Origin of the sequence: Bacillus sp. AFS073361 (assembly GCF_002567005.1) — a bacterium.
Lineage (GTDB): Bacteria > Bacillota > Bacilli > Bacillales > Cytobacillaceae > Neobacillus.
The window spans coordinates 57672-115342 of record NZ_NUZU01000028.1; the positions used below are offsets into that span (position 1 = coordinate 57672).

Below are 57671 nucleotides of genomic sequence, written 5' to 3' on the forward strand. Positions count from 1 at the left end.
ACGGGCCGGCCCATCACGCAGGTATCGGATATTGAGGATATCCCGTTAGTTACTATGGATAAGTTGAGTCAGGAGCTAACCGGGCAACGGAAGAAGTTTGCGGCCATCCAAGGAGCAAGCACAGGAATTGGCGGGATTTTTACGCTTGCACTCGATGTTCCGGCGTTAATGGGTATCTCCTTAAAAACACTGCAGGAAATCGCCATCCTCCATGGGTATGATCCCAATGAGAAAAGCGAACGTATTTTTATGATCAAATGTCTGCAGTTTTCATCGGCGGATATTGTTGGTAAACGAGCGATTCTGAATGAGCTTTCCAGCTACTATCAGCAAGGGAGCGGGTCCAGTGAAATGATGTCGCAGCTGCAGGGCTGGCGTGAAGTGGTATATACATACAGGGACCAGTTTGGATGGAAAAAGTTGTTTCAGATGGTGCCTATCGCTGGGATGATTTTTGGGGCATTTACCAATCGCTCGATGATTAACGACCTTGCGGAGACGGGAATTATGCTTTACCGGAAAAGAAGGATTCTTGAGAGATTGGAACAAAAATAGGTATAAAAAAGGGGACAGCATATTTTTGCTGTCCCTTTTGGCGAGAGTCATGGGATCCCGTCAAAACTTTAATTCAAACCTATTAAATGCTAACGAGAATTTCTGCTTTTTCCTCAAAATATTTATGCATAAGTGTATTAAGTTTGATAGAAAGATTGATGTATTCCGAGCTGCTTGGTCCATCTTGCTTACAAATTTCGCTCAGTGTTGTTTTAAGTTGAACGATTTCCTTTAAAAGTTCCATATTTTCCTTTTGAGTTCGTTCCATTGTTTTCATCATACACCTCGTAAAATTATTTTTTACTGCCTTTGGTTTGGAAGGCATGATGACTTGATTCCCATCTTTTTCGTCTTCTAATGATAATACAATTCCAAGCCCATTCTGATAGTAACATAGTGGATTTTTCATGTGAACACCGAATTTAATAGTAAAAATATTAGCAAAAAAGTAAATGATATTGGTATATCAATGCATTTAAATAGAGATTTCTAACTGCTTGGTAATAAACGTCTCTCATATTTCGACAAATTATTTCATAATAACATCAAAAGTAAAAGTAAAATTATTCGAAAATTTCAGATAAAGATTCTCTCCAAAAAAATAGATCCGGCCGAGTGCCAGATCCAAACAGAATATATTAAAGGGGGTTTTTGAAAAAGAGAAAGGTAAGTGCTTGTCCTCTTCATGTACTAATCTTACCCCCAAATAATGAACAAACTATGAATAATTCGTTTAGATTTTATTAATTATTTAGAACTTGCAACCAATGTCTGAAAAATAGATACAATGTAATATTGAAATTTAATTTCAATAATATTATTAAAAATATAAAATACAATAATATTACAGAGGAGGATTACATAGTGAAGTATCGACTACTAGCAACAGACTTAGATGGCACGTTATTAAATGATCAAAAAGAGATTGATGTGGAAACAATCGAGGCGATTCATGAGTACCGCAAGCGAGGTGGCAAGGTCGTCATTTGCAGCGGACGCTCCCCGCTATCCACGCAATGGATTGCCCGGACAATTGGGCTTAGCGGTGAGCCAATTATTGCTTATAATGGGGCGATTCTGCTGGATGCGGATGGCGAAATCCGCGAGCAATCCGTTTTTCCATATGAGTCACTGATGACCTTTTGGGAAATATGTGAGACGGAGGGCATCTATGCGCATTTTTATGAGGGGGATAAACTCCTCGTCCCTGAGGTGACTAAATGGAATGAGAAATGGATTGAAAATAACATCCCCGCCCTGGAAGCATCTGGGGGAGAACCGCAACATTGCCAGAGGGTTCGGGAGAAATGTTAGGTGAAGGTCGTCGATGACTTTTACCAGTACCTAAAGGAGCAGGAGCGGAGCATTACAAAAATTGCTGTATTTGATGATGGGAATAAGCTCCCGGAGTTTACCCGGCGGCTTAAGGAACAGGCAGTAGAAATGGAGATTAGCAGCAGTTTTAATTTTATCAATTTAGAAATTACCCCCAGTGGTGTAACAAAGGCATCTGCCCTGGTTAAACTTACTGAGCAGTTGGGAATCCCGCTCTCACAAACGGCAGCGATTGGTGATAATTTTAACGATGCTCTGATGATCTCAGCTGCCGGCCTCGGAATTGCGATGGGAAATGCACCTGAAAAGGTGAGACAATTAGCGGATCGGGTGACTGGAAATAATAACGAGGCAGGGGTCGCAAAGGCGATTCGTCGTTACTTGTTTGAATAAGACCCTAGATCATCTCAGAGTGAAATAGTGTTTTGAAATACCATTTCACTATTTTAATAAATTACTTGAAATAAAATTTCAAACGGAATATAATAAACGTACGGTAACCGTTTTCACCTCAGAAAAGACTTACAGGAGGACAACGATCATGACAGAAAATCTTGAATTATTAACGACTGAATCTCGCAACGAACAGTCCATGCAGATAGATACAGCAAGTCCAAGTGACATCTTACGAATTATGAATGAGCAGGATCAACTAATCGCACTAGCAGTCAAGGATGTTTTACCGGATATTGAAGCAGCCGTCCAATTTGTGGTTGAATCCTTTAAGAACGGCGGACGCCTGATTTATTGTGGTGCAGGCACGAGCGGGAGATTAGGGGTTCTCGATGCAGTAGAATGCCCGCCCACTTTTAGCACAGACCCTGAAATGGTCCAAGGACTTATCGCAGGAGGAGAGCGCGCCTTTTTAAAAGCGGTTGAAGGAGCGGAGGATCAGCCGGAATTCGGTGTGAATGATTTGAAGGAAATCGGGCTGACGAAAGATGATACGGTCATTGGTATTGCAGCTAGCGGCCGCACACCTTATGTTATCGGGGGGCTTCGATATGCACGAAGCATTGGAGCGAAAACCGTTGCCCTTTCTTGCAATAGAAATGCGGCAATTAGTCAGGAAGCCGACCAAGCAATTGAAGTTATTGTCGGTCCAGAGGTCCTGACTGGTTCGACACGATTGAAGTCAGGTACCGCTCATAAGATGATTTTAAACATGATTTCAACTTCTTCGATGATTCTTTTAGGAAAAGCCTATGAGAATTTAATGGTTGATGTTCATGTAAGTAACCAGAAATTAAAGGAACGGGCGATTGGAATCATTCGTAAAATTACCGGGGTTTCCTATGAACAGGCGTCGGAAACACTTGAAGCCTCCAATCTTCAAGTCAAAACGGCCATTGTTATGATTAAGACGAATACGTCGAAACAAAAAGCAGAACAATTATTAATAGAAGCAAATGGGTATGTGAAAAAGGCAATCCAACATGTAGAAGAGTAATTCTAAAAAAGGTGGTCTTTGGTGTGGCAGCAGGCGGATTAAAAATGATTCAAAATATGTTGGAACAGCTTCCAGCTTCTGAGCGGAAAATTGCTGAACTGATTCTTGAAAATCCTCAAGTGATATTAAACAGTACCGTCCATGACATCGGTTCCAAGGCTAGTACAAGTGGTGCAGCTGTGATAAGACTGTGTAAATCTTTGGGCTTAAATGGATTTCAGGATTTAAAAGTAAGAATTGCAGGCGATCTTGTGAAACCGGTGGAGCAAGGGTACCGGGACATTGAGCCTGGTGAATCGTTTTTCTCCATCGCCCAGAAGACAACAAGCAATAGTATCCAAAGCATCCGCGACTCGGAAGAAATGATTAATTTTGATGAATTGGAACGTGCTGTTCACACCTTGTCTGCTGCACAAAATGTTCATTTTTTTGGAATTGGGGCTTCAAGCATTATCGCAAAGGACGCCCAGCAAAAGCTCCTTAGGGTTCATAAAAATGCAACCGCTTTTACGGATACACATCTTGTTGCCACATTAATTGCTAATGCCAATAAGGAGGATCTCGTGTTTGGGATCTCCCACTCAGGCGAAACACCTGAAGTCATTAAAGTTATGGCACTTGCAAAAGAACGCGGCGTGAAAACAATTAGTTTAACGAAATATGGGCAATCAACGGTCTCTGCTTTGGCTGATATTAACTTGTTTACGGCGTACTCTGGAGAAGCTCCGTTTCGAAGTGCAGCTACTTCTTCACGCCTTGCGCAGTTATATATCATGGATATTTTGTTCTTGTCGATGGCAACCGTCCAATATGAGGATACGATTCATTCCATTGATAAAACAAGAGAAGCGATCCGATTTATTAAAGATGGGAAATAGTCCTTTTTGGGAGGTGATGTGAACACTTTTCCATTTGTAGATTTAAGGAAATAAGTTCACTTAAAAAAATAATCAACGGAGAGAAGGGGAACGAGCATGGCTGGAGAGAATAAAATTTTAGCAGAAAAGATTCTTGAACAACTAGGCGGCCCGGCGAATATTAGCAATTACACGCATTGTATGACAAGACTTCGTGTGACACCAAAGGATGACGCACTTGTCAACCAAGCGGCCATTAAGAAAATAGACGGAGTCATGGGCGTAGTAGAGGAGGAAACCCTCCAAATTATTCTTGGACCTGGAAAAGTAAATAGAGTCACAGAAGAGTTTGGTAAATTAATAGAAGCCGCTGGCGGAATCGATTTGAAAGAAAAGGCGGCCAGCAAAAAGGCGGAAATCAACAAAAAGAATGCGACACCGTTTAAACTGTTTTTACGAAAAATCTCTAGTATTTTCATCCCGTTAATCCCTGCACTTGTTGCCTCCGGATTGATTACCGGGATTACAAAAGCAATCGTTCAAGCGGGATGGTTAGCAGCAGATTCCCAACTGGCGACTATTTTATCGGTTATTGGCAGCGGTTTATTTGGTTACCTTGGCATTTTAGTTGGTACCAACGCAGCGAAAGAATTCGGTGGTTCACCCGCACTCGGGGCGATTGCTGGTATTTTAATCATTAACCCTGCGGTTGCAGGAATCAAATTGTTTGATACTGCTTTACTTCCGGGACGCGGCGGTTTAATCGGAGTTTTATTTGCCGCCATCTTTATTGCTCTAGTTGAAAAACGAGTTCGTCGTTATGTTCCACAATCGCTTGATCTATTTATCACACCAACGGTTGCTTTATTGGTTACTGGTATTGTTACTTATCTTGTCTTTATGCCGTTGGGTGGTTTTGTGTCAGATGCGATTACAAAAGGATTAACGTCACTGCTTGATGTGGGTGGTGTAGTGGCTGGATTTGTCCTTGGGGCCACCTTCCTGCCGCTCGTTGTCACTGGTTTACATCAAGGATTAACACCGATTCACTTGGAGTTAATTAATACACTTGGAAATGACCCGCTTCTGCCAATCTTGGCGATGGGTGGTGCGGCACAAGTCGGGGCTGCATTTGCGATTTACGCTAAGACGAAGAAAACTCGCTTAAAAAGAGCGATTGGCGGGGGTCTTCCTGCAGGAATTCTTGGTATTGGTGAACCCCTGATTTTCGGTGTGACCTTACCATTAGGCCGTCCATTCTTAACTGCCTGCTTAGGTGCAGGTGTCGGCGGTGCGTTCCAGGCTGTCTTCCATGTGGCAACTATCGCGGTTGGGGTTTCTGGTTTACCGCTGGCATTTTTAGTCGTAACTGGGCAAGTCCTGCTGTATCTGCTTGGTGTATTAATTTCTTATGGAGCTGGGTTCTTGTTCACCTATTTATTCGGCTTCAATGATGATATGGCCGGTGAGTTTGATTGATCGGTATTAGTTTTTATTTAAATGATCCTTTAGCAGAAGAGCGGATTAGATTTGCTGGGAAAATGGGTGTGAGGCGGGCATTTACGTCGCTTCACATCCCAGAAGAGTCTGGGGATTTAGCAGGCCGTGCGTGTGAGTTGCTTGAGGCAGCAAAAGAGGCTGGTATCGAGGTGTATGCAGATGTATCGGCACGAACGCCTGCCCATTTAGGATTGGATAGTTTATTTTCGTTAAAATCCTTAGGGGTTATCGGTTTGCGGTTGGATGACTTTTTTGCGAATGAGACGATTTTGAGTCTGGCGAAGGAATTCAAACTCGCGCTTAATGCGAGCATTTTGTTTGAGGAAGATGTGCGGGCGCTGTTAGAAGGCGGGTTAGAGGCTAGTCAGCTGCTGGCATGGCATAATTTCTACCCAAGGCGTGAAACGGGATTATCGGATTCGTTTTTTCAGGAGCAAAATGAGCTTTTTAAAAGGTATGGTATTCCGGTAAGCGCGTATATTCCAGGTGATGGTGAGAAACGCGGCCCGTTGTATGAAGGGCTGCCAACCTTGGAAGAGCATCGCGAAGTTGATCCGTATCGGGCTGCGCTGGAGTTGTTCCGCGCGGGTGTGGAGGATGTTTACATTGGTGATCCGGAGGTAAGTGAGGACCTTCTTCAAAAATTAAACGATTTTGACTGCCATCATCGTGTTTCGATCCGAGTTGAAGGCTTCCAGGAAGGTGAGTTCCGGCTCCGCCCTGATTTTTCCCGTGATGTTCTAAGGCTTATGGATACGAGAAGTTCTGAATCAGTCGCCGCTCGGAATACGGTTGAGCGGCCGCTGGGGACGATTACTCGAGATAATGATCTCTATGGACGCTATCGCGGGGAGGTACAAATCACGCTTCATGACCTCCCGGCCGATGAGCGAGTCAATGTGGTCGGAAGGGTTGTGGAGGAGGACTTGCCGCTCCTTTCCTTACTGCAGCCAGGGCAGCTTGTCAAGCTGATTCGGGTATGATATAAAAGTCAAAAAACCAAGGGAGCCCCTTGGTTTTTTTGTAGCTGCGGCTAGTAGTAACTAATTTTCCATCAGCCATTTTGTTACAATCTCTGATTTTTCCGCATCTAATAGATTTCCAGGCATTTTTTTCGTGCCTTCGTTGACAATCTTCAGAACTTCCGCTTCAGAATATTTACCTTTCATATTTGTTAAACCCGGGCCAACAGCTCCTTGTAATTGATCGCCGTGACAAGCGGCACAACTTTCTTTATAGATTTCTTCCCCATCCATTGCTGTACTGGATTTAGTTGATGAACAGCCCGTTACTAATATAAGCGCCAACACTACAGCCACCCACAGTCGACTCACGATGTTTCCTCCAAACACATTATAATTGTTCTTTATAACTATCTTAATAGAGTTTGGATGCGAAATTTCACCTCAAATATGAACAAAAATGTAAACTTCGCGCTATAAAGGACATATGGAGTGTTCAATAAACAGCTAATCACATCTTAGGAACGAACGTGGGCAGGCAGGGTTATATTTGATACGCTATTACCTTCAACCAATTTGAAATCTATCATATTTTGTATTGGTACTTTCTCACCTTGAATTTGTTTAAAAAGTAAATCTACTGTTTTTATGCCAATAAATTCTTCATCTTGTTGAATGTGAGTGAAAACCATAGCGTTATACAGCCGTCCGGGATGGTCGAAACAAGCAATGGCATAATCTTTAGGAACCGATTTTCCAAGTGATTTAAGTACTTGGGCTAGTACACATGCTATTTCATACTCACAAGCAATGAATGCGGTCACCTGTGGATTTTCCTCGATAAACTTCTGCAGTTTCATCTCATCCTCAAAAACCTGCTCTGATTGCCTAAATGTCGGCAAGGTACAGAAAATATCCGTTAATAAATAATTTGGACTAACTCCCATTTCCCTCTGCGAATATGCCGTCATAAATCCTTGAATTCTCTCTTCGATTGATGAGGTGTATTCTTCTGGCGGGGAAACAAACGCAATATGCTTATGTCCTTTGGAAAACAAAAACTCTGTTAATTCCTGAGTCGCTGTCTTATTGTTTGTATAAACGGCACAAGCTTGAATTCCTTTTAAATATCTGTCAATTAAGACGAGTGGAAATCCCTCAAGTACCAGTCGTAATAAGTTTGCTGTGTAATGCTGCCCGTGGACTGGACAAATAATAATCCCTTTTACCCCCTGCTGAATCATGGAATGAATGGCTTCTTCTTCTTGTTCTTGGCTGCCATATGTCAACTTGACCAACAGGTTAAACTTCAATTCAGAGCAGCGTTTCTCAATATTATTCAGCATTATCCTTCCAAAACTATCGGAAAAGAACTCAGGTATAATCAGACCAATCAATCCATTCACGTCTTGATCCTGATGTTCCCTTTGTTCCAGCTGATTCTTTGAATCAACTGTTCCAAAATCAGGAAGGGTCATAGAAACATAGGAACCTTTGCCTCTAATGCGCTCGATTGCCCCAATTTGCACCAATTTATCAAGCGCCTTTTTCGAAGTGATTCTACTGACTTGAAATTGGTCCGCTAGTTCTCTCTCTGTGGGAACTTGATCCCCTGGTTGTATTTTACCGTTCTCGATCTGATTTAATAAATTAATATAGATTTTTTCATATAATGGAATTTCCATGTTAATCCTCATTTCGTTCAAATGATATATTAAATATATTATATAATACAACTCATTACAATGCATTAAAAAATATATAATTTTATGGCGGTTCAACTAGTCCGTTTTCTAGGAAAAGAAAGAAAATCATTAAAAGATATGACCGAATTATAGTACTTTTATATCATTTTTTATTAAGAATATAGTAAATATTCAAAAAATATATTGACTTAATATAAATATATCAATTATCCTATCAACATATAAAGTTAGAAAATTAAGGCAAGGGAGGAATGAATTAGGTTGGGGCATTGGCATCATTTTTATATTCAATTATGAAATCGTTTTCTTTTGCTCAAAACAATAAATGAGAGAATGGGTGAGAGTGTATGAAAATGAAGAAGTATAAGCGATTAGCAGTTGTTTCCCTTATCACTGGAAGTGTATTGTTGAGTGCAGCATGCTCGAATCAAAGCGCTTCGACAAAAGACAGTAATAAAGAAGTCATTAAAATTACATATCGATCTGGTGGAGGAACGAACAAAGGGTTTACAGATTGGCTCAATAAAGAAATTATCCCGGAATATGAAAAGAACAACCCCAAAATAGACATTCAGCTGGCACCATTAAATGTCTCGGAAGGGGATTACTTTGCGAAAATTGCCTTAATGCTGAAATCCAAAAATACAGCGCCTGATATCGTAACAGAGGATACCTTTATGGTGAATTCAGATGCGAGCGCCGGTTATTTGACACCGCTTGATGATAAGATCGAGGGTTGGAGTGATTGGAGCAACTATACCGAAAATGTTAAGCAAGGTGTTATTGCGCAGGACGGAAAGATTTATGGGGTGCCTTTTAACACAGACTCCCGAGGACTTTGGTATAACAAGGATCTATTCACGAAAGCGGGCCTTCCAGTTCCGTGGGAGCCTAAGTCATGGGATGATATCCTGCAGGCCGCAAGAACCATAAAAGACAAGCTTCCTGATGTGACACCGTTTTGGATGAACTCCGGAAAAGCAACAGGGGAAGCAACATCGATGCAAACATTTGAAATGTTGCTTTATGGAACGAAAACTCCTCTTTATGATAACGATTCGAAAAAATGGATTGTAAAGAGCCAAGGACTTACGGATACCTTCAAATTTATAGATACGATTTATAAGGAAAAGCTTGGTCCAAATCTTTCTCAAGTATTAAATGGACAGGCAGGTGCTGTGGCCTATCAGCAATTAATGCCTAAAGGCAAGCTGGCCATTGGCTTAGACGGAATCTGGCAGACAGGTACCTGGGGTGAGACTGGCGCAGTACCTTGGCCTGAAGCCTTTACGACGTTAGGATTTGCCGCGATGCCAACCCAAAATGGGGAAGCGCCTGGAACCATCACGATGTCCGGCGGATGGGCACTCTCTATTCCAAACAATTCAAAGCATAAAGATGAAGCATGGGAATTTATTGAATTTGCCTCAAGCAAGGAACACACTCTGTCACTTCTAACAAAAGAAAGAAATTTGACAACGCGTGATGATGTTGCACAAGAGAAGTCGTATCAGGAAATTCCGATGTTTAAGGAAGCGACTGAATTTTTGAAATTTGCTCAATTCCGTCCTGCCGTTGATAAATATCCAACTGTATCCACACAAATTCAATCACTTGTCGAGGACGTTGTAACAGAAAAATTAACTCCAGAGCAGGCTGCAAAGGAATATCAGAAAAATGTGACAAAAATTGTCGGTCAAGACAATGTGATTGAAAAATAATCATCCACAAAAAGTAAAATAAAGGTTACCTTTTTGTTCTTTGTAAAAGGTAACCTTTGTTTTAAATATAATCGACCGGGGTGTGAAATGAATACAAATACGGTTGTATCACCAACAGTCGCCATAAAAGAGAAGAAGAGAAAGGATCATACTCTTGTAAAATCGGTTCTCTTCTTATTGCCGGCATGGATCCTATTGCTTGTCTTTTTTGTTGGACCTATATTACTAACTTTTTATTTTGCGTTTACGAATCTTGCGTTAACAGGAACAGAGGCTAAGGAAATTCAGTTTATCGGATTTCAAAACTTTTTATCCATGTTTGAAGATCCCAATTTCCGAATCAGTGTTGTAAAAACCATCGTGTTCTTGCTTTTTTCTGCCGTTATTGGCCAGCAGGTTTTAGGGTTCATTTTGGCTGTCCTTATGAAGGAGAAAAACAAAACGTTTCGTCGAATCATCGGCATCATTGTTCTTGCCGGCTGGGTAACCCCTGAAATTGTGGTAGCTTTTTGCTGGGTAGCATTCTTAAGTGATAACGGAACCTTAAATTTAATTTTGCAGCATATAGGCTTAAAGCCGGTTACGTGGTTATACACCTTTCCGATGGTTAGCGTAGTCGTTGCGAATATTTGGCACGGAACGGCCTTTTCGATGCTCGTTTTCCAAGCAGCCTTAGATGATGTTCCGAAAAGTGTGGAAGAGGCAGCTATGATGGATGGAGCCTCTCGTTTTCAAGTCATGTTCCGCATTGTACTGCCGATGGTTAAAGGATCAATCGTTACCAATATGGTTCTGGTAACCTTGCAAACATTAGGTGTTTTTACCTTGATTTTTTCTATGACAGGCGGAGGGCCTGGAACATCAACACAAACTCTTCCTATTTTTATGTACAACCAGGCATTCGTCAATTATCAACTTGGTTATGGAACGGCGATTTCACTCATCCTGCTCGTCATCGGTATCGGTGCAAGCTTGATTTATATCCGTTCTATGAAGGTCAATCTTTAGGAGGAGTTACTGTGAACCATTATAAAACTGAAAAACTGGTTCCATACATTATTTTAACAGTTCTTGGAATCATGTTTCTTTTACCGCTTTTGTGGGTGTTGTTTGCATCCTTCGATCCAAATGCCCAGCAAGCTTTAAAAATGCCCAGCTCCTTTACGGTAAACAACTTTACGTCAATCTTGGCGGATCCTGCCAATCTTCGTTCCTTTGGAATTGGACTGTTTATCTCATTAGGACAGGCAGTGCTAGTTGTAGTTGTTGCCGTTATGGCAGCGTATCCACTTTCACGTTATGCCTTGAAGTTTAAAAAGCCATTTATGTATACCATTTTGTTTATGACCGCTTTGCCGATTACTGCGGTAATGGTGCCTGTCTATCAACTCTTTATTTATATCAACATGCAGGATTCTCTCATCGGGACCATTTTGTTTTTGACTGCATCCGGGCTGCCCTATGCGATTTGGATGATGAAAAATTTTATGGATTCTGTTCCATTGGAATTGGAAGAGTCTGCGTGGATCGATGGAGCATCCGTCTGGGCAGGATTAAGGAAAGTGGTTGCCCCATTAATGATTCCTGGCATTTGCACGGTCGCCATCTTTACCTTTTCCGGAAGTTGGGGGAACTTTTTCGTGCCGTACATCTTAATCCAGACCCCGGATAAATTTCCTGCTTCCGTAACTATTTTTCAATTTTTTGGTAACTTTGGAATGATTGAATACGGAAAACTTGCTGCTTTCTCGCTGATTTATACGATGCCTTCAGTCATCTTGTATATGTTTTCACAACGTTTTATGTCCCAAGGCTTCAGCTTAGGTGGAGCCTCCAAAGGATAATCATTATTTAGAGGAGCGTTTGATATGTTTTGGACTATTGAAAAGTTGGAAAGACGGATAGAGGAACTAGATTCCTATCGGTATAGAAATGTTCAGCCAGTGGCATCATTACAAGCTCAAGACGATGATGAGGGCAAGGTTTCGCAACGGCCACCCGAAGACGGGCCATGGAGAACAATGAATATACGGGAAAGATGGGAAGGACGCGATAAGTACATTTGGCTTAAAACACTCATCCCAATTCCTGAAAATTGGGAACAACAAAAAATTGTTGGTGTTTTTGATTTTGGAAAAACAGGCGGCGGTCATAATTCAGGGTTTGAGTCACTGCTGTATGTAAACGGGGAGCCTTATCAGGGAGTAGACATGAACCATCAAGAGGTATTTTTAGATAGAAGTCTGGCAGGGACGACCATTGAAATGTGCTTCCGGCTGTGGTCAGGGCTCGAAGGCGGAGGGAAGCCAACGCTGCAGGAACACCAGTTGAAAACGGCCTTTATCGCCTGTCTGGATGAAAAGGTAGATGATCTGTATTACACAGCTAGGGCTGCACTAGCGACGATCGAGTATCTACAGGAAAATCAGCCTGAAAGGCAAACCCTGCTAAAAGCCTTAGACAGGGCTTTCCTGAAGATCGATTGGTCTGTTCCTGGTTCAGAGGGCTTCTATGATTCCCTTTATCAAGCACAAACGACCTTAAATGAAGAAATCGAACGAATTCCGAAAAATTATCCTGTTACCGTAACGGCCATCGGACACACTCACATTGATGTGGCCTGGTTATGGAGGCTGAAACATACTAGAGAAAAAGCCGCACGCTCTTTTTCTACCGTTCTTCGTTTAATGGAGCAATACCCAGATTACGTTTTTTTACAAACACAGCCTCAATTATATGATTATATTAAAAAAGATTACCCGGAGATTTTTAAACAAATTGAAGGAAGAGTTCAAGAAGGCCGTTGGGAAACAGAAGGTGGAATGTGGCTGGAAGCAGACTGCAATCTGACATCGGGGGAATCACTTGTCCGTCAATTGTTGCTGGGTACTAAATTCTTCCGCGAAAACTATGGGAAGGAATGCGAATATTTGTGGCTTCCAGATGTTTTTGGATATAGCTGGGCACTTCCGCAAATTTTAGTGAAATCCGGCATAAAAACCTTTATGACTACTAAAATTAGCTGGAGCCAGTTTAATAGAATGCCGCATGACACCTTTAAATGGAGAGGGATCGATGGAACAGAAATTTTAACTCATTTTATCACTACCCCTGAGGATGACCGCTGGTTCTATACATACAACGGACAGATTACTCCCCGTTCGGTAAAAGGGGTTTGGGAAGCGTATCGCGATAAAGCTGTGAACCAGGAGTTGCTCATTTCCTATGGCTATGGAGATGGCGGCGGCGGTGTAAATCGTGAAATGTTAGAGATGAGAAGAAAATTAGATAAGATGCCGGGCATCCCAGCTGTTAAGACAGGCAGAGCGGATGAATTTTTTAAACGCCTGCATGAGACTGTAGACAATACTGATCAGTATGTTCACACGTGGGATGGAGAATTATATCTGGAGTATCACCGCGGAACCTATACATCTCAGGCGTATAATAAACGGATGAACCGTAAAATGGAGCTGCTTCTTCGTGAAACAGAATGGCTGAACACCTTAAATAGTGTACTTTCAGGTTCATGGTCAGCATATCCAACACAAGACTTGGAAGAAAGTTGGAAGATCGTGCTGCGCAATCAGTTCCACGACATCATTCCGGGATCATCCATTCACGAGGTTTATGAAGACAGCAAACTGGAATATGCTGAAGCGTATGAGCTTGCGGTTAATGCCCGGAAGGAGGCTTCACAGTCTTTAGCCGTAAATCATGGCAAGCATATGTATTCGATTTATAATTCCTCTTCGTGGAAACGAAATGATACCGTAAAAATCAACACGAACACGACTGGAGAATTAGTGTGGAAGAAAGAGACCGGAGAGGTATTGGAGGCCCAGCAAACAGCCGATGGAGAATGGCTAGTCAAAGTTGATGAAGTTCCTTCCCTCGGAAAAAGCTCCGTTTATTATGAACAGGGAATGAATGTGACAGCTTCACCTTTCCATGTTTCTGGAAATAGTGTTACTTCCAACTATTATGAGATTTCATGGAATGATAGTGGTCAGCTGACGAGACTATATGACAGGAAAAATAAAAGGGAAGTTTTAGCTCCTAACGCACGAGGAAATGTATTCCAGGTATTTGAGGATAAACCAATGCAATTTGATGCATGGGATATCGATCTTTATTATCAAGAAAAGATGAAAGAGATCTCGACTTTGAAGGGATCGAAAGTCATTGAAAATGGTCCAATCCGATGTGTAGTTGAGTTTATATGGGCCTATTCGAACTCGGTCATCAATCAGAAAATGACTTTGTATGCGAACAATCCGCGTATCGATTTTGAAACAAAAATTGATTGGCATGATCAAAACCAACTGTTGAAGGTAGCATTCCCTGTCGAAATTCGGGCAACGGAGGCGACATACGATATTCAGTATGGAAATGTAAAGCGTCCAACGCATTGGAATACAAGCTGGGATTACGCTCGGTTTGAAACAGTCGGCCATCAGTGGGCCGATCTATCTGAAAGAGATTATGGTGTGAGCATATTGAACGATTGCAAATACGGACACGACATTAAGGATAATGTCATGCGCCTTACCTTATTAAAATCGGCTACTTATCCGGATATAGAAGCAGACCAAGGTGAACATTTGTTTACGTATTCCTTGCTTCCCCATACTGGAAGCTGGTATGAAGGAAATACTGTACAGCATGCGTGGGAGCTCAATAATCCATTAACCTACGGAGAAGGCCAGACAGAATGTATATCACTTTTCAATGTGACTGCTCCGAATGTGATGGTTGACGCTGTTAAAAAAGCAGAAAATGGTGACCATCTCATTGTCCGGTTGCATGAATTTGCTGGTGCAAGAGGAACAGTCGAAGTAACTAGTGATTTCCATATTGATTCCTGGCAGGAATGCGATTTAATGGAAAGAAGTACTTCCGAAGTACGAGGAAATGAGTCTTTTGCGTTTGAAATTAAACCATACGAACTTAAGACATTTATCGTTAAGTTAAGATAGGATAAAAGCAGTGCCATTAATCAAACAGTCAACTAGTCAAAGTTAGTTGACTGTTGTTCTACATTAAAATTGAAATCGCATTAATAATACAGTATAAAGGACCATATCTAGAAAAGACTGAAATCAATTCAATTGATTTCAGTCTTTTCTCTTTTTCAAGTAATCATTTCGATACCTGGCAGGTGAAGAGTTCATCATCGTAGTAAATACGCGTGTAAAGTAATGCACGGATCCAAAGCCGGTAACATCAGCGATTTCTTTAATTGGAGTGCTTGTCATTTCAAGCAGGCGAGCTGCTTCGCGTACCCTTTCCTTGCGAATATAATGGGAGAAACTTTCACACAATTCATTAGAAAAGAGCCTCGATAAATGACGACTAGAAATGTGAAGATAGTCGGCGACATCCTCTAGCTTCAAGGATTCTGATAAATTATCGCGGATAAACAATTTTGCTTGATACAAGTGTGTAGGAGAACTATTCGAAAAGATTTTTTCAGGACTGCGGTTTCGCTGATTTGCTTCGGAAAACAAAGAGTGAAAGGACAGTATGAGTGTGTGTGCCATACTAGTAATTATATTGAAATCGTCGCCGCTCCCGTTTGACGTATAATCTACTAATGCCCTCCAGATTAAGGCCGTTGGAGAATCATCTGCCTCACTGATACAAATCCTATTGGTTCTCGCCAGTTGATTAAACCTGTGACTGGCCTCATCCATTGATTTTTCATGTAAAATCTCAAATGCGACAAATACAAGAAACAGTCCTGTTTCACTTAGAATTTGATGATGAATGTTCGGACGAGATAAAAATAATGTCCCTTTCTTTAACCGAAATTGGTCATCCAAGTCTTTATAAAGTCCTTCTCCACTTAGTACATAACACACTTCATAAAAGGAATGCCTATGTACGGGATTGTTGAAATGCTTTGGGTTCACCCCCCAGTAATTCACCTTAAAGGCAATTTCTTCTCCAAGCGGCCCCAGGGCATATTGATTTAAACTTCCTTCACTGTGTTTACATGATTGAACGATCAAAAACATCCCTCCGATGTCTTCAAAAGACAAAAAAACAGCCTATTTGGATAAAGACAGAAACCCATTATTTTCTTAAAATTATAACAATTATATGATCAACCTTAAAGGAGGAAAAAGAATGATTACTTTAAAGGAAGCTGAATTTTACCAAGAAAATGGATACTTGCTTGTTAAAGGAGTTTTTTCAAAAGAGGAAGTAGAGAGAATGAAAACCGCAGTAGAACGGATTATTCAACGTGCAGCCAATACAAAACATGATCGAAATCATGCATGGCAAGGGGAGTACATCCCAGCGAACGAGTTAAAAAAACTGGTGTTAAAAGGATTTCATGATGTTCATTATCATGATGCAGCCTTTTCTAGAGCGGTAATCCATCCCAATATGGTGTCTATTTTGCAAAAGCTGATCGGACCGAATGTGCAGTTACATCACTCCAAAATGCTGGTTAAGCCACCTGAAAAGGGAGCAGCTTTTCCCATGCATCAGGATCATCCTTATTTTCCTCACGAAAGTCATACTATGTTGGCTGCTAGTGTTCATCTTGATGATGCAGACTTGGAAAACGGATGCCTGAGGGTCATTCCAAAATCTCATCAAGAAGGTCCCGTTTCACATGTAGGCCGTCACTACTTAAATCATAAGGAATATCCGATTTCCATAGGGACCCCGTGCCCTGCCGAAGCAGGTGACGTTCTGTTTTTTAATTATTTAACGATCCACGGGTCGGATAGTAATCGAAGTGACCGGCCGCGGAGAAACGTATTATTCCAATATCGGGACCCGTCCGATAAACCGACTGCCGATGTACACGTAAACTGGGGGCAAGGCTTGATGGTCTGTGGAGAAAACCCGACCTTCCGTGATTATCATGCAGATTTTGCCTCGAAAATAGTGAAATGAAAATATAATACAACTAGTCAGTGAAATAAATGAGCTGGGAGATACATTTTCCAAGCTCATTTTTTATGTGTAAGTATCGTTAACACATTTATGGTAATATCTTTTAAATAGACCGTTAAAAAGAGAGTGTGGAATTTGGAAAGGCTGAAATCAATAAAGTGAGGGTTATGAATGATTTTTACCTATGCGATTACACAAGATAACCAGTTGATAAAAGATGTAAAGTTGGAGGAATTAAGGTCAGATCGTTTCAAATTTTATTGGGTGGATTTTGAGGAACCAACGGAAGAGGAAACAAAGTTGTTAAGTGAATTTTTCCACTTTCATCCCTTGGCGATTGAAGATTGTCTGCATTTTATCCAGCGCCCCAATATGAATTATTATGATGGAGTCCTATTCTTTGTTTTACATTCATTAAGTAAAACAATAAGGTGCGAGGAGATAGATGTTTTTGTGGGAGAAAACTATGTCGTTTCTTTTCATAAGGAAAAGGAAGAGGCGATAGATGTGGTTAAGCAAAAATTATCCGCAAGTAATGAAATGGAAATGGCTGGCCCGTTATATATTCTTCATAGCATTATAGATGAATTAGTAGATTGCTATTTTCCGATTTTGCATCAAATTGAGGACAAGCTCAATGAATATGAAGAGAAGGAAGCAAGCAGCAAAAAAATCATCGAAGAGGTTTATGAGATTCGCAGAGATCTGATTCGTTTGCGGAAAACGATCATTCCGATGAGAGATTTGTTATACCGGATGATAAACTCGAAGCGGATTCAGGACACAAAGCAAATTCACCATTATTTTTCCGATATCTATGATCACTTGATGAAGTTAACAGATATGGTTGCTTCTAATCAAGACGTTACTTCTGATATGAGGGAGAATTACATGTCCGTTCAATCCAATCGAATGAACTCCATTATGATGACACTTACCGTGATCACCACCATTTTTATGCCACTTACATTTATTGTGGGCGTATACGGAATGAATTTTGAAAATATACCAGAGTTACATTGGAAATACGGCTATTTTATTACGCTCGGGGTTATGGTGATAATAGTCATAGTAATGATTTTTTGGTTTTACAAAAAAGGCTGGTTATTTAAAAAGTAATGCAAATAATCTAGAAATATTATCCTTTCAAAATAACAACCCCGCTATCACTAAAAAAAGTGGCAGCGGGGTTGTATTTGTTTATAAATTCACTCAGATGATCATTGTTTTTTCTTAGCAGTGGACTCTCTTATGATTAACTTGGTTGGTAAAAGGATTTCCTGAAACGGTTCTTCTTTGTTTTCCATTCTCCAACAAAGTTGTTCGACTGCCTTTTTACCGTAATAATTTAAATCGATATCCATCGTTGTAATCGTAGGGGTTGCAATTTGTGACAATTGCCCATTATCAAAGCTGCATACAGAGGCATCTTCCGGTACTTTGAAACCTCTTTGCTGCAATATGGATGTAACTAGGAAACCTTTGCCGTCATTCACACAAAACCATGCTGAAGGCATGTCTTGAAGACCGTTAAGAAATAAATTGATATCATGCTGATTTTCCTGTGTGTTGGTTAATATGAAATCTTCATTAGGGCTTATCCCGTATCTTTTTAAAGCTAGCAGGTATCCTTCTAATCGTTCTTGATAGCTAGGAGAAATGTCCACATTACCTACAAACGCTATTTCACGATGCCCTAATTGAATTAAATGTTCCACAGCAGTGTAGGCTCCGAACCGATTATTGGTCAGGATCGAATCAGCTTCTAGGTGCGGTTCATGATGATCAATTAAAACAGTAGGGATCCCCGTATTTATTATCGTAGAAATATAGTCCGTACTGATATGAGATAGGATTAAAATGCCATCGATTTCGTGATTTATTAATAAGGAAGGCAGCGTTAAATTATTTATTGCTTCGCTATCTATCGATTCAATAAACAAATTCATCCCCCGAGCTCTAAGCTCTTTTTCAACACTTAAGTAAATTTCACCAAAAAAGCTTTTAAGTGAAAATGCATAATCAGAAGCAATTAGAGCGATGTTTTTTAGTGTCTTTTTTTCAACTTGCTTTTGATTCCTGCTATTAGAATAGGAATAACCTAATTCATCTGCAGTAGTTTGTACAAGCCTGCGGGTATCTTCACTAACTCCCGGCTTTCCAGATAACGCTTGGGAAACGGAGTTTTTCGAGATATTTAACCGATCCGCTATATCCTGCATAGTCACTTTTTTTTCCATTTCTTTGATCTCCCTTAATCTATATCTTAATAATAATTTGTCATTGTTTGTAATTTTATTGTAACGTTACAAAATAAAAATTACAATAGTTATGTAGATGACAGAAATGTAAGTTATTTATTATAAAATTTATGGTTTTAGTGATTAATTGTTGACTTTATTAAAGTAAGGTGCAATAATTACGTCTGTAAGGTGATAAAATACATGACTAAATAGTTACTTGTTGTTTTGTAATTCTATCAATGCTTGTTGAGAAATGAGGGATTTGGGTTAATACCATAATTTTTGACTTGGATTACAAATAGTATACTTTTTTTTGAATGCTGTTGATAGCGCTGTCAGATAAGGCAGTTACGCCATCAGAAACACGTGTGATTAATTGAATAGTGTAATTATAGTTTAGGGCATTACTACTTTTATTAAAAGGTTGGATTAGATATTAGTCATTGGAGGAATATAAGATGAAAATGAAAAAAGTAGCATCAATCTTATTCGCGGCTTCTCTTACAGTTTCTGGCCTTGCAGCCTGTTCTACAGGTAATAACACAGGGCAAGAAACAGGTAAAAAGGATGGAGTAACAACAATTGAATTCTGGGCTGCTCCAAACCCAACACAGCAAGTATATTGGAAGGAAGTTGCAGCAGAGTTTACAAAGGAAAATCCTAAGATCAAAGTTAATGTAAGTCCTATGAAGGAAAGCCCGACATCTGAGGCAAGTATCCAATCTGCGATTGCAGGTAAAAGCGCGCCTACCATGTCTGAAAATATCAACCGTGGGTTTGCTGCTCAATTATCTGAAAGCAAAGCGCTTGTACCATTAGATGAATTAGATGGATGGGATGAAGTAAAGAAAAACCGTAACATGGAAAATACGATGAAGGGCTGGGAGTTTGCGGACGGCCACCAATACGTATTACCAATTTACTCAAATGCGATGTTATTTGGCTGGAGATTGGATGTTTTAAAAGAGCTCGGGTTTAACGAGCCGCCAAAAACTTATAGCGAAATGTTAGATGTAGCGAAGAAATTAAAAGCAAAATATCCTGATAAATATTTATGGGCAAAAGCAGACCTTGCTGATCCAACAGCTTGGAAAAGATGGTTCGACTTCTTCATGTTGTATGATGCAGCATCAAATGGTAACAAGTTTGTTGAGGGAACAAAATTCACAGGTGATCAAAAAGCTGGTGAACAAGTACTGGGCTTAATGGATGATCTTCGTAAAGCTGATGGACTGTTAACAAGACAGTCAAAAGATCCGTTCGAAAGTGGTTTAGGAATTTTTGTCGATGTGGGTCCTTGGACTATTCCATACTGGGAAGAAAAATTCCCGGAAATGAAATTCAACGAAACCTATACATTGACACCTCCACCTGTTCCAGATGGTACAGATACTACCAATGTAAAAACGTTTGCTGATACAAAAGGTCTAGTTGTTTACGCGTCTGCAACAAAAGAACAACAAAAAGCAGCGATGGACTTCATTAAGTGGGTGTATTCAAAACCTGAAAATGATTTGAAATGGCTTGAAAAGACAAGCTTACCACCTGCCCGTGATGATTTAACATCAAACGATGCGTTTAAAGCGTTCTTTGACAAAAATCCAGCATTACAACCATATGCAGCCGCAGTTCCAAACGGTATCCCGCCGATGGATAATTCAAAATACAATGATATTCAGACTTTAATTGGTCAACATGCCTTCAATCCAGTGGTAAAAGGTGAGAAAAATCCGAAAACTGCCTGGAAGGACATGCAAGAAGCAATTGAGGGGGCTCTTAAATAATGAGCACAAAGCAAGGAAGGTTGGGCTGGCTATTTGCCAGTCCTTATCTTATATATGCGGTCGTTTTCTTTCTAATTCCACTGGTATGGTCACTGTTTTTATCCTTTACTGATTGGAATTTGATTGCACCAACTTTTAGTTTCGTTGGTATGGAAAATTACATGGAGGCTTTCAAGAGTCCAGGGGTTCAAAGTGCATTTTTTGTAAGTTTTAAATTTATGGCATTGTTTGTGCCGTTAGTTGTGGCATCTTCGATTATCGTTGCTTTAATCGTTCAAGGATTACCTAAATTTAAAGGTCTATTTTTAATTGGTTTTTTCCTGCCTTATTTAGCATCAGGGGTTGTATCGTCATTTATCGTTAAAGGGATCTTATCTTACAACAGTCCAGTGAATGAATTTTTGAGGGGCTCATTTGGATTAGATATAAACTGGCTTGGAACACCTTTTGCTGCACTCTTTGTCGTTGCGATGATTATCGCTTGGAAATTCACTGGCTACTATGCACTGATTTTAACGTCAGGACTTGAGAGTATTGATAAGGAAGTTTATGAAGCAGCTAGTATTGATGGGGTAACAGGCTGGCAGCGTTTTTGGAAGATCACCTTTCCACTTCTGTACCCGGCTTTGTTTACAGTATTAATCCTATCGATTGGTGTTACGTTTGGTATTTTCACAGAGGTGTATCAGTTAACAGGTGGAGGACCAAATTTTGCAACTAATACATGGCAAATGGAGATTTTTACAAGAGCATTCACGAATCTTCAAGCGGGTTATGCTTCAGCGATTGCCATTATTGCGTCTGTAGTAACGTTTATTTCAATATTTATCATTCGAAAACTCTTAGAAATGTGGGGGAAACGAAATGGGTGGAGCTAAGAAAAACGGATTATTGTTTCGTTACCTAATTGCCGTTGTTCTCTTACTGATTATGATCTTTCCGTATATTTATATGGTGTTAAATTCCTTTGCTGTTTGGGATCAAGTAGATAAGAAGCTCATTCCAACAGAGTACAGCTTGAAATCATATCAATGGCTGCTTGGTGGAGGCGAAGCGGTCATCCCAAGGCCATGGCTGAATGCGTTTTTTAATAGTTTTATTGTTTCTGGTGCATCAACGTTTTTAATGATGGTTACAGGTGTTATGGTTGCGTATGCCTTAGCGAAAATTCCTTTTAAAGGTAGAGACACCGTTAATAACGTGATTTTATTTCAAATGTTTTTCCCGGCGATTATTTTGTTAATCCCTACGTTCCTTGTGATTCAAAGACTCGGCATGTATGACTCTTATTGGGGAATGATTTTACCAAAAGCCCTCAGCTTATGGGCGGTATTTATGTATACCAACTTCTTTAAGGCGATACCAGATACATTTATTGAAGCCGCAAAGTTGGATGGGGCGAGTGAATTGCAAATCATGTTTAAAATCGTCCTGCCAATGTCGAAGTCGATTTCGACTGTTATCTTCTTATTCTTGTTTATGGAAAGATGGACCGAGTTGTTATGGGATATGTTAGTCGCGAAGAGCGATAATATGCTAACTTTAAACGTCCTTTTATCACAAATGTTTGGTCCTTATGGCGGCTATCCAGGGCCTATGTACGCGGCAGCGGTGTTATTAACCATGCCAATCATTATTATCTTCTTACTATTTGCGAAAAAGTTCCAAGAAGGAATGCAATTTACACTTAAGTAATTAATAGGAGTTTTAGTACGATGGTGAAATGGTGGAAACAATCGACTTTTTATGAAATCTATATGTCAAGCTTTAAAGATGGAAATGGTGATGGAATCGGCGACTTTACGGGGATTACCTCTAAACTCGACTATCTTAAAGAATTGGGGATTGACGGATTGTGGCTGACTCCGTTTTATCCATCACCAAAGGTCGATAATGGCTATGACATTTCCGACTATTATGGAATTGATCCGGATTATGGCACGATGGCGGATTTTGAAATGTTTATACAAGAAGCGCATCAACGTGGGATCAAGGTCATCGCCGATTTAGTGCTCAATCACACTTCTTCTCATCATCCATGGTTCCAGGAGTCAAAGTCCGCTAAGGATGATTCGAAGCGTGATTGGTATATCTGGAGAGATATGCCGAATAATTGGGAATCATTCTTTGGCGGACCGGCTTGGGAATACGATTCGAGGACGAATCAATATTACTACCATGCCTTTGCGAAGGAACAGGTGGATTTAAACTGGGCCAACCCTGAAGTGAAACAGGCGATGTTTGATGTGATGAAATTTTGGCTTGAAAAAGGAATCGATGGTTTCCGGCTTGATGTCATCAACTTCTTAAAGGTGAATGATTCGCTTCAGGACAATCCATATGATTGGGAGAAAAAGGAACAAATTCATTTGTACGATAAAGACCAAGAAGGAATTATAGCGACGATTGAGGAAATTGCCGAGTTTGTTCATCAATATCCAGATAAATTCCTTGTTGGTGAGGTAGGTTCCGAGGATTTGGAAGTTCTAAAAAAATATTCGGGCCTTAACAAATTAGATGTGGTGTTTAATTTTAATATCGGGAGTATGGCTGAGTTTGATACAGATAGGCTCTTTGGGCAATTAGTGGAAACAGAGAAAATCTATGATTCTACTCAAATTCCAACATTATTCTTTTCTAGTCATGATATGTCCAGGCATATTTCAAGATTTGGCGGCGATAATGATCGTGCCAAACTGGTTGCCACTCTAATGCTGACGGCAAAGGGTGTCCCCTTCATCTATTTTGGCGATGAAATCGGGATGAGAGATTGGATTACAGACGACCTATCGAAAATGAAAGATATTCAAGGAATCATGGGCTATACGCTCGCATTAGAAGCTGGCAAGTCACCTGAAGAAGCCCTAATGGTTGCGAATGAAAAATCGCGCGACAAGTCACGTACCCCGATGCAATGGAATGAACAGGACAATGTCGGCTTTTCAGAGGGGCTGCCGTGGATTACGGTTCCAGACGATGCCTATAAAGTTACGGTTGAAGACCAAATAAATAATCCAGAATCGATGCTTTCTTTTTATAAAAAATTGCTGAAGCTGCGAAAGGACCATTCATCGCTGCAGTTCGGGGATTATGAAGTTTTGCGAAATGAAGAGGGAATGATCTATTTTGTCAGAATGGATTCAGTTGAAAAAATATTAGTTGTTTTGAATTTCACTGATCAACCAAGAACACTTGAAGTGGAGGGAGCAGCCTCCATGAAGTTGTTACTTTCAACACATCGAACAAGGCTTGATCGTGAAAATACCGTAACAATTTTAGCGAATGAAGCAATGATCCTAAAGGGGGAAATAGGAAATGGCCTTGTTAAGGAAAGGTAATGCTCAAACATGTGAACAGCTGTTAGAGGAATATAAATCGAAACCACAACCAACCAATCCGGAAAAAATCGTATTCTCCGGCATTGGGGAAAATGATGTCTATAATATAAGCGCACCGTTTGAGGATGAGGGAGAGTTGGTCATTGCCGGACGAGTGGAATCACGTGACAGTGAACACTCCAATGTATACTTCTTTGTCGAAAGAAACGGCGAGTGGGTGCCAAGAGAAAATGCGCCAGTCTTGGAATTGCAAGATCCTTTCTTTACTCGAATCTCAGGAGAGCTAGTAGTGGGGGGCGTTCAAATATTCCCTCATCCAACGAATGAAGGACAACTTGGCTGGAGAACCGTTTTTTATAAAGGTCAATCGATTGCAAGCCTGCAAGAATTTACAAAAGGTCCTGACGGAATGAAAGATCTGCGTTTAGTCGAACTAAAGGATGGAAGCATTGGAGTATTAACCAGACCTCAGGGTGAAAAAGGCGGAAGAGGAAAAATTGGCTGGACTAGTATTTCTTCCTTAGAAGAATTGACTGTTGATGTGGTCAACGAAGCGCCGTTACTACAAGGGCAGTTCATTGATGAAGAATGGGGCGGAGCCAACGAGCCGCATCTTTTATCAAATGGTCTTGTTGGAGTATTAGGACATGTTGCCTCCTTTGATGAAGAAGGAAACCGCCACTATTACCCAATGGTATTTGCCCTTAATCCAGAAACAAGTGAATTTTCAGATATGGAGTTAATCGCAACTAGAAGTCAGTTCCTCCCTGGTCCAACGAAGCGTCCAGACTTAGAAGATGTCGTCTTTAGTGGCGGACTCGTTCGAAAACCCGATGGAACGGCTGATATTTATGCAGGAATTAGTGATGCAGAAGCTCAAAAAATTACCATTGTCGATCCGTTTTTACAATACGAGCGGTAAATCTGATACAACAAAGGAGTCATTAAAATGAATGTTTATAGATTTGAAGAGAACCCTCTAGTTACTCCAGCAGATGTGAAACCGCATCGAGCTGATTTTGAAGTGATCGGTGCTTTTAATGCAGGTGTTACAACGTATAAGGATGAAATTATCATGCTTCTTCGTGTCGCTGAACGACCAATTAGTGAAGACCCGAATATCATTAAATCGCCCATTTATAATCCCAAAACAAATGAACTTGAGATTTTAGAATTCCGTTTAGATGATCCTGCGTATGACTTCTCTGATCCACGTGTGATTCGAAAAAGCGGGGATGTACATTCATGGGACTATTTAACATCTATCGCCTACTTGCGGATTGCAAGAAGCAAAGATGGCGGTCATCATTTCACCATCGATGAGAATCCTTTCGTTTACCCTTCTAATGAGTTAGAAACATTTGGGATAGAGGACCCAAGGATTACTAAGATTGAAGATACTTATTATATCTATTTTAGTGCGGTTTCACCTGTTGGTGTGGGAGAATCGATGGTTTCCACCAAGGACTTCATAACTACTGAACATCATGGGATGATTTTTGCACCGGAAAATAAAGATGTCTTAATTTTCCCTGAAAAAATTAATGGAAAATATTACGCACTCCACCGTCCTGTTCCGAAAAGTGTAGGGGAGCCAGAAATGTGGATTGCTGAATCAACTAATCTCCTGCATTGGGGGAATCACAAGCATTTACTAGGTTTACGTGAGGGCATGTGGGATAGCGCTCGTATGGGCGGAGGGGCTGTTCCGTTTAAGACAGAAAAAGGCTGGCTGGAGCTTTATCATGGTGCAACTGAGGATCACCGCTATTGTATGGGAGCAGTTCTCCTAGATTTAGAAAATCCCACAAAGGTCATTGCACGCTCCAACCAACCGATTCTTGAGCCTGAAGCAGACTATGAAGTAGAAGGGTTTTTTGGGAATGTAGTCTTTTCATGCGGTGCAGTTGTTGAAGGCGATGTAGTTAAAATGTTTTACGGTGTTGCTGATACATCAATGGCATGTGCGGAATTAAGCTTAAAAGAAATCTTGGATTCATTAACTTATTTATAATTTGAAAAATTAAGTGCCAAAATCCTGAGACTGATTTTGGCCTTTTTATTATGTTTTACGCTACTAGAGGCTTCACTAATAAAACGGAAATACTGTAAGCATTTTTCAATGGCAGGTGACAAACGATGAAAATAAATGATAACTGGAAAATAAAACATTTTGATGTAGGGGCCGCACGGGATCTTGAGGTCGCTGCACCTGAATACATTGATTACTTCTGGATGACAGCATCAGTACCTGGCGATGTTCATTCAACCTTGATTGACCGAAAGTTAATTGAAGATCCTTTTTACGGACACAATGATTTGAAATGTCAGTGGGTAGAAGAAAAGGTTTGGTGGTATCGCAATACGTTTGAGTTCAATGATGATATTAGTAAAGACCACCGCTATGAGCTGATTTTTGAAGGGTTGGATACATTTGCTACCGTTTATTTAAATGGTGTGGAACTGGGTTCAACGGAGAATATGTATATTAGTCACAGCTTTGAGGTTGCGCGGGAGTTGAAGCAAGGGACAAATGTTTTGGCGGTAAAATTTGATCCCATCCATGTTCATGTGAAGGACAAGGTTCAATATTATTGGTCTGGATTTAGCAAGAAAAGAATCTGGACAAGAAAGGCTCAAAGTCATTATGGCTGGGATTGGGGGCCGCGCTTGGTTGCTGCAGGGATATGGAAGGAAGTTCATTTAGAGAAGAGAACTTATGCTAAAATCGACTCTGTATTTGCTAAAACGAAATCCATTTCTCATGACAAAGCCATTATCGAGGTCGAAGTGGACATAGCTTCATTTAGAAAAGATAAAGATTATGTGGTCGATGTTACCCTTTCTGATGGGGCAGAAAGTTACTCAGCTAAAGGAAAAGTAGACCGCAAACAAGCAACAGTTGCATTGGAAGTGGAAAATCCGAAGCTATGGTGGACACATGACTTGGGCACGCCTTACCTTTATCAACTAAAGATTGAATTGCTTGCGGATGGTGTGAAAGTGGATGATTATCAAGAAGACTTTGGGATTAGGACCATTGAGGTACTGCGTAAGGATGAAGAGGGTAATCCTTGTTTTACCTTTGTTTTAAATGGAGAAAAGGTATTTGCTAAAGGGGCCAATTGGATTCCAATCGATAGTTTCATCGGAGCTGTCCCAGATTCTCGTTACAGGCACTTAATCAAGATGTCCAAAGATGCGAATATGAATATGCTTCGTGTTTGGGGTGGCGGTATCTATGAAAAAGAAGTTTTTTATGACGAGTGTAATCGGCTTGGCATTTTAGTCTGGCAGGATTTCATGTTTTCCTGTGCGCTCTATCCGGATTATAATAAGAACTTTATGGCCAACGTAAAAGAGGAAATCATACATGTGGTCAAACGGCTCCGTAATCATCCTTGCTTGGCACTTTGGTGTGGAAACAATGAGAATGATTGGCTGTATGAAGCGTTGTCTTCCTCGGGTGAAATTACTCATCCTTTTTATGGTGAAAAAATCTATCATGAATTAATGCCGGAATTACTTCAAGAACTCGACCCAACTCGTCTGTTTTGGCCGAGCTCGCCATTCGGAGGAAATGATCATAATTCAAGAGAGCAGGGCGACACGCATAATTGGCAGGTTTGGCACGGGAATATTGAGCCGAGAACGTTTGGTGAACCGCAGAAGGTGAATTACAGCGTCGAAGGGCTGTCATTTAAAAATTTTAAAAATGATACGACACTCTTTGCGAGTGAATTTGGCATGCATGCTTCTTCTAATCGTTATACATTAGAACGAAATATCCCGAAGGATCAATTTTACTGGGGAAGCGAAGAAATGGCGTACCGGAATAAAGATATCCATCATCCAAAAGGAATTCTGCTGATGGAAGGTTATACAGGGGTTCCAAAGGAATTAGATGAGTATATTGCCTATTCGATGTTAACCCAAGCAGAAGGTTTGAAGTATGGCATCGAACATTATAGGCGCAATAAACCACATACCAGCGGTGCATTATTTTGGCAGTTAAATGACTGCTGGCCGGGGACAAGCTGGTCAGTTATCGACTATTATTTATTGCCTAAGGCTTCCTATCATTATGCAAGAAAGTTCTTTAGTCCAGTTCTATTAACGCTTGATCATGTACCAGGTAAAGATATGGCTATTTGGGTGGTAAATGACCGGTTAGAAACCTATGAGGATGAAATTGAACTGGCCGTTTATCAATTTACTGGTGAAAAAGTATTTTCAAGGCAATGGACGGTTTCGATCCCAGCCAATGTTTCGCAGCAAGTCGACGTTATGTTAGAGCAGGAAGCTCTTAGTGGTCTGCAGCCAGAAGAGGCCGTGATCGTCATTCGCTCAAAAAGGAATAAAACCGATGAAAACTTCTACTATTTCCGCGACCAAAAGGATTTGAGATTGGAAGAGTCTGAAGTAACTGTTTTGATTGACCGTGAGAAACATGAGCTGACCCTATCCGCCAATCTGCTCGCGCGAATGGTCACCATTGAACTGGATATGGAGCAGCTTGTCATCGAGGATAACTTCTTTGATTTACTGCCAAATATGAGCAGAACGATTAAGGTCGGACAGGCTGAGGGGAAAGACGTTCCATGGGAAACCTTGAGAGTGAAGGCCATTAATAGTAGTGTAAAAACAGGAGTGAAAAAAGCCTTCTAGGCCGACTCTTCTGCAAAAGGAGATCAAAGAATGCTTCAAATTTTTAAGTCTTTTTCTACGGAATTAAAGTTTTATTTACTGATGAATGCTTTATTTTCCTTTGGCGGCGTTTTGTCCGGTGTGTTTCAAAGTGTTTTCTTATGGAAATTGGATAAAACCTATTCACTTCTAGCTTACTATAGTTTGTATTGGTCCATCGCGATCATCTTTTGTTTTGGCCTTTGCGGATGGCTGGCTAGGAAAACGAGCCCAATGATTACGATGCGTTTAGGATTTGTCTTTTATCTGATTACCTATTTAATTATGCTTATTTTTCATGACACATTAAGTGAACATATCATGTTGTTAGGATTTTCAAATGGATTAGCGATGAGTCTGTATTATGTCGGCATGCATTTGGCTGTATTAGATTTAACAACCAATGATAATCGGGATCAATTTTTATATGTACAAGGTATTCTATTTACCATTGGAGGTGTGATCGGCCCGGTTCTGTCAGGAATCATCATCTCGCAATTGGATGGCATGCTTGGGTATTATGTCGTTTTCATTGGAACTTGTCTATTCTTTTTTCTATCCTTTTTAACCTCTCTAAAAGTGAAGGGAAAGCCAATTACAGCAAAAAGTTATTTCTGGGATGTTATCAAGAATCCGTCCAAGGAATGGAAAAGGATGTACAAGGTAATGTTTGCTGATGGGATTGTATCTGGCGTGTACGGGACCTTCTTGATTACGATGATTACCTTCAAAGTAGCGGGCGGAGAATTAAGTTTAGGAGTTTATAATATGGCAGCTGAGTTGATTGCCATTGTTACATTCTATTTGCTTGCTAAGTTCTCTAATCCGAAATATCGTCTCGCCATTTATGCGATCGGTTCGGTAAGTATATTTTTGAGTTCTATATTGTTATCCATCCTTCCGGTCCTTCTATCATTGATTATATTTGGAATTGTCTCGCCATTAGCCCATAATATGGTTACCACCTCGATGAGTGCCATGATTTATGAAGCGATTGAGAAGGACCCCGAGTACAAGGTCAAGCGTTTGGATTATATCATTATTCGAGAAATTCCACTCGGAGTTGGAAGAATCATAGGAGTATTTTTGTTTTTAGCGATGAGAAAATACTTTGATTTTGACCTGCTTTTACCTGTCTCGTTTAGTCTTTTTCCGATTATCTATGTGCTGATGATTCCAACCCTATATTTTATTTGGAGAAAATCAAAAAAGGGATCTATGGGCAGTTATAATGAAATGTAGAAATTTTTATTTGGAGGTATTTCTGTATGTTGGGTGCAATTGAAGCAGGCGGGACAAAGTTTGTGTGTGCTGTTGGCGATGAAAAGGGTAATATTGTAGACCGTATTCAGATCCCAACCACTATACCGGCGGAAACGATGCCAAAGGTGGTTGAATTTTTCAATCAATATCCAATAAAGGCAATTGGTGTGGGTTCGTTCGGTCCCATTGATGTGAATCCGGAAAGTGCTGCGTACGGTCATATTACTTCTACGCCGAAGCTGGGGTGGAGGGATTATCCGTTTGTTCAATCATTAAAAGATGCATTTTCCGTGCCGATTGGGTTTAATACAGATGTTAATGCGGCGGCATTGGGAGAGGTTACCTTTGGTGCGGCAAAAGGTTTGGATAGCTGCTTGTATATTACAGTTGGTACTGGAATTGGGGCAGGTGCCATTGTTCAAGGGAAGCTTCTTCAAGGACTTTCGCACCCTGAAATGGGGCATATTCTTGTGAGACGGCATCCAAATGACGAATTTCGAGGGAAGTGCCCTTATCACCATGATTGCTTAGAAGGTCTAGCGGCTGGTCCTGCCATTGAGGAGCGTTGGGGAGTAAAAGGGGATCAGCTTGTCGATCGAATGGAAGTGTGGGACCTAGAAGGATACTATATTGCCCAAGCCCTGATGCAATATGTATTGATTCTTTCGCCGAAAAAAATTATCCTTGGCGGGGGAGTGATGAAGCAAAAGCAAGTGTTTATTTCTGTCTATAAGTATTTAAAGGATTTTGTTAATGAGTATGTGACTTTGCCGGATCTTACTGAATATATTGTCGGTCCTGGTTTAGGTGACAATGCGGGAATTACTGGCTCGCTCATGCTTGCTCATCAAGCATTTCAAGAGGAAAATCAACGATAAACGTACGCCTGGAGGGATTTATTATGCAACCATTATTTTTAAAACCAGTTTTTAAAGAGAGAATTTGGGGCGGCAGCGCCTTACAAACCGAATTTGGGTACGACATTCCGAATGATCAAACAGGGGAGTGCTGGGCGATTTCCGCACATCCTAATGGGCCATCTATTGTGGAAAACGGTCCATATGCGGGTATGGCATTGGACGATTTATATCGTAAACATCCCGAGCTTTTTGGAAACCCGAAGGATGAGGTTTTTCCACTTTTAACGAAAATATTAGATGCGAACATGGATTTATCCGTTCAGGTCCATCCTGAGGATTCTTATGCAAAGGTTCATGAAAATGGGGATCTTGGGAAAACCGAATGCTGGTATATCCTTGATTGTAAAGATGGCGCGGACATGATTTTTGGCCATAATGCGAAAACAAAAGAAGAATTAATTGAGCAAATTAATGATGGGAAATGGAACGAGCTGCTGCGCAGGGTCAAAATCAAACCAGGTGACTTTTTCTATGTTCCAAGCGGAACGATCCATGCTTTATGTGAAGGAACGTTAGTTTTAGAAACGCAGCAAAGCTCTGACACCACGTACCGTGTGTATGATTACGACCGCCGAGATGCAGAAGGAAATTTGCGCGAACTGCATTTAGAAAAAGCAATTGAAGTGACAACAGTGCCTCATCAAAATGCCGGGGTTGCTCCTACAGTTCAGGAAGGTGAAAATGTAACGATTACAACGTTTGTGGAGTCAGACTTTTTCTCTGTTTACAAATGGGAGGTTAGCGGAAAAGCTGCTTTCGCATTTCATGATCAATATTTGCTGCTCAGCGTCATTAATGGAGAGGGAACCCTTCTTCATAATGGTCAGCCCTATGGATTGAAGAAGGGTTCTCATCTGATCATCCCTGTGGGATTTGGCGAATTTGAAGTAGACGGGCATTGTGAATTGATCGTATCGCATACTTGATATATCGACATTGGCTAATAATAAAGCGTAAAGATTCCGTGATAAGGGTCTTTACGCTTTTTGTTTTTTGTCAAAAAAACGCCACAATCCAGTGACATTTGAAGGGCTCAAATTCCGATAATTCCTTTAAGATATACAATATACAGATTATTTCATAAACCATAGAGAGGAGCCCCTATGAGAAATCAATCCCTAAAGTCCGATGTAAGTTTGTTTATTCAACCCTTCAAATCCGTGCTGCTCAATCTCCCCGTGCCTTTGAGCCATCCATTTTATGAATTGAGCAATTGGGATCATATTTTTAACGAAATTGATATTTGTTTATGGTCTATTGATGCCAAGACGATGGAGACCCTTCCAATATCCTCAGCCTGCCAGCGTATTTTGGGTTATTCCGAGGAAGAATTTAACCAGAATCCTTATTTGTGGATGGAGATCATCCATCCGCAAGATAAAACTGCCGTCCTATCGCAGCTGACTTTATTGGAAAAGGGGCAGTCTATTAAACTTGAGTATCGAATTCGCACCGTTAATGGGATGGAGAAGTGGGTTTTTGATTATATCGTTCCCATTTTTGAGGAGCCGGCAGTTGGTCCTGTGAGATTTGATCGTGTTGTGATGGATATTAATCAGCGGAAAAGAAACGAAGCAGAATTAACCTATTTAGCCTTTCATGATCCATTAACAGGGCTGCCAAATCGCAGAAAATTTGATGAACAGCTTTGTACCGCCATTATAGAGGCGAAGCAAAATCACCGGTTTGCAGGGATCTTATTCATCGATATTGATCGGTTCAAGGATATCAATGATTCACTGGGGCACAAAATGGGTGATCGATTGATTAAAATCATCGCGAATCGCTTAAAGAGTCATATACGTGCGGAAGATGTCATTTCACGCCAGGGTGGAGATGAATTTGTTATTCTATTAAAAAACCTGCCGAATGGCCAAGTGGTTGATGAAATTGCCGCAAAAATAAGCCAAGTGGTTGCGGAGCCAATTAAGCTGAATGAACATGAGTACAGGATAAGTGTCAGTATCGGGACAAGTATTTATCCCGACCATGGAAAAGATGGCGATGTGCTTATGATGAGAGCCGATCAGGCGATGTATCTGGCTAAGGAGAATAAGACGGGCATTCAGCAATATCAACTGGGCATGGCAACAAGTCTGTCACGAAAAATGCTCCTGGAACAACATCTTCATCAGGCGATTGAAAAAAATGAGTTGTATTTAGAATATCAGCCCATTTTTGATATATATACCAAGAAAGCCATTGGTTTGGAAGCACTCCTTCGTTGGGAACATCCTGTATTGGGAAGCATTTCACCAGGTGAATTTATCCAGATTGCTGAGGAATCCGATCTGATTATTAAACTGAGCAATTGGGTTTTGGCAGCGGTCTGCAGCCAGCGCCGGTTATGGATGGATAGGAATTTACCGCCTTTTTATATCTCCATTAATGTTCCTGCTCGGCAAATTAATCAGGAGGATTTCATTGAAACGATTAAAGATTCATTAGAAAGATATGACTTACCGCCTGAATTAATAAAAATTGAAATAACCGAAAGAACGGCGATGACCAATGTCGAGAGAACGTTGAAAACCATTCAAGAATTGCAAGAATATGGGGTTGATATCATTCTTGATGATTTTGGGATTGGTTATTCCTCCATAAGTTATCTTGTTCAATATCCTTTTAATACGATCAAGATTGATAAATCGTTTATCCAGGGTTTGGAACATAAAAACCAGAAGTCTGTTTGCCGGGCATTGGTGGCCATGGGCAAAAACTTGGGGATGAATGTGGTCGCTGAAGGTGTCGAGAACATGGAGCAATACCATTATCTATGCAGTATTGGCTGCAATAAAATGCAAGGCTACTATTTTAGCAGGCCCGCTTCTGTCGAGTTGGTGGAGAAGTTTTTCTAAGAGCGGGATCGTCTCTGTTTTCATCTCATCTGTATAAATCTGGAACTTTTTTCATAAAGTGATTTAAAGGGGTGTGATCAGAATGAACTATACGAAATCGATAATTAGCGGACTTGTTGCGCTGGTGATTATCGTGGTTGGCTTTTTTTCTGGTACTACCGTGGATTCTGGATACCGAGGGGTTTTGTTACAATTAGGGGCCGTTAAACCGACAATTTTAACCGAAGGATTTCATTTTAAGATTCCATTCATTCAAACTGTACAGCCGATTGAGGTCCGGGTTCAAAAAGAAGAAAGTTCACAGACAGCGGCCTCTAAGGATCTCCAGATGGTCACCGCGATGGTGGCCGTCAACTATTCGGCTGACCCGGAAGCCGTGAATAAGCTTTATCAAGAAATCGGCTTGGATTATCGTACCCGGATCGTTGACCCAGCAATTGCGGAATCACTCAAGGCGATTACTGCCCAGTACACCGCCGAAGAACTAATCTCGAAACGGCCTGAAGTATCGGCGAAGGTGAAGGATATGCTCGCTGGTAAATTAACAAAATACTATATGATTCTAGAAGATATTAATATCAAGGAATTCGCGTTTAGTGATGAATTTAATAAAGCGATTGAATCGAAACAAACCGCCGAACAAAATGCATTACGGGCAAAAAGAGATCTCGAACGAGTGAAAATCGAGGCTGAGCAGAAAGTGGCTCAAGCGGGTGCAGAAGCGGAAGCATTGCGACTGAAAAAACAAGAAGTAACCGAGGCATTGATTCAATTAAAACAAATCGAAGTCCAAGAAAAGGCGTTAGAAAAATGGGATGGGCACCTGCCAAGTGTCACAGGCGGAGCTACGCCATTTATTGATGTGGAGGGACTTTCGAAAAAATAAGCGGCGACTTGGAGTATTGAAAATAGAAAAAGGTTGATAGCGGCGGCTCTCAATCTGTGGAGAGCATTAAGCTCTCTTTTTTTTGGGGTTAATTCTTTTTTTATAATTCTAAACTTTACATTAGATTAACGCTGACTTTACTTAACCTACATATCCCCTTAACAATCCTAGTTTACTATTTTAATTGTGAATAAATCTTAGGGGGAATTGGAAGTATGAAATCACGATTTAAAAAGAAAGCCATACCTTTATTAGCAACAACAGTTCTTGCCACCACTGCTTTGACAACGCAAACTGTCTTTCATGATGGCGGTAATCAAAACGCTAAAGCACAATCATTGTCCAAAGAAGAAGTGAAAAAGAATGGCGCATCATGGCTTGCGGGTGACCACCATGTACATAGTGAATGGAGTGTCGGCTGGGACAATTCTACCAACCCTCCTACTGCCATACGGGGCGGCGATGCCATTTATCCAATAGTAAAAAATGCAGAAAATGCTAAGAAATATGGACTTGATTGGGTAATGACAACAGATCATGGTGGTCCTAACCATTCCAAGGTCAACTTAGAGCAAGCGTACCCTGAATTATTAAAATCCCGTGAAGCTGTTCCTGATCTTCTTCAATTCTACGGAATGGAATTAGACACACCCGGAGCAGACCACAGCACTCTAATGATCCCAAAAGGTGAAAATGAATCCCAAGTTCTATATGACCTTGAAAGCAAGTTTAATTCTCGTGAGGCTTATCCAACTGACTCAAGCCGAAACACTGAATCCAAAATGATTGAAGCTCTTAACTATATGAAGCAAATGGACGAGCTTCCAATTTCGATCGCCCATCATCCATCTCGTTCAGCGACAGGTGTTGGTGTATGGGGACAAGATACTCCGCAAGAGTTCCGTAATTGGAATGATACTGCACCAAATATCTCTATTGGTATGGAGGGGGCACCTGGTCACCAAGCAGGTGCGATTAATCCAGATGGCTCTCTTGACCCTAAAGGATCTCGTGGTAGTTACTCAAACGCAAACGCGCCAACAATGGGTGGATTTGATCAAATGTCTGCTATCGTTGGTGGTTTATGGGATTCGATGTTAGGCGAAGGAAGACACTGGTGGATTACTGCCACATCAGACTCCCATGTGAACTGGCGTGATGGAGGAAGTGACTTCTGGCCTGGTGAATATTCTAAAACCTATGTAAAAGCAGAGAAAAATTATGAGGATGTAATGGAAAACCTTCGTAAAGGTAATGTATTTGTTACAACGGGTGACCTGATCTCAGAACTGGATGTGAAAGTACAAGCAGGCGGCAAATCACCATTGCATGCAGCGGCAAAAGGAAATACAGCGACAATCGGTGAAACACTTAGACTTCCAAGTAAGAAAACGGATGTCACAGTCACCGTTCGGATCAAAGATCCCAACGCTGCGAACTCTCATGGTGATAAGCCAAATGTTCAACGTGTTGACTTAATCATGGGAGAAGTGAATGGAAAAGTGGCAGACCGCTCAGCAGCTTCTAACCCGACAACAAAAGTCGTAAAGCGTTTCACAGAAAGTGACTGGAAAAAAGACGGTGAATACATCATCATTACTCATACGTTAAAAGATGTGGAAAAAGATAGCTATATTCGTTTGCGTGGTACTAACACTGACCAGTTGGAACCAGTCGCCGATCCTAAAGGGGAAAATCCTTGGAATGATCTTTGGTTCTATTCAAACCCAATTTTCGTCAAATCTAGTAAATAATTTATGAAATGAATAGAGTCGAGACGAGGGGTCTATATGCTCCTCGTCTTTCCATTATCTTGGTTGAGACATGGAAATTTACAAAGGAATGGAAGTGGATATAATGAAAAAGATACTGCTCCCTTTATTGCTCATATTTCTAGCATTAGGTTCTTTACACCCTTATTCAGCTTATGCACATACAAATAACAGTGAAGGTTTTTCCACCATTCAGGTCAAGGATAAAACGCTGGGATATGAATTGAAACTAGATTTGGAAGAGCTGGGACATGCCCTTAATACAGCAACTGAAGAAAAGGCAATTATTAACCAAAAGGTCCTGCAAAATTATATAAATTCGCATATAAAAATTTATGCGGACAGCGGACTAGTTGCGGGCAGCGTGTTAAAAACAGAGATAGAAATAATTAAGGAGCGTCCGTTTGCGGTAATTAATTTGGCTTATCAAATCGGGCATAAGCCTGAAAAGCTAGTGGTTGAATATAATATGTTTATGGATGATTCCGACCCAAGTCATGCAAACTATGCAACTATTAAAATGGACGGGAAACAACAAGAAAAGATTCTTTCGTTTGAATCAAGAGAAGTAGAAATTGGTGAAATCAGCTTCTTGCAAAATGTGAAACAATTTGTAGTTCTTGGTTTAAAACATATTTTCACAGGTTATGACCATATCCTATTTGTAATTAGCTTGCTTTTTGGGGCAAAAACGATTCGTCATATTCTGTCTTTAGTTACAGCCTTTACCATTGCACATAGTATCACTTTGGCTCTGGCCACTTTTGATATTGTTCATCTTCCAAGCAGATTTGTGGAATCGGCTATTGCTCTAAGTATTATTTATGTGGCACTCATTAATATTTTTAATCAGGACTCAAAACACCAGCCGTGGCTAGCTTTTGGCTTCGGATTGATTCACGGATTTGGTTTTGCAGGAATCCTTTCAGAAATGAAATTAGATACGAATCACATGGCTGCGTCCCTCGTATCTTTTAATATGGGTATTGAGATCGGGCAGTTGTTGATTGTTTCCTTAACGTTTCCAATCATTTTGTGGATTAGGAAGTTAAAGTTAAAACCGGTAGGCTGGGTGATTCCAGGAACGTCTGCTGCCATCTTAGCGTTCGGACTTGTATGGTTTATTCAAAGAGCTTTTTAAATATGCTAGTAATAACTAGCACCTGTAGTTCTTATTTGTTAATATATTCTTATAAAATTGACTCTGTTAAAATTGCCTGTTGATTTCCGTTCCAGGCACTTCGCTTTCCGCGGGCAGCTAATGACTCCTACCAGAAAAAATCTGGTAGGAGTCTATTTATTTTAGGAAACTATATATTTGAGGTGAGTAAATTGAGTTTTTTATTCGTAGGGCTTGCTGGAATTATTGGGGCTTTATTACGTTATATGTTGGGCGTTTACTTTGGTCAGTGGTGGTTTCACGACTTTCCATTGGCTACATTTGTTACCAATATGTTGGGATGTTTTATTTTGGGATGGCTCACTAATTTTCTGCCAAGATTTAAATCATTGCCCCCACATGTTATAACTGCAATAGGCACTGGACTTATTGGCTCTTTTACTACATTTTCGACTTTTAGTGTGGAAACGGTTCAATTAATTAGTGCAACTAAGTGGGGAACAGCGATTCTTTATGTGCTTCTTAGTCTTTGGGGCGGTCTCTTATTAACTTGGATGGGATATCGATTGGGATTAAGTGCAGAAAAAGAAACAGAAGTAATTAGAGGTGAAAAACAATGATAACGAATATAGCTTTGGTGGCAGTCGGAGGCTTTTTTGGAGCGATGTCCCGTTTCGGTCTAAGTATCTTGATAAAGGGAAAGTATCCCTCTACTTTTCCTCTTGCCACTTTAATCATTAATTTGTTTGGTTCGTTTTTATTGGGTTTAATCTTTGGAGCAAATTTAGAGAATACGTGGAGATTACTTTTGGGAACGGGTTTCATGGGAGCTTTTACGACATTTTCTACATTTAAATTGGAAAACATACAGCTGTTTACCAAAAGAAACTGGAGGATGATTATTTTATATTTAGGAATGAGCTATACGTTTGGGATCTTACTAGCGTTTATTGGGATGAAGCTGGGCAGTTTATTTTTATAAAACATCATATGAATTCTCTCGCCTAAAAAGAAAGAGCCCTCTCAGGTTATGAAGGCTCACTTCCTCTTTTTATCTAATTAGGTTCAACATGAACATGTACATCATAGACTTGATGGTTTTTTATTAATACATTTTCCACCTTGGTTGCAATATCATGGGCACCGCGAATATCTAAATCGGAATTGACGAGAATCACAATATCCACTACCACGTTATTGCCGTAATTCCGGGCTTTAATGTCTTTAACCCCTTTAACTCCATGACAATCAATGATCGTTTCTTTATAGGTCTCTATTTGTTTTTCATCAAACCCATCGGTTAAATGATGGGAAGCATCCCTAAAAATCTCCCATCCGGTCTTACAGATGAGGAATCCAACAATTATCGCCGTAATCGGGTCGAGCCACGGAAGATTGAACTGGGCACCGACGATTCCTATAAATGTACCAACACTGACCCATGCATCTGATAGGTTATCCTTTGCTGCTGCCATAACTGATTGGCTATTGATCTCGTTAGCTAATTTTTTATTATAGCGATAAACCAAATACATAACCAGAGCACAAAAGAGACCTGTCCAAGCAGAAACTAAATCTGGAGTTTCGTTTCTTCCATAAAATATACTAGAAATCGCTTCGAATGTTACTTGGATTCCCACAGCGATCATAATAAATGAGGCGACCATGGAGGCAACGGTTTCTGCTTTCCAGTGCCCATAAGGATGGTCGTCATCAGGGGGCCGCTGCGATAATTTAAGACCAATCAGCACGGCTGCGGATGCAATAATATCTGTGACATTATTTAATCCGTCTGCCTTCAAGGCTTCAGAGTGAGCTATAAAACCGACTGATAATTTTAATGAGGATAAGATTATATAAGCGACGATGCTTATGATCGCTCCGCGTTCTCCTCTTCTCAAATCCAAGTATCCCTGTTCGTTCATGATTCTATCCCCCGCCATTTCTCTTATTTTATTATGGAATAAAAAGAGCTAGTGGGTCTAGAGAAACCTTTTGTCCTCCTTCAAACTAAGTAATGGCAGTGAAAAAAAGTTTCACTGAGGAAACTAGCAATGCCTCTTATCCTTTCACCACAACTTTCATAAAAATTACTATATGGCCCTGTCAAAAAAGTTATTCTGGTTTTTTTATTTTTGAAATTGTGAATATTTTGTTACATATATTATTTGTCATTGACACTGATAATCATTCTCTATTATAATAAAAAATGTGAATGATAATCATTATCAAATAGACAAAAACAAAAACAAAACAAAACCGGGGGAAACAACATGTCGATTAAATTTAAAATGCTAGCAGCCTTGGCAGCCCTTTCATTAATGCTAGGGGCTTGCGGAAAAGCAGAAGAAACAGAAAGCAAACCAAAAGTGGAGAACAAGGAAAAAGCTTCTGAGAAGAAAGAAGCTGTGGAAAAAGAAGATGCAGCGTATGCTGATGTTTTTACAGAAGCATTAACAGAGCTTGAAAAAGCTAAAGAAGGTAAAGATGTTGATTTTGATAAAGTTACAACGTTATATAATGAAAATCTAAAAGAGTTGGTTAAAAAGAGAGACGCAGAATTTGAAGATACAATTGATGATAAAATCACAACAGCACTTACTGCTGGTAAAGATGGAACGATGGATAAAGTAGTAGTTAAACAAATTTTTGATAAATTAATGCAAAAAGTATTTTATACATCCATTAAACACGATTTTACAGAAGTAACAGAACTATGGGGTAAAACGGACGAAGTTAATGGTGAACTTGAAGAAGCAAAAGAGCACTATGCAATCCTAAAGACAACTGTTGAAAAGCGTGATGCAGCGTATGGAACAAATCTTGTCAGTGTAATTGATGGCGGATTTAACGAAATGGATGAAGCCGTAAAAAATAATGATCTACTTAGCTTTAACTTAGGAAAACAAGTCGTTGATAAAACCTTAATGAAGACTTTCTATCTTGCTACTGGCGCCCTTCCAAACGGATATGCGACAAAAGCGGCAGCAGAAGCGAAAAACGACGCAACCCTAGCTAAAGTGGAGCAGGCAGAAGGCTGGGCGTTCTTCCAATCATTATCCAGTTATATAAACAGTCATGCCGCGGAGGAACATGCTTTTATTGAAAAATCTTTTACACTTGAATCTGATGTAAAGGCAATTGATCCAGATGCTGTAAATAAAGCCTTTGTTCGTGGATTTGCTAAGATTGCAATTGATGAATATGGGGAAAGTAAGGAACTAATTGGCAAAGATGATAAAGCCGTTGTTACTGGTTTAGAAGGTGCATTATTTATTGACATTATCGGTGAGGATATCAAAACCCTTCTAGGTGAAGATGCTTACAAAAGCTTAACTGAAAAAGCGCAAAAATATGTTGAAACTGCAAAAGCGAAAGATAAAGCAGCTGGGGAAGCGCAATTGAAAGAACTTATTTCCACTCTGAATACAATCGTAGAAAAAGCGAAATAATGCAGAGGAAAAACCTTGTTCTAGTTGTGCAAGGTTTTTCCTTTTTTCTTGTATATGAGAGAATAGGACTTATTGAACGATTTAGAGGTGTTTTTGATTGAAAATAATCGTAACTGGAGGGGCTGGATTTATTGGTTCCCATCTAACAAGAAGATTGATAAAAGAAGGACACGAAGTACTAATCCTTGACGTACTTCACCCATATTATTCGATTGAGAGAAAAAAGCGCCACCTTGAATTTGTTAGTGAAGCAGGGAAGTTTGATTTTTATCAAGAAAGCCTTATACATAATGAAAATAAAGTCAGAGAAATATTTATTTCTTTTAAACCGGAAATAGTCATTCACTTAGCTGCCATTCCTGGAGTACCTCACTCTATTGCCGCCCCGAATGAGTATGTAGATTACGATATCAAAGCGACGATCAATGCTCTTCGCTTTGCTGGGGAATCCAATGTAAAACAGTTTATTTTCGCATCTTCGTCATCGGTTTACGGTGAACAAAAAAATGTTCCACTTAAAGAGGAAATGGCAACGGGACGAGTTGTTTCTCCTTATGCAGCGGCCAAGTTTGGTGCGGAATCGTTTTGCCATGCTTATTCTTCTTTATTTGATTATAAAGTCTCAATCCTTCGCTTTTTTACAGTATATGGACCATGGGGCCGACCGGATATGGCCATTACAGGGTTTATCAAAAAGCTGATGAATAAAAAGGAAATTACCCTTTTTGGAAATAGGACGGCTAGGGATTATACCTATATTGATGATTGTATAGCGGGAATCCTTAGTGCTTTTAACCAACAGGAAAAAGTGGGCACCTTTAATATTGGCTCTGGCAGCCCTATTTTCCTCGAAGAACTAGTAGATCACCTCAGGCTGTATTTTCCAGATTTAGCAGTAAAGCAGGCTGAATTTCGCCAAGGTGATGTTCATTCCACTTGGGCAGATACTTCGAAGGCAAGGGAGCAGCTTGGATTTCAACCATTGGTTTCTTTTTCAGAAGGCCTTTCCAAGACAATAGAATGGGCGAAAAAACATGAGTCGGAAATCAGTTAAGCGTCTACTGATAAGACTAATGGGGTTCATTCTTGCAGGGGTATTTATTGTTCTATCACTGCGATATTTGCATGTTGAAAAGTTATTTAATGCCATGCAGGAGTTTTTTGCAGGCAACCCTTTTATGATTGCAGCTGTGACGATTTCTTACCTGTTATCTTTTATTCTAAGAGCTGACGCATGGAGATTATACTTAGGAAAGAAAGTAAGATTCTATAGTTGTCTGCAGGGGGTGCTCCTAAGCCTTTTCGTGAATCACATTACTCCAATTAAGGTGGGAGATGCAGTTAGAATTGGCGTTCTATCCTGGAGGGAAAAAAACATAAGTCCGGAAATTTCAGCCCATTCCGTTATTGTCCTCCGAGCAATAGATATGTTTTTTCTCCTCATGTTTTCATTTATTGGACTCGTTGCCTTTTCAAGGCCATTTGTCTTTCGTTATTCACTAGGGTTGTTGTTTATTTTAGTAATAATGATTTTAATTGGATCCTTTTTCGTCAAAAAACATCGTCCGCGGTTTGTGGAAAAGCATATTCAATTAGTAAAAACAAGCTTAGCTGGGAAGAATTTTGTTTTAATTATGCTCTTCATTGCGTTTAGCTGGGCACTCGAAGGAGCAGTTGTCTGGAGTGTAACCGCATCGATAGGTAATGGTCTGCCGATTTACAAGGCCATTTGGGTTAACTCGATCACGGTAGGGGGACAGATTTTTCAGATTACGCCAGGTGGAATTTCAACCTATGAATCCGTCATGACTGCTGCACTAGCAAGTTTTCATTATCCAATAAAAGATGGGTATATGGTGGCACTTATCAGCCATAGTTATAAATTTATTTTTTCCTATCTAGTTGGATGCCTATTTTTAATCCGTTCACCGGTAACGAAAATAAGACAAATAAGAGAGATTTTATTAAGGAGGGGAAGACCTGAATGAAAAAAGCATCATCATTTGAAAAATTTGCAGCCAGGTGCTGGAACCTTTTAAACGAGGGAAAGCCATTTACACCGATTTTTACCATTGGAATCATGCTAATCTATTCCATTGCAAAGCTTGGCAATCTTTCATTTTTAGGAGATCTAACCATTGGGTTCCTCGCAATCCTGCCAATGCTGGTTATTTACTATTTGTTCGATTACCCATTATTCTTAAGAAATTATTTATGGATTCCCTTTACGGTATATCTTATTATCTGGGATCATGTGAATCTCAGTTTGCTGCTTACAGCGGTGGGATTATATTTCTTCTTTACCGTGTTTTTTTGGGGAACGTTTTATTATCATTTGAGAATCGGTACGTCATGGCTTAATTTTACGCGCTTCTGGAAGCTTGTGTTAAAAAATAGTGATTCAACAAGCGGAAATGCCCAAGAGCAATTACCTAAGTTTCTTTTATTATTGTCTCTTTGGAATTTAGTCACTTCGGAACAGTCATGGACGGGCAGTGAAGTTGGAGTACTCATCCTTTTTTATGCAGGCGTCCTTTTATTCTCATGGATTCTCCATAAAAACCTATTTGATTGGAAGCCGAAAATTATTCCAACCTATACGTCCAATATAGAGGAGCGGACATCTGCCATTAATGAAAAAGTGATTGTGATGGTCATCGATGGTATGCGGAAAGAACGCTTTGAAGAAGCAAATACGCCATTTCTCGACTTTTTGAGGAAAAATGGAACAGAGTATACGAATATGGAAACTGTTTATCCTGCAAGAACCGTTGTATGCTTTTCCTCTATGTTTACAGGAACGTATCCCTTCGAGCACGGCATAAAGTCGAATATGGTTTGGAAGCTTGGGATTAAAGTTGAAAGTGTTTTTGATACTCTACGAAAAGTAGGGAAAAAGGGTTCTTTATTAGCTGTAGCGCATCTCGTCGATTCCTTTGGTAAGGATGTTGAGACATTTACTGCTGTGATGAAAAATCATCTAGTGGATCGCGGCATTATTGAACGAGCTAAAAAGATCATGGAAGAGCAGGATCCAGACCTACAAATTGTTCAATTAATAAGTACAGACCAAACCGGACACAGCCGTGGTGTTTTATATGATGAATATATTCAAAAAATTGAAGAAGCCGATTCTCTGGTAGAAGAATATTTTCATTGGTTAAAGGATAGAGGAAAGCTTGAAAATTACACATTTATTGTTTGCGCCGATCATGGTCAGGCAGACGGTATCGGCGGGCATGGGCATTTGGACGAAGGTGAAAGATTTGTTCCCTTTTTCATGTATGGCCCTTCTATCGAGAAAGGAAAGAGTGTGGAGGAGAAGCATAGTTTAGTATCCCTCGCATCTACCATCTCTTACTTACTGGGTGCACCATTCCCTGATAAAGCCAGAGGCCCAGTGTTAATTGATGCAGTAAGGAAGGAAGTTATTGATTATGAAGCAACAAAAAGTAATAGTTTTTCTGCCAGCCTATAATGAAGAAGACTCCATTACAGAGGTCATTCGAAAAATACCCAGAAATTTTAATTCCCAAGTGTGTGTAGAGGTTTTAGTGGTAAATGACGGTTCTACTGATCGGACTGAAGAGCTATCATGGGCAGCGGGAGCAAATTATGTTCACACGTTTGTTAAAAATCAAGGTTTAGGGGCAGCAGTGAGAAAAGGGCTGGATCTGTGTGTGTTATATGGTGCAGATATTGGTGTTATGATTGATGCCGATAATGAATACCCAGCTGAACAAATTCCAGAATTAATTGATCCCATTTTATTGGGAACTTCTGATTATGTGATGGGATCCCGTTTTCTTGGAACAATAGATGGTATGAAATGGAACAGAAGAATCGGGAATTACTGTTTTACCTTGCTACAAGCGATTCTCCTCCGTAAATGGATCTATGATGGTCAATCTGGTATGAGAGCATTTTCTAGACAGGCCATGGAGGAAGCAGAAATTATCCATGATTACAATTATGCCCAAGTGGTCACATTAAATTTAATTCGAAAAGGGTTTCGTATGAAGGAAATACCAATTCGATATCAGGTTCGTAAAACGGGTGAATCATTTATTAAGTTTCGTTCTTATATGACCTCCGTCTTACCTGCTATTTTAAAAGAAATGAGAAGGCCAGTGAAAAAAATAAACACCAAAAAGCAGACCTATAGAACGCAAGTCGGCAGAGTGTTTCCGATCTTAGATAGGAAGCAGGATTAATTTGTCAGATAAGTATGATAAATATGTGACAATCTTCAATGCTATATTGACAGCGAGGATGATAATCATTATCATTAACTACAGGAGGGAATTTGGATGAAAAAACTCTCAGTTTTATTTTTTATTGTATCAATAATTGTTAACAGCCTTTCCATTAGTGATGCCCGTGCTTACTCATATGGTGACCCGAATGAAGAAAAGGTTGCTGAGGTATATAAGGGCATGGTTACTAAACTTGATGAGACTCCTCCGAATTTCACATCTGCGAAAAAGCTTTTTGATACCGTTAAAGAAGAAATCGATATGCATATGGGTCCTGAGCCTGCAAAGCTGATTTTAAAGAATATCGAAGCGGAAGATAAAAAAGCCACTTTAGAAAATATGGAAAAACTTCTTGTTTTAAATATTGCCAGACGTTTGGAGAGTATTGAAAATAACTTTAAGGAATATGACACAACGAAGCGTCTACTTGCGAAAGGATTTGCTACATACGAAGCTATATCCCCGAAGGTTGAAGCCGAAAACCCTGATAATGATAAAAAAATCCGAACTGATTTTGATCAGGCACTGGTAGCATTGGGGAACCCTGGCTTGTTTGGGGTAGGAAAAAAAGAAGCAAATTTAGAGGCCTTTAAGGAAAATAAAGAAGAAATTCTGGATAGCTTAAAATCAGAATTTAAATTAAAAAGTCTTGAAGTAGGGCATTTTTCTGAAAGCGCCACAGAACAACAAAGCACGGGGAAAAAGGATTGGACGGATATATCAAATATCCGTAACTGGATCCCACTGATTTTAATAGTTGCAGTTATTATCGCTGTTATTATCTTTGTGATCCGCAAAAGAAGAAAGTAAACGAAGGCACCATGGGGGAGGAGAAGGACTGTGGAAATTCAGGCATTGTTAATCACATTCCGGGAAGTGTTAGAGGCCTTATTAATTGTAGGAATCATTACAACCTATCTTAAAAGAGTAGATCATAAGCAGTACACAAAATATGTTTGGATGGGGGCAGGTCTAGCCGTATTGGCAAGTATCGGAGTAGCCCTATTATTCCAAATTGTATTTACAGGTTTTGCAGCCATGGGAAGCGAAATGTATCTAAAAATCGGAATTATGCTTGTATCTACAGTTTTACTTACCCAAATGGTATTCTGGATGGCTAGTCACAGTCGTGATATAAAAGGGAATATGGAAGGAAAAATGAATAAGTTTATTTCCACTGGAAATGTTGTGGGTATGGTCGTCCATTCCTTTCTTGTTGTTCTACGAGAAGGTGTGGAAACGGTATTTTTCTTTGCCGCCATTACTGGAGGAAACATCGGTGCCGCGATGGAAGGCTGGGGTGCGATTACAGGTGTAGTCATAGCTGTTATCGTTTCATATTTGTTCTTTAAAGGAACAATGAGGATTCCATTAAGCAGCTTCTTTAAATTAACAGGAGCTTTTATTATTCTTATTTCAGCCGGACTGTTGGTTCAAGCTATATCCATGATGCAGGATATTAATATTATTGGAAGTGTCCTGCCGCATGTATATGATCTTACCTGGTTTTTGCCGGAGCATCCGATTGATTATACTCATTACCTTCGTGATACTGGGACAGCACCCATCCTTTCAGGAGATATTGGAGTTTTCTTGAAAGCATTATTTGGTTATTCATCCATGCCTTCGCTTGAAGAAGTTCTGGCATATATCGGCTATTTTGTAGCCATTTTTCTGCTAACCTCCTCCAAACCAGCAGCAAGTCAGCGGAAAAAGGAAGATGCTTCACAGAATGGTCACATTCTTAAGACACAAGTGAAATAACCCTTAAACAAAAAGTACAAGGCTTTTGCCTTGTACTTTTTCTCTGAAAAGGCGTGTGAAGGAATGAAAATATCTAATCCGTTAAAAAAAAGTCTATTAATGGGCTTAAGTATTACAGCAATAATGATTGTTTTTCTATCACAGCTTCTTTATGTAAATCCTTATGCTTCCTCGTGGGACCAGGTTGATTTTTCTCTTGCTGTAACACGCTTTGATTTAATGGCTATGCAGCCGCATTTCCCTGGCTATCCTTTATTTATTTTAGGAGGCAAATTCATTCATCTATTTGTGAATGATCCATCAAAGGCACTGACTTTGTTTAACATTCTTTTTTATGCCAGTACTGTGTTTCCGATATATAAATTATGCAGGAGCTTTTTAAGCGAGGGCTATTCTTGGCTATCGGCTGCGATCATTTATTCTAGCAGTTTTTGCATCATCATGGTTAATCAACCCATGTCTGAAGGAGCGGCACTTGCTGCCTTTTGGTGGTATTTGTGGAGTTTGCTTTTTGCTATTAAGAGGACAAATTCAACATTTATTTTGATCCCCTTAGCCATGTTAAGCCTTATGCTGGGAATTCGCCTTTCTTATCTGCCATTTTCCATCGGCATTCTTTTTCTTTTTTACCTTAAATTTAAAAATAAAACGATTACCAGCGTAGATTTAATTTATTACTGTCTGTTTGGCATCGCCTTTCAAGCCTGCTGGATCGTTGCTCTTATTGTTTCAGAAGGTAGTTTGATTGGTTTTATCAAGCTATCCTTAGCCTTTACATCGGGGCATTTTAATGATTGGGGCGGTGCAATAGAAACATCCAAAATAAGCTTTTTGGAGAGGCTGACGAAATTCTCATGGGGGAATATTGTCTGGACAGGCATTGCTGGCAAATCAATGATCACCGCAGTTATTTTCATCTTTTTTCTGGCGGCTTCCCTATTTCACCGCTATAAAAAGCAGGAACCAAAGCCTAATCACCCCTTTATACAGCTACTTTACCTCATGTTTTCCTGCTATTTTGTTTGGGGATTGCTCGGGCAAAACATTGAAAAGGCTCGGCACGTGCTTCCATTAATCATTCTGTTGGTCTTCATTATTTGTATCCATCTTTTTTCAAAAAGGGTATCCTATCTAATACTAGGACTAGCGTTCATCCTCTTAGGACATCAAGTTTGGAAAGATGTTATATTATTAAAGGCAGAAGGAACAGAAAGTCCAGCTGTCTATAAGATGAATGAATATATATCGAAAATGGATCAACCTGTGATTCTATATACATGGGAAGAAACAAGGGTACTCCAGTATTTAAATGCACCATATCCGCATAAAAGACTCGAAACGTTTGATTTTTTCACGTCCGATTCAAAATATTTCAGAGGAAGAACGATCCTTCTAACGGATAAAGTAGTAGAAGGATTCCTCACACAAGGCCATTCATTGGATGGCAAAATAATAAAAGTAGCAAGCTTTCAATCAAATGAACTTTTTGATCCGGTTTATCATGATATTACTTTATATAAATGGATTGGAAATGAAGCAGTTCATTAAGAATTAAGATATTCATAAAGGAAGGGAAAAATGCTTTGAAAAAAATAGCCATTGCTGGTACAGGGTATGTTGGACTTGTCACAGGGGTGTGTTTAGCGGAGATCGGCCATGATGTCATTTGCGTGGATCGTGACCCTCAAAAAATAAATACTCTTCTTAAAGGCGAAGCAACCTTCTATGAACCGGGATTAGAAGAGTTAATGAAAAACAATCTCGAGGCAGGAAGACTTATCTTTACAACCAGCCCGACTATCGGTTATCAGGATGCAGATATCATCATGATCACAGTTGGAACGCCAAATGATCCAAATGGTTCGCTTGATTTACAATATATTGAACAGATTTCAAAAGAGATTGGCAGAACAATCACTAGAAATAATATCCTAATTGTAACGAAAAGCACGGTACCTTTAGGAACAAATGAGAAAATTAAAGAATGGATTCAGTCTGAATTGCGTTCACCCCTTTATTTTCATTTAGCAGCCAACCCAGAATTCCTTAGGCAGGGTGCTGCCGTTTATGATACTTTCCATGGCGACCGTATCATCATCGGATCGGACAGTAAGGAAGCGCTCCATACATTAGAAGAGTTATATAAACCACTGCACATTCCAATTATTAAAACAGATACAAAAAGTGCAGAACTGATTAAAATTGCCTCCAATTCATTTTTAGCCTTAAAAATTAGCTATGTAAATGCTCTTTCTAGTATTTGTGAACAAATAGGTGGAAATATAGAAGAAGTCACCCTGGGGATGGGGATGGATGCAAGAATTGGAACCTCGTTTCTAAATGCTGGAGTTGGTTTTGGAGGCTCTTGTCTGCCTAAAGATACGAAGGAACTTACTCATTTAGCAAATGAAGTGGGAGAACCAATCAGACTGCTAGATGAGGTTCTGGAAATTAATAACAGGCAAGAATTAAGGCTAATCGACAAAGCCTTAGCTCGGTTTAAAAGCTTAAAGGGAAAAAAGGCCGCACTGTTAGGGTTATCCTTTAAGCCTAATACTGATGATGTCCGTGAGTCTGTTTCTATTAAGTTGGCAAAAAGGTTAGTAATAGAGGGAGCAATCGTCACTGCCTATGATCCTGTTGCAATAAGAAATGCCAAAAGAGAATTGGGAGAGATCATTTCATATTCTGATACATTGGAGCAAACCTTGATGAATGCGGACCTTGCGTTCATTGGAACGGAATGGGAAGAGATTAAAAATATTCCTATAAATATGTTTTCTGAATGGATGACAGAGCCAGTTATTTTTGATGGAAGAAATTGCTTTCAGCTAGATGCCATGAAAGGTGTCCCTGTTGAATACCATTCAATTGGCAGACCATGTGTGGTGGGAAAAGAAAACTTAATTAAAACATTCGGTTTCGGGCTTTAAAAGAAATAAGGCTCGAATTGAAAAATTAAGGGTATTACACTACAATGAGGGGTGTTTGATAGTTTTACTCGTGTAAAAGGGAGAATTGGTTACTCTTTTACACTACGATTTGTAGTGGAAACCTAAAAGGAAGTTAATAGTAGAACCATGTCTGAAAATACAAATGAATAAGGAATACATCAAAAAAGGTGGTACATCGTCTTATCGATGAACCACCTCGTTTTATTTTATTTATTTTCCTTATCATGATCATCATCCATTATTCCTTTGGTTGACTGTTTAAATTCTCTAAGTGTAGATCCCAAGGCACGACCTAGCTCAGGCAGTTTTTTCGGCCCAAAAACAATTAAAGCAATCACAAATATCAATAAGGCACCACCGATTCCTATGTTTGCCACCTTGACTCCTCCTAATTATTTTACGAAAAAAGCCGTAAAATACATGATTAATAGTCCAAGTGTAAATCCAGTAAAATTCATCCATGATACAACTGCTTCATTATTCTTTTTTTGTTCTTCGATTAGCATTTTGGATATAACAAATATTACCTGTAAAATGGCACCCGCACCAATTCCTAAAAATATGGCACCCCAAATTGGTGAAAAGATAAAACCTCCAAACCATGTTCCCAAAATGGCGGGAGCACCAGCAATCGTTCCTAATAAAACAAAAGAACTAAATTTTGGTTTGCTTTTTAATAATGGAGCAGCAATCCCTATCCCCTCAGTAATATTATGCAAGGTAAAACCGATGACCAAAAAAGTACCTAGTGCGGCTTCTCCGAGGGCAAAAGACGAACCAATAGCCAACCCTTCTCCAAAATTATGAAGACCAATACCTGTTGCCATCAATAATGAAATCCCCAGCGGTGAATAACCCGTTCGTTTTTGTCTTTGATGTTGATATTGATCAAATCCAACCAGTAAAAGAAACGAAAGAACGGTACAAATGATCACAACCATGTTGCCCTGGAATACAGATGGTGCTTCAGCACCTATTTCAAATCCATCAAATAACGTGCCAAAAAATAAGAATAATAGAAGTCCTACAGTGAGGGCAAGAATGGCATTAATCCAGCTTTTTTTCAAACGCTTCATAAATGGATACCACAATAAACCTAGAGTAATCGGTACAATTCCGACATAGAAGCCAATAAATCCGTAGTTCAACACATTATCCCATGAAAATTCGGGAGTTAATGTGGCCGCATCAATCACAGCTTCCGTTATGATCCCATTCTCTGATATTAATAGAATGGTATGGGGGTCGCCTTCAACCCACGGATAATTTATGGTTACCTTTCCATCTTGAAACCTTTTGAGCTTTGAACTAGGAGTCATCGAAAAATTCCATACAGAATCATCAACAATCACTTGAGAAATCGTCAGTGTTTCTGGGCCTGTATTACTTACATCTAACTCAAAACCTGATGGTACAATTTTTATTTGTTCCACATTAAGCACTTCGATGGGAGCGGCAGGATCTCGTTCTACTCCGGCCCCATTCTTAAATACCCATCCCAATACAAGTATTAAAAGAACCAGCGGGATAAGACCAGTAATCACCCATTTTGATTTCATGGTTTTCACTCCTTCCTATTCAACCTCAAAGAATCCCATCCAGCCTAGTTCCGCAAATTCGCTGACATGAGCATGAAACATATATTTTCCCTTGTATGGGAAACGAACTTCAATAATTCCACGTTCTCCTTGGCACTGCATAATGGTATCGGTAAATTGACTTGGGTTGTCATTTCTACCTGTTGGTATATACGTAAAAAAGTTTGCATGTAAATGGAAAGAGTTTAGTAAGTCAAACTCGGTTAAATTACTTAAATAGATTCGGACAAGTTGATCCTTTTTTATCTTTATCGGATGATTCATAAAGGCAAACGCATACCCATTCACCGTATAAAATTCATTTGCCCCATCTAAATCTAAATCAAAGGCATTCATGACCATATTTAATTCTAGTGCTGGTTCTCTTGGTGTTTTGGGATCAATAATAAAATTTCCATATAGGCCTTTATGAATATGCCGGCGCAAAGGTAAAACATGGCAATGATATAGTTGTAGGCCGTATGGTTTTGCTTCAAATTCATACGTAAATGATTCACCTGGAGCGATAGCGTCCAATCCATCCATTTCTGGCGGGTGAATACCATGAAAATGAATCGAGTGAGGATGACTCCCACCGTTTATAAAATGAAATCGTAAAAGATCTCCTTCGGTACATCGAAATGTTGGGCCAGGAATCGTTCCATTATAGGTCCAGCCAGGGAACTTAATCCCCTTTGCGATTTCTATTTCTTTATCAACGGCAACTATTTGATATTCACGCAAAGTACGACCGTCTAATTGTTTGGTAGTTTTTCCATAATCAAACTCGGTTAAAAGACGTTTAGCCATTTTATACCCTTCTGTTTTCGTAGAATCATACATGTTTGAGTGATTTGCAGAATGATTATGGTGACTTGTTGATGCATGGTCCTCAGCATGAACTACTTTAGAAAAAGGTGCAAATTTATTTAAATAAATACTTCCTGCTATCCCTAATGCTCCGGTCGTTCCCATTTTTAAAATATCTCTTCGAGAAATATTATTTTTCGACATGTTTTTACCCCCTCCTAAAAAGTTTCCTTCAAGCAACTTTATTGTCCTTGTCAATACTTTAAGATGCGGACATTCTTCTTGTCAATACATAATTCAAAAAACATTCAAATAATTATTTGACCATTTATACGTAATTACATATACTGATAATCAAATAGGCGTTTGAATATGGGGGTATGGAACTTTTGAAGCACGATGATGTATGTGAAATAACTTGCGTGGATGGAGAAAAGGTAAAAAGGGTAAAAGAATCGGTATCCCAACAAAATACAATGGCCGTTTCACAAATATTTAAAGCTTTGTCCGATGATACTAGGATTAAAATTGCCTTGGCTTTAAGCGAAGAAGAGGAATTATGTGTATGTGATGTAGCCAATATCGTAGGTAGTACCACCGCTACGGCCTCCCATCATTTACGGCTTCTTCGTAATTTAGGATTAGCGAAATATCGAAAAGAGGGAAAATTAGTTTTCTATTCTTTGGATGATGATCATGTAAAACAATTGATTCAAATTGCATTTGAGCATCAAAAGGAGATGAAATCATGAGTGCCGCTTTGGAAAAATCCAATGAAAAAACCGTGTACCGTGTGCAAGGATTCACCTGAGCAGGCTGTGCGGCAAAGTTCGAAAAGAACGTACAGCACCTGGATGGTGTTGCTAATGCAAGTATAAATTTTGGAGCTTCTAAACTTACCGTTTATGGGGAAACGACCATAGAGGAATTAGAAAAAGCAGGGGCGTTTGAGAATATAAAAGTCATCCCTGAGAAAGAACGATTTGATGTGAAAAAAGAACCGTTCCTGAAACAATACTCAACGGTTATCGCCTCATTTGTATTCTTGCTGATTGGATGGGTATCAGCTCAAATAAATGGGGAAGAGAGCATCTCTTCGATTTTAGCTTATGGAGCTTCTATCTTAGTGGGTGGTCATCGCCTTTTCACCACGGGATTGAAAAACTTATTTCGACTTGAATTTGATATGAGAACTTTAATGACCATAGCTGTTATCGGAGCAGCGATTATCGGTGAATGGGGAGAAGGGGCAACGGTTGTCATCTTGTTCGCCATCAGTGAGGTTCTAGAGTCTTACTCGATGGATAAAGCAAGACAATCCATTCGTTCCTTAATGGATATAGCTCCGAAAGAGGCCTTCATTCGCAGGGGCGATAAAGAGTTTACAGTAGACGTGGACGATATTCGAATTGGAGATATCTTAATCGTAAAGCCTGGACAGAAAATCGCGATGGATGGAAGGGTGGTAAAAGGATTATCGTCTGTGAATCAGGCAGCGATTACTGGGGAATCTGTTCCAGTTTCCAAAACTGTGGATGATGAAGTATTTGCTGGAACTCTTAATGAAGAGGGACTTCTTGAGGTCAAAGTTACCAAACATGTGGACGATACTACGATTGCAAAAATCATTCATTTGGTGGAGGAGGCCCAAGCGGAAAAGGCCCCGTCACAAGCATTTGTTGATCGGTTTGCGAAATATTATACTCCTGTCATCATATTGATTTCGCTATTAGTAGCCGTACTGCCGCCTTTATTCTTTGATGGGGATTGGAGCAAATGGATCTACCAGGGGCTGGCCGTATTAGTGGTAGGTTGTCCTTGCGCACTCGTTATTTCCACACCAGTTTCGATTGTAACCGCTATTGGGAATGCGGCCAGAAATGGGGTCTTGATTAAAGGGGGAATTCACTTAGAGGAAATGGGAGCCATTAAAGCCATTGCCTTTGATAAGACAGGGACTTTAACAGAAGGAATTCCTGTTGTAACGGATTATCTTCCTCAAGCGAATACAAATCCGAATGAACTTCTTTCCATTATTGCTGCATTAGAAAATGGTTCACAACATCCTTTAGCTTCAGCAATCATGAAAAAGGCTGAACAAGAACAATTGCCTTATCAAGACCTTGCTATTGAAGACTTCTCTTCCATTACAGGTAAAGGCATTAAAGGTAGAGTTAAGGATCAAATATATTATGTGGGAAGCCCTAATTTATTCGATGAACTCTTAACCACTGGAATACCAGCGAATCTTAAGGAGACGATAACTGAACTCCAAAATAAAGGAAAAACAGTTATGGTGGCCGGGACTTATTCAGAAATATTAGCCCTACTAGCAGTTGCAGATGAAGTGAGAGGAAACAGCCGATCAGTTATCCAGAAACTTCACTCACTAGGTATTCAAAAAACGATTATGTTAACGGGCGATAATAAAGGGACGGCCAATGCAATTGGCCAACAGGTGGGAGTTTCTGATATTCAGTCTGACCTTTTACCTCAAGATAAACTTGCCTTTATTAAAAAATTAAGAAATAAATACGACCGTGTGGCCATGGTTGGGGACGGTGTGAATGATGCCCCAGCTCTTGCAGCATCGACTGTCGGTATTGCCATGGGAGGAGCTGGAACAGACACAGCTCTCGAAACAGCCGATATTGCTTTAATGGCTGATGATTTAGGAAAACTGCCATTTACGTTAAAACTAAGCAGAAAAGCCTTATTTATCATCAAACAAAATATTACTTTTTCATTAGGAATTAAACTCTTCGCCCTATTATTAGTGATCCCCGGCTGGTTAACCCTATGGATTGCAATATTTGCCGATATGGGAGCGACACTTATCGTGACACTTAATGGTTTGCGGCTTCTCCGGGTAAAAGACAAATAAGCTATGGCTTCCCAACAGTTTGGGAAGCCATTTTTTGATTTTAATCTTGGTCCCTCATAGTTTGTAAGTTTTTTATTAAGAGGATATTAAATAAAACAAGACAAAATGACTACGTAAAATCGATAAAATTTACCGTTGATTGGAAAAAATATAGACTACTCATTTCAATTTTTATCACCTTTTAGTTCTAAATTCCTGTTATAGATTCAACCCCTATCGACCGCCTTATTATTTATCTATTTACAATCTTCATAATCTATTAATAAACACCATTTATAATCAAAGTCGTGTTTAAGAAATCCTATAATCTAAGGGGGAAGAAATCATGACAAATGAGAGAACTTTGGACGAATTAATTAGGAATTTTACCGAACAAAATTTGAAAAAGAATGTAGATCGCCGCAGTTTTCTTTATGGCGCAGGCAAAATTGCAGGACTGTCCCTAGGGTTGGCCATTGCTCAGTCAATGGGAGGATTTAAAGTTGATGCGGCTCCAAATTTCAGCGAATATCCTTTTACACTTGGTGTTGCTTCTGGAGATCCATTATCTGATAGTGTAGTTTTATGGACAAGGTTGGCTCCGGATCCATTGAATGGCGGAGGGATGCCATCCCATATCGTTCCAGTCAATTGGGAACTTGCAACAGATGAAAACTTCCGCAACGTAATCAAACGAGGGACAGAACATGCCTCGCCTAGCCTCGCGCATTCTGTCCATGTAGAAGTGAGCGGACTGAAGGCGAACACGGTATATTTTTACCGATTTAAGACCGGAAATGAACTAAGCCCTGTTGGAAAAACAAAAACCCTTCCGGCAGCAGGTGACAGCATAGCAAGCATGACGTTCGCATTCGCTTCCTGTCAGCAATATGAACACGGATATTATACGGCGTACAAGCATATGGCGAAAGAGGATCTTGATCTTGTGTTCCACGTCGGCGATTACATATATGAATACGGTACGAATGAGTATCTTTCTGCAACGGGCAATGTCCGTGCCCACAAAGGCGATGAAATTATCACGCTTGAAGATTACCGTACGCGTCATGCCCAATATCGTTCAGATGAACACCTGAGGGCTGCACATGCTGCATTCCCGTGGGTGGTCACATGGGATGACCATGAAGTGGAAAACAATTACGCAAATGTCATTCCAGAAAAGGACCAGTCTGTTGAAGAGTTTATCAAGCGCCGTGCCGCTGCTTACCAGGCATATTACGAGCACATGCCGCTCCGCAGGACGTCATTGCCTCACGATGGCGGGATGCAATTATACCGGGATTTCGCTTATGGTGATTTAGCGAACTTCTATGTTCTTGATACACGCCAGTACCGGGATGACCAGGCGAATGGTGATGGTACGAAAGCCCATACACCGGAATCCTTGGATCCTAAGCGTACCCTTCTCGGTGCTGAGCAAGAACAATGGTTGTTTAACAATCTAGGAAATTCTAAATCTCAGTGGAACGTCCTAGCCCAGCAGATTTTCTTTGCACAGCGCAAATCCGGAACCAGCACAGCACCAAAATTCAGCATGGATTCATGGGACGGCTATCCGGCACAACGCCAACGTGTCACAGATTTCGTTGCTGGCAAGAACCTTAACAACATTATTGTTATTACTGGCGATGTCCATGCAAGCTGGGCTTCTAACCTGACGACTGATTACAACAATCCAGACGCTCCGATTATTGGGGCAGAGTTTGTAGGGACATCGATTACAACAGGAGGAAATGGATCGGATTGGCGTGCAGACACAGCCAAATATTTAGCGGACAACCCGCACATTAAATTCTTTAACAATTACCGCGGTTACGTTCGATGCCAGGTCACTCCAGAGCAATGGCGTGCAGATTACCGTGTTGTTCCGTTCGTAACAGAGCCGGGAGCTGATATTTCCACAAGGGCGTCATTTGTTGTTTATAAGAAAGATCAGACAGGGATCAAGGAAATAGCCGCTACTACGGTGCCTATGGGTGTCAAAATGTCTGAAGAAGTCGAAGAAGACCGTCACCGTGCCCACGCACGAGCGCACGAAAAGCAAATGGAGAAAAAGCGCAAACGCGGAGCCGTTACTAATTAATTTAGTGGAAAGGCTTGGTT

General features: G+C 40.1%; 48 protein-coding genes and 1 pseudogene (1 of these 49 only partly in view). 40 read left to right on the top strand and 9 right to left on the bottom strand.

Going from position 1 to position 57671, the window contains the following annotated elements; translation table 11 throughout:
• A protein-coding gene (locus COJ96_RS13110) for an EcsC family protein (RefSeq protein ID WP_098573935.1) crosses the window boundary here: on the top strand, nucleotides 1-555 show its 3' portion. It extends 243 nt beyond the left edge of the window; 555 of the gene's 798 nt are visible here — the last part of the coding sequence; the start codon falls outside the window, past its left edge; its stop codon occupies nucleotides 553-555.
• A gap of 82 nt (nucleotides 556-637) precedes the next feature.
• On the opposite strand, the gene COJ96_RS13115 is transcribed toward COJ96_RS13110, so the two are convergent.
• Nucleotides 638-964: a hypothetical protein gene (locus COJ96_RS13115; protein ID WP_098573937.1), complete on the bottom strand. Its 327-nt coding sequence runs from the start codon at nucleotides 962-964 to the stop codon at nucleotides 638-640.
• A 455-nt stretch (nucleotides 965-1419) separates the two neighbouring features.
• Here COJ96_RS13115 and COJ96_RS29220 point away from each other — a divergent pair.
• From COJ96_RS29220 to COJ96_RS13145, 5 genes and pseudogenes are all read left to right on the top strand, one after another.
• Nucleotides 1420-2283, top strand: a pseudogene (locus tag COJ96_RS29220) (HAD family hydrolase).
• Nucleotides 2284-2431: 148 nt separating this feature from the next.
• Nucleotides 2432-3340: an N-acetylmuramic acid 6-phosphate etherase gene (gene murQ / locus COJ96_RS13130; RefSeq protein WP_098573940.1), complete on the top strand. Its 909-nt coding sequence runs from the start codon at nucleotides 2432-2434 to the stop codon at nucleotides 3338-3340.
• 23 nt (nucleotides 3341-3363) lie between these two features.
• The gene (locus COJ96_RS13135) at nucleotides 3364-4218 is read left to right on the top strand and encodes a MurR/RpiR family transcriptional regulator (RefSeq protein ID WP_098573942.1); all 855 of its coding nucleotides are present in this window, start codon (nucleotides 3364-3366) and stop codon (nucleotides 4216-4218) included.
• Nucleotides 4219-4314: 96 nt separating this feature from the next.
• Nucleotides 4315-5676, top strand: coding sequence for a PTS transporter subunit EIIC (locus tag COJ96_RS13140; RefSeq protein WP_098573944.1), 1362 nt, complete (start codon nucleotides 4315-4317; stop codon nucleotides 5674-5676).
• Complete coding sequence (locus COJ96_RS13145) at nucleotides 5673-6680, top strand: MupG family TIM beta-alpha barrel fold protein (protein WP_098573946.1); 1008 nt, start codon at nucleotides 5673-5675, stop codon at nucleotides 6678-6680. Before COJ96_RS13140 ends, COJ96_RS13145 begins: the two co-directional genes overlap by 4 nt.
• 60 nt (nucleotides 6681-6740) lie before the next feature.
• Here COJ96_RS13145 and COJ96_RS13150 read toward each other — a convergent pair whose 3' ends face one another.
• Together COJ96_RS13150 and COJ96_RS13155 are read right to left on the bottom strand one after the other, a co-directional pair.
• The gene (locus COJ96_RS13150; RefSeq protein WP_098573948.1) at nucleotides 6741-7031 is read right to left on the bottom strand and encodes a c-type cytochrome; all 291 of its coding nucleotides are present in this window, start codon (nucleotides 7029-7031) and stop codon (nucleotides 6741-6743) included.
• A 146-nt stretch (nucleotides 7032-7177) separates the two neighbouring features.
• Nucleotides 7178-8344, bottom strand: coding sequence for a GntR family transcriptional regulator (locus COJ96_RS13155; protein ID WP_180230107.1), 1167 nt, complete (start codon nucleotides 8342-8344; stop codon nucleotides 7178-7180).
• Nucleotides 8345-8718: 374 nt separating this feature from the next.
• On the opposite strand from COJ96_RS13155, the gene COJ96_RS13160 reads away from it, so the two are divergent.
• The 4 genes from COJ96_RS13160 to COJ96_RS13175 all read left to right on the top strand — a co-directional run bounded on the left by COJ96_RS13160 (nucleotide 8719) and on the right by COJ96_RS13175 (nucleotide 15065).
• Complete coding sequence (locus tag COJ96_RS13160; RefSeq protein WP_180230108.1) at nucleotides 8719-10086, top strand: extracellular solute-binding protein; 1368 nt, start codon at nucleotides 8719-8721, stop codon at nucleotides 10084-10086.
• A gap of 87 nt (nucleotides 10087-10173) precedes the next feature.
• On the top strand, nucleotides 10174-11094 hold the full coding sequence (locus COJ96_RS13165) for a carbohydrate ABC transporter permease (RefSeq protein ID WP_098573954.1): 921 nt from the start codon (nucleotides 10174-10176) through the stop codon (nucleotides 11092-11094).
• Nucleotides 11095-11165: 71 nt separating this feature from the next.
• Nucleotides 11166-11930: a carbohydrate ABC transporter permease gene (locus COJ96_RS13170; RefSeq protein ID WP_098574090.1), complete on the top strand. Its 765-nt coding sequence runs from the start codon at nucleotides 11166-11168 to the stop codon at nucleotides 11928-11930.
• Nucleotides 11931-11954: 24 nt separating this feature from the next.
• Nucleotides 11955-15065: an alpha-mannosidase gene (locus COJ96_RS13175; protein WP_098573956.1), complete on the top strand. Its 3111-nt coding sequence runs from the start codon at nucleotides 11955-11957 to the stop codon at nucleotides 15063-15065.
• A gap of 138 nt (nucleotides 15066-15203) precedes the next feature.
• Here the strand turns inward: COJ96_RS13175 and COJ96_RS13180 are convergent, their stop codons facing one another.
• Complete coding sequence (locus COJ96_RS13180) at nucleotides 15204-16100, bottom strand: helix-turn-helix transcriptional regulator (protein ID WP_180230109.1); 897 nt, start codon at nucleotides 16098-16100, stop codon at nucleotides 15204-15206.
• 118 nt (nucleotides 16101-16218) lie between these two features.
• Between COJ96_RS13180 and COJ96_RS13185 the strand changes: the two genes are divergently transcribed.
• Together COJ96_RS13185 and corA are read left to right on the top strand one after the other, a co-directional pair.
• Nucleotides 16219-17001: a phytanoyl-CoA dioxygenase family protein gene (locus COJ96_RS13185; protein WP_098573960.1), complete on the top strand. Its 783-nt coding sequence runs from the start codon at nucleotides 16219-16221 to the stop codon at nucleotides 16999-17001.
• 171 nt (nucleotides 17002-17172) lie between these two features.
• Nucleotides 17173-18120 (top strand): magnesium/cobalt transporter CorA, encoded by a 948-nt coding sequence (gene corA / locus COJ96_RS13190; protein ID WP_098573962.1) that lies wholly within the window; start codon nucleotides 17173-17175, stop codon nucleotides 18118-18120.
• Between the two features lie 101 nt (nucleotides 18121-18221).
• On the opposite strand, the gene COJ96_RS13195 is transcribed toward corA, so the two are convergent.
• On the bottom strand, nucleotides 18222-19241 hold the full coding sequence (locus COJ96_RS13195) for a LacI family DNA-binding transcriptional regulator (protein ID WP_098573964.1): 1020 nt from the start codon (nucleotides 19239-19241) through the stop codon (nucleotides 18222-18224).
• Between the two features lie 467 nt (nucleotides 19242-19708).
• Between COJ96_RS13195 and COJ96_RS13200 the strand changes: the two genes are divergently transcribed.
• The 16 genes from COJ96_RS13200 to crcB (COJ96_RS13275) all read left to right on the top strand — a co-directional run bounded on the left by COJ96_RS13200 (nucleotide 19709) and on the right by crcB (COJ96_RS13275) (nucleotide 38853).
• A complete protein-coding gene (locus COJ96_RS13200; RefSeq protein ID WP_098574092.1) occupies nucleotides 19709-21028 on the top strand; it encodes an extracellular solute-binding protein in 1320 nt (439 codons plus the stop codon).
• Nucleotides 21028-21906 (top strand): carbohydrate ABC transporter permease, encoded by an 879-nt coding sequence (locus tag COJ96_RS13205; protein WP_098573966.1) that lies wholly within the window; start codon nucleotides 21028-21030, stop codon nucleotides 21904-21906. The genes COJ96_RS13200 and COJ96_RS13205 overlap by 1 nt, the downstream gene beginning before the upstream one ends.
• Complete coding sequence (locus tag COJ96_RS13210; protein ID WP_098573970.1) at nucleotides 21893-22723, top strand: carbohydrate ABC transporter permease; 831 nt, start codon at nucleotides 21893-21895, stop codon at nucleotides 22721-22723. The genes COJ96_RS13205 and COJ96_RS13210 overlap by 14 nt, the downstream gene beginning before the upstream one ends.
• 20 nt (nucleotides 22724-22743) lie before the next feature.
• On the top strand, nucleotides 22744-24366 hold the full coding sequence (locus COJ96_RS13215; protein WP_098573971.1) for a glycoside hydrolase family 13 protein: 1623 nt from the start codon (nucleotides 22744-22746) through the stop codon (nucleotides 24364-24366).
• Nucleotides 24344-25288, top strand: a complete 945-nt coding sequence (locus COJ96_RS13220; RefSeq protein WP_098573972.1) for an MTP-1 family protein — start codon at nucleotides 24344-24346, stop codon at nucleotides 25286-25288. Before COJ96_RS13215 ends, COJ96_RS13220 begins: the two co-directional genes overlap by 23 nt.
• A gap of 27 nt (nucleotides 25289-25315) precedes the next feature.
• A complete protein-coding gene (locus tag COJ96_RS13225) occupies nucleotides 25316-26380 on the top strand; it encodes a BtaManbiosPhlase (protein ID WP_098573973.1) in 1065 nt (354 codons plus the stop codon).
• A 125-nt stretch (nucleotides 26381-26505) separates the two neighbouring features.
• A complete protein-coding gene (locus tag COJ96_RS13230; RefSeq protein ID WP_098573974.1) occupies nucleotides 26506-29034 on the top strand; it encodes a beta-mannosidase in 2529 nt (842 codons plus the stop codon).
• 30 nt (nucleotides 29035-29064) lie between these two features.
• Nucleotides 29065-30294: an MFS transporter gene (locus tag COJ96_RS13235; protein ID WP_098573975.1), complete on the top strand. Its 1230-nt coding sequence runs from the start codon at nucleotides 29065-29067 to the stop codon at nucleotides 30292-30294.
• A 26-nt stretch (nucleotides 30295-30320) separates the two neighbouring features.
• Entirely contained in the window at nucleotides 30321-31193 is an 873-nt protein-coding gene (locus COJ96_RS13240) for an ROK family protein (RefSeq protein ID WP_098573976.1), read from the top strand.
• A gap of 20 nt (nucleotides 31194-31213) precedes the next feature.
• On the top strand, nucleotides 31214-32161 hold the full coding sequence (manA, locus tag COJ96_RS13245; RefSeq protein WP_098573977.1) for a mannose-6-phosphate isomerase, class I: 948 nt from the start codon (nucleotides 31214-31216) through the stop codon (nucleotides 32159-32161).
• 177 nt (nucleotides 32162-32338) lie between these two features.
• Nucleotides 32339-34093 (top strand): putative bifunctional diguanylate cyclase/phosphodiesterase, encoded by a 1755-nt coding sequence (locus tag COJ96_RS13250; RefSeq protein WP_098573979.1) that lies wholly within the window; start codon nucleotides 32339-32341, stop codon nucleotides 34091-34093.
• 82 nt (nucleotides 34094-34175) lie between these two features.
• The gene (locus COJ96_RS13255; RefSeq protein WP_098573980.1) at nucleotides 34176-34979 is read left to right on the top strand and encodes a prohibitin family protein; all 804 of its coding nucleotides are present in this window, start codon (nucleotides 34176-34178) and stop codon (nucleotides 34977-34979) included.
• Between the two features lie 215 nt (nucleotides 34980-35194).
• On the top strand, nucleotides 35195-36733 hold the full coding sequence (locus COJ96_RS13260) for a CehA/McbA family metallohydrolase domain-containing protein (RefSeq protein WP_098573981.1): 1539 nt from the start codon (nucleotides 35195-35197) through the stop codon (nucleotides 36731-36733).
• 103 nt (nucleotides 36734-36836) lie between these two features.
• Nucleotides 36837-37892, top strand: coding sequence for a HupE/UreJ family protein (locus COJ96_RS13265; RefSeq protein WP_098573982.1), 1056 nt, complete (start codon nucleotides 36837-36839; stop codon nucleotides 37890-37892).
• A gap of 191 nt (nucleotides 37893-38083) precedes the next feature.
• Nucleotides 38084-38491, top strand: a complete 408-nt coding sequence (crcB, locus tag COJ96_RS13270) for a fluoride efflux transporter CrcB (RefSeq protein WP_098573983.1) — start codon at nucleotides 38084-38086, stop codon at nucleotides 38489-38491.
• Entirely contained in the window at nucleotides 38491-38853 is a 363-nt protein-coding gene (gene crcB, locus COJ96_RS13275; protein ID WP_373561695.1) for a fluoride efflux transporter CrcB, read from the top strand. The genes crcB (COJ96_RS13270) and crcB (COJ96_RS13275) overlap by 1 nt, the downstream gene beginning before the upstream one ends.
• A gap of 73 nt (nucleotides 38854-38926) precedes the next feature.
• On the opposite strand, the gene COJ96_RS13280 is transcribed toward crcB (COJ96_RS13275), so the two are convergent.
• Complete coding sequence (locus COJ96_RS13280; RefSeq protein ID WP_098573985.1) at nucleotides 38927-39796, bottom strand: cation diffusion facilitator family transporter; 870 nt, start codon at nucleotides 39794-39796, stop codon at nucleotides 38927-38929.
• 348 nt (nucleotides 39797-40144) lie between these two features.
• Between COJ96_RS13280 and COJ96_RS13285 the strand changes: the two genes are divergently transcribed.
• The 9 genes from COJ96_RS13285 to COJ96_RS13325 all read left to right on the top strand — a co-directional run bounded on the left by COJ96_RS13285 (nucleotide 40145) and on the right by COJ96_RS13325 (nucleotide 50276).
• Complete coding sequence (locus tag COJ96_RS13285) at nucleotides 40145-41323, top strand: hypothetical protein (RefSeq protein ID WP_098573986.1); 1179 nt, start codon at nucleotides 40145-40147, stop codon at nucleotides 41321-41323.
• Nucleotides 41324-41420: 97 nt separating this feature from the next.
• On the top strand, nucleotides 41421-42377 hold the full coding sequence (locus COJ96_RS13290) for an NAD-dependent epimerase/dehydratase family protein (protein ID WP_098573988.1): 957 nt from the start codon (nucleotides 41421-41423) through the stop codon (nucleotides 42375-42377).
• Nucleotides 42358-43311 carry a lysylphosphatidylglycerol synthase transmembrane domain-containing protein gene (locus COJ96_RS13295; RefSeq protein ID WP_098573990.1) on the top strand — a complete coding sequence of 318 codons (954 nt, stop codon included), beginning with the start codon at nucleotides 42358-42360 and terminating at the stop codon, nucleotides 43309-43311. The genes COJ96_RS13290 and COJ96_RS13295 overlap by 20 nt, the downstream gene beginning before the upstream one ends.
• Nucleotides 43308-44801, top strand: coding sequence for an alkaline phosphatase family protein (locus COJ96_RS13300; RefSeq protein WP_098573992.1), 1494 nt, complete (start codon nucleotides 43308-43310; stop codon nucleotides 44799-44801). Before COJ96_RS13295 ends, COJ96_RS13300 begins: the two co-directional genes overlap by 4 nt.
• Nucleotides 44761-45537 carry a glycosyltransferase family 2 protein gene (locus COJ96_RS13305; RefSeq protein WP_098573994.1) on the top strand — a complete coding sequence of 259 codons (777 nt, stop codon included), beginning with the start codon at nucleotides 44761-44763 and terminating at the stop codon, nucleotides 45535-45537. Before COJ96_RS13300 ends, COJ96_RS13305 begins: the two co-directional genes overlap by 41 nt.
• A 96-nt stretch (nucleotides 45538-45633) precedes the next feature.
• Nucleotides 45634-46389: a hypothetical protein gene (locus COJ96_RS13310; protein WP_098573995.1), complete on the top strand. Its 756-nt coding sequence runs from the start codon at nucleotides 45634-45636 to the stop codon at nucleotides 46387-46389.
• 30 nt (nucleotides 46390-46419) lie between these two features.
• Complete coding sequence (locus tag COJ96_RS13315; RefSeq protein ID WP_098573997.1) at nucleotides 46420-47343, top strand: FTR1 family iron permease; 924 nt, start codon at nucleotides 46420-46422, stop codon at nucleotides 47341-47343.
• A gap of 63 nt (nucleotides 47344-47406) precedes the next feature.
• The gene (locus COJ96_RS13320; RefSeq protein ID WP_098573999.1) at nucleotides 47407-48891 is read left to right on the top strand and encodes a hypothetical protein; all 1485 of its coding nucleotides are present in this window, start codon (nucleotides 47407-47409) and stop codon (nucleotides 48889-48891) included.
• 35 nt (nucleotides 48892-48926) lie between these two features.
• Nucleotides 48927-50276, top strand: a complete 1350-nt coding sequence (locus COJ96_RS13325; protein WP_098574001.1) for a UDP-glucose dehydrogenase family protein — start codon at nucleotides 48927-48929, stop codon at nucleotides 50274-50276.
• Between the two features lie 227 nt (nucleotides 50277-50503).
• Here the strand turns inward: COJ96_RS13325 and COJ96_RS13330 are convergent, their stop codons facing one another.
• The 3 genes from COJ96_RS13330 to COJ96_RS13340 are packed head-to-tail and all read right to left on the bottom strand — an operon-like array spanning nucleotide 50504 to nucleotide 52888.
• Nucleotides 50504-50674 carry a twin-arginine translocase TatA/TatE family subunit gene (locus tag COJ96_RS13330; protein ID WP_098574003.1) on the bottom strand — a complete coding sequence of 57 codons (171 nt, stop codon included), beginning with the start codon at nucleotides 50672-50674 and terminating at the stop codon, nucleotides 50504-50506.
• 15 nt (nucleotides 50675-50689) lie between these two features.
• Nucleotides 50690-51856 (bottom strand): ZIP family metal transporter, encoded by a 1167-nt coding sequence (locus COJ96_RS13335; protein ID WP_098574005.1) that lies wholly within the window; start codon nucleotides 51854-51856, stop codon nucleotides 50690-50692.
• A 15-nt stretch (nucleotides 51857-51871) separates the two neighbouring features.
• Complete coding sequence (locus COJ96_RS13340) at nucleotides 51872-52888, bottom strand: multicopper oxidase domain-containing protein (protein WP_098574007.1); 1017 nt, start codon at nucleotides 52886-52888, stop codon at nucleotides 51872-51874.
• Nucleotides 52889-53073: 185 nt separating this feature from the next.
• Between COJ96_RS13340 and COJ96_RS13345 the strand changes: the two genes are divergently transcribed.
• The 3 genes from COJ96_RS13345 (at nucleotide 53074) to COJ96_RS13355 (ending at nucleotide 57651) form a co-directional block, all read left to right on the top strand.
• Nucleotides 53074-53436, top strand: coding sequence for an ArsR/SmtB family transcription factor (locus COJ96_RS13345; protein ID WP_098574094.1), 363 nt, complete (start codon nucleotides 53074-53076; stop codon nucleotides 53434-53436).
• Nucleotides 53433-55568, top strand: coding sequence for a heavy metal translocating P-type ATPase (locus tag COJ96_RS13350; protein ID WP_098574009.1), 2136 nt, complete (start codon nucleotides 53433-53435; stop codon nucleotides 55566-55568). Before COJ96_RS13345 ends, COJ96_RS13350 begins: the two co-directional genes overlap by 4 nt.
• A 325-nt stretch (nucleotides 55569-55893) precedes the next feature.
• Nucleotides 55894-57651, top strand: coding sequence for an alkaline phosphatase D family protein (locus tag COJ96_RS13355; RefSeq protein WP_098574012.1), 1758 nt, complete (start codon nucleotides 55894-55896; stop codon nucleotides 57649-57651).
• Nucleotides 57652-57671: the final 20 nt, after the last annotated feature.

Excerpts from the sequence above, each read along its gene's own strand:
- COJ96_RS13175 (WP_098573956.1), top strand. The coding sequence starts at position 11,955 with ATGTTTTGGACTATTGAAAAGTTGGAAAGACGGATAGAGGAACTAGAT.
- corA (WP_098573962.1), top strand. The coding sequence starts at position 17,173 with ATGATTTTTACCTATGCGATTACACAAGATAACCAGTTGATAAAAGAT.
- COJ96_RS13240 (WP_098573976.1), top strand. The coding sequence starts at position 30,321 with ATGTTGGGTGCAATTGAAGCAGGCGGGACAAAGTTTGTGTGTGCTGTT.
- COJ96_RS13335 (WP_098574005.1), bottom strand. The coding sequence starts at position 51,856 with ATGAAATCAAAATGGGTGATTACTGGTCTTATCCCGCTGGTTCTTTTA.
- COJ96_RS13235 (WP_098573975.1), top strand. The coding sequence starts at position 29,065 with ATGCTTCAAATTTTTAAGTCTTTTTCTACGGAATTAAAGTTTTATTTA.
- COJ96_RS13140 (WP_098573944.1), top strand. The coding sequence starts at position 4,315 with ATGGCTGGAGAGAATAAAATTTTAGCAGAAAAGATTCTTGAACAACTA.
- COJ96_RS13355 (WP_098574012.1), top strand. The coding sequence starts at position 55,894 with ATGACAAATGAGAGAACTTTGGACGAATTAATTAGGAATTTTACCGAA.
- COJ96_RS13215 (WP_098573971.1), top strand. The coding sequence starts at position 22,744 with ATGGTGAAATGGTGGAAACAATCGACTTTTTATGAAATCTATATGTCA.
- COJ96_RS13200 (WP_098574092.1), top strand. The coding sequence starts at position 19,709 with ATGAAAAAAGTAGCATCAATCTTATTCGCGGCTTCTCTTACAGTTTCT.
- COJ96_RS13250 (WP_098573979.1), top strand. The coding sequence starts at position 32,339 with ATGAGAAATCAATCCCTAAAGTCCGATGTAAGTTTGTTTATTCAACCC.
- COJ96_RS13305 (WP_098573994.1), top strand. The coding sequence starts at position 44,761 with ATGAAGCAACAAAAAGTAATAGTTTTTCTGCCAGCCTATAATGAAGAA.
- COJ96_RS13255 (WP_098573980.1), top strand. The coding sequence starts at position 34,176 with ATGAACTATACGAAATCGATAATTAGCGGACTTGTTGCGCTGGTGATT.
- COJ96_RS13155 (WP_180230107.1), bottom strand. The coding sequence starts at position 8,344 with ATGGAAATTCCATTATATGAAAAAATCTATATTAATTTATTAAATCAG.
- COJ96_RS13300 (WP_098573992.1), top strand. The coding sequence starts at position 43,308 with ATGAAAAAAGCATCATCATTTGAAAAATTTGCAGCCAGGTGCTGGAAC.
- COJ96_RS13310 (WP_098573995.1), top strand. The coding sequence starts at position 45,634 with ATGAAAAAACTCTCAGTTTTATTTTTTATTGTATCAATAATTGTTAAC.
- COJ96_RS13115 (WP_098573937.1), bottom strand. The coding sequence starts at position 964 with ATGAAAAATCCACTATGTTACTATCAGAATGGGCTTGGAATTGTATTA.
- COJ96_RS13280 (WP_098573985.1), bottom strand. The coding sequence starts at position 39,796 with ATGAACGAACAGGGATACTTGGATTTGAGAAGAGGAGAACGCGGAGCG.
- COJ96_RS13185 (WP_098573960.1), top strand. The coding sequence starts at position 16,219 with ATGATTACTTTAAAGGAAGCTGAATTTTACCAAGAAAATGGATACTTG.
- COJ96_RS13285 (WP_098573986.1), top strand. The coding sequence starts at position 40,145 with ATGTCGATTAAATTTAAAATGCTAGCAGCCTTGGCAGCCCTTTCATTA.
- murQ (WP_098573940.1), top strand. The coding sequence starts at position 2,432 with ATGACAGAAAATCTTGAATTATTAACGACTGAATCTCGCAACGAACAG.
- COJ96_RS13210 (WP_098573970.1), top strand. The coding sequence starts at position 21,893 with ATGGGTGGAGCTAAGAAAAACGGATTATTGTTTCGTTACCTAATTGCC.
- COJ96_RS13320 (WP_098573999.1), top strand. The coding sequence starts at position 47,407 with ATGAAAATATCTAATCCGTTAAAAAAAAGTCTATTAATGGGCTTAAGT.
- COJ96_RS13160 (WP_180230108.1), top strand. The coding sequence starts at position 8,719 with ATGAAGAAGTATAAGCGATTAGCAGTTGTTTCCCTTATCACTGGAAGT.
- COJ96_RS13265 (WP_098573982.1), top strand. The coding sequence starts at position 36,837 with ATGAAAAAGATACTGCTCCCTTTATTGCTCATATTTCTAGCATTAGGT.
- COJ96_RS13295 (WP_098573990.1), top strand. The coding sequence starts at position 42,358 with ATGAGTCGGAAATCAGTTAAGCGTCTACTGATAAGACTAATGGGGTTC.
- COJ96_RS13205 (WP_098573966.1), top strand. The coding sequence starts at position 21,028 with ATGAGCACAAAGCAAGGAAGGTTGGGCTGGCTATTTGCCAGTCCTTAT.
- COJ96_RS13225 (WP_098573973.1), top strand. The coding sequence starts at position 25,316 with ATGAATGTTTATAGATTTGAAGAGAACCCTCTAGTTACTCCAGCAGAT.
- COJ96_RS13230 (WP_098573974.1), top strand. The coding sequence starts at position 26,506 with ATGAAAATAAATGATAACTGGAAAATAAAACATTTTGATGTAGGGGCC.
- COJ96_RS13170 (WP_098574090.1), top strand. The coding sequence starts at position 11,166 with ATGTTTCTTTTACCGCTTTTGTGGGTGTTGTTTGCATCCTTCGATCCA.
- COJ96_RS13165 (WP_098573954.1), top strand. The coding sequence starts at position 10,174 with ATGAATACAAATACGGTTGTATCACCAACAGTCGCCATAAAAGAGAAG.
- COJ96_RS13340 (WP_098574007.1), bottom strand. The coding sequence starts at position 52,888 with ATGTCGAAAAATAATATTTCTCGAAGAGATATTTTAAAAATGGGAACG.
- COJ96_RS13260 (WP_098573981.1), top strand. The coding sequence starts at position 35,195 with ATGAAATCACGATTTAAAAAGAAAGCCATACCTTTATTAGCAACAACA.
- COJ96_RS13195 (WP_098573964.1), bottom strand. The coding sequence starts at position 19,241 with ATGGAAAAAAAAGTGACTATGCAGGATATAGCGGATCGGTTAAATATC.
- COJ96_RS13220 (WP_098573972.1), top strand. The coding sequence starts at position 24,344 with ATGGCCTTGTTAAGGAAAGGTAATGCTCAAACATGTGAACAGCTGTTA.